Source organism: Bordetella sp. BOR01 (genome assembly GCF_019218885.1).
Taxonomy (GTDB): domain Bacteria; phylum Pseudomonadota; class Gammaproteobacteria; order Burkholderiales; family Burkholderiaceae_B; genus Bordetella_A.
In genome coordinates, this window is sequence record NZ_JAHUWT010000001.1 from 1,523,114 (window position 1) to 1,578,885 (window position 55,772).

Below are 55,772 nucleotides of genomic sequence, written 5' to 3' on the forward strand. Positions count from 1 at the left end.
GCGGGCTGTTCGTCGAACCCACCGTGTTCAGCGGCGTGCACAACGGCATGCGCATCGCGCGGGAAGAAGTGTTCGGCCCGGTGCTGGTCGTCATTCCTTTCGACGGCGAAGACGAAGCGGCGCACATCGCCAACGACACGCCGTACGGCTTGGCCGCGGGCGTGTGGACGCGCGACATGGGCCGGGCGATCCGCATGGTGAACCGCATCCGCGCCGGCACCGTGTGGGTCAACACTTACCGCGCAATGAGCTATATGGCGCCGTTTGGCGGAGTGAAGCAGTCGGGCCTGGGGCGCGAGAGCGGCACCGAGATGATCAAGGAATACCTGCAAATGAAGACCGTCTGGCTATCGACGGCAGCCAGCGGCCCGGCCAACGCTTTTGTGATGCGTTGAGCGCCTGGCCATCCATCCGCTTTCTTCCCCGGCGCATCACGCGCCCTAAACATAGAGACGTATCACCATGCCTCAAGCCAAGATCTACGGTATTCGCGAGCATCTCGTTCCCGTGCGTGCCGCGCTTTCGGAAGCGGTCAATGAATCGATCTCGCAAGCTTTCAATTTTCCGCGCGAGCGCAAGCTGCAGCGCTTTTTCCCCATGGATGCTGAAGACTTCTTCTATCCGTCGCACGAACGTTCGGAGCGCTACGTCATCATCGAAATCGAGACGTTCGAAGGGCGCAGCAAAGATACGCTGAAAGAGCTGGTGCGCCAGATCTACCAACGCGTGCCCGAGGCTACCGGCATCGAACCCCGCGACATCGACGTCATTGTCTCGGAGCAGCCGCGCCATGCCTGGGGCCTGATGGGCGAGAACGGCGACGAGATCAAGTTGACCTACCGGGTCGAGGTCTAGCGGGCCGCGATTCTTTTCAAGAAAACAGACGGGTCGGGAGACAGCATGAAACTACACACGTTCCGGTGTGCAACGGCGCTTGCCGCGTGCGCGCTTTTCACCACTATCGCCACCGCCGCGGCAACCGCAACCGAAGACTATCCATCCCGCCCGATCCGGTTGATTGTTCCTTTCGCGCCGGGTGGCGGCGCCGACGTGCTGGCCCGGATTGTCGGCCAGAAGCTGGGCGAGAACCTGAAGCAGCCGGTGTTGATCGAGAACCGGTCCGGCGCCGGCGGCAACCTGGGCACCGACCTCGTCGCCAAGGCCGAGCCCGACGGCTATACGCTGGTGCTGGGCGTGGTCGGGCCGATTTCCATCAACGTCAGCCTGTTCGACAGCCTGCCGTACGACCCCGTGAAAGATCTGGCGCCCATTACTCAGGCAGTGATGGTCACCAACCTGCTGGTCATCAACCCGGGCCTGAAGGTCGACAGCGTGGCAGAACTGATCGAACTGGCCAAGAGCAAGCCGGGCACCCTGTCGTTCGCGTCGGGAGGCACCGGCACCGCCGGCCATCTGGCCGGCGAACTGTTCAAGACCATGGCAGGCGTGGATATCACCCATGTGCCGTACCGGGGCAGCGGTCCGGCCATCAATGACCTGATTGGCGGGCAGGTTCAACTGTTCTTCGACAACATGCCGTCGGCATTGCCGCAGGCACGCAGCGGCCGCCTGAAGGCCCTGGGCGTGACCACGGCCAGGCGGTCGAGCGCGGCTCCCGATATCCCCACCATTGCCGAATCGGGCCTGCCTGGCTTCGAAGCCAACAACTGGTATGGCTTCCTGACCGCCGCGGGCACGCCCAAGCCCATCATCGACAAGCTGAACCGGGAAATCGTGCGTGTCCTGAACATGCCCGACGTGAAAGAGCGGCTGGTGGCGATGGGAGCCGAGGTGATCGGAAATACGCCCGAAGAGTTCGCCCTGGTGATCCGCGAGGAAATCCCGAAGTGGCGCCAGGTGGTGCAGGACTCTGGCGCGAAAGTGAATTGATTCCGTCCAATCGAAGGTAAATCATGAGCAAATTGGAAAGACTGACAGGCCGCACTGTGATCGTTACCGGTGGCGCCCAGGGGATAGGCCGCGCCATGGCGCTGGGCCTGGTGTCGGAAGGCGCCAAGGTGGCAATTGTGGATATCGCCGAAGACGCGGCGCGCAGCCTGGTGGAGTCGATCGGCGCGGAGCACGGCGCTGGCCGCGCACTGGCCATCCGGGCCGACATCTGCCAGCCCGATGAGTGCGCGCGGGTCGTGGCGCAAGCGGTGGAGCGCTTCGGGCAGGTGGACGGGCTGGTCAACAATGCCGGGCGCGGCATGACCGCCATTCGCAGCGATTACCTGGATCGGCCCGTGCCGTTCTGGGAAGTGGACGCCGACCGCTGGCAAGCCCTGATGGACTTGAACGTGCGCGCGCCGTTCTTCCTGGCCAAGCTGATCGCCCCGCGATTGGTCGCCCAGAAGTGGGGGCGCATCATCAATATCACCACCAGCCTGGACACGATGTACCGGGCCGCCTACACCCCTTACGGGCCTTCCAAGGCCTGGCTGGAAGCCGCTACGGTGGGCTGGGCGCGCGACCTGGAAGGCACCGGGGTCACTTGCAATGCCTTGATCCCGGGCGGGGCGGTGAATACCGCGTTCTTCGACAAGAGCGCACCCTTGCAGCGTGATTCCTTGATCCAACCCGAAGCGATGGTAGCGCCGGCCTGCTGGATCTTGTCGGATGAGGCTGGGGGAATTTCCGGACACCGTTTCGTGGCGCGGCTGTGGGACCGGAACCTGGCCGATGCCGACGCGGCAAAGGCCGCGGGTAGTCCGGCCGCCTGGCAGATGCTGGGATCGCAGTCGCTTTGGCCAGGGGCCAAGCCGGTGCAATAGGGGCGGAGGAAAAGCCCACTTCTCGCACTGCTTTATCGGAACGAGCGGGGGGCCGAAAAACAGGAAGGCCTATTTCTAGTAGAATGCACGGCTTCAGTCAATCTACGGCCTGACGGCCGGCCAAACGCTGCGCAAGCAGCGCCATTGTTGTTTTCAAAATCATCCACATACCCGGATGTAGCGCATGGCAGCCGAATTCGCGTAAGGCGATAAAGCGGTCGTGCGATGGGTAGCGCTGGAAAGAGTAACTCCCATTCGATCTGTCCGAAATAAGTTCGGCATGTTGAACTGCTTGGTTTTACTGCGTTGGCGACACGCTTGCCAACGGTGCTTCTATTGTGCGCGCTGACCGAGCATTGCTTGGTTTCTTATTTTTGCTTACGCAGTAAGCAAAAATAATCGCGTTTCTGATGAATGGATCGTCGTCCCCGCGGTTCACCGGGGGCTGGGCCATTTATCGAAATCTTGAAACGAGCGATCCGTCGTTCTTTCAAACGTGGAGGAAGTTCCCCTTGAAAAGACTTAACCAATTTGGCCTCGGCATAATGCTGACTGGCGCTGCGATCATTGTGCCCGCCCATGCGTTCACGCCAGAATCCAGCGACCCGATCAAGATCGTGGACAACAATTGGTCGAGCCAGAAGGTGCTCGCTCGCGTCGCGCAACAGTTGCTTGAAAAAGTCGGCTATGAAACCAAGATTGTGCCGTCCGACAGCCAGGGGCAGTTTGCGGCCATGGGGCTGGGCGACCTGGACCTGCAGATGGAGGTCTGGGAAGGCACGATGAACGACAGCTTCATGAAAGAAGTCAAGGCTGGCCGCATGGTCGACCTGGGCAGCCACACCGCCACGACGCGTGAAGACTGGTGGTATCCGGACTACATGGAAGAAATCTGCCCCGGCTTGCCGGACTGGAAGGCGCTCAATGCGTGCGCCGCCAAGTTCGCGGCTCCCGAGACGGCCCCTAAAGGGCGTTATCTGGCCGGACCGGTCGATTGGATCAAGCACGACAAAGAAAAAATCGAAGCCCTGGATCTGAACTTCACCGTGGTCAATGCCGGCTCTGCCGCTGCCTTGTTTGGCGAATTGAAGTCGGCCGCCTCGCGCAAAGAGCCCATTGTGCTGTTCAACTGGGCGCCCAATTGGGTGGGGGCTGCATTTCCGGGGAAATTCGTCGAATTCCCCGACCACGAAAAAGCCTGCACCGAAGATCCAAAGTGGGGCGAGAACCCAGACAAGACCTACGACTGCGGATCACCCAAGGGCGGCTATCTGAAGAAGGCAGCCTGGTCGGGCTTTGAGAAAAAGTGGGCTTGCGCCTACCAGTTGGTCAAGAACATCGACTTCACCGGACCGATGATCGACCAAGCCGCTGCGCTGGCGGATGTCGACGGCTTGTCGCATGACGCCGCCGCCACCGCGTGGATTGAAAAGAACCAGAAACAAGTGGCGGCCTGGATGCCGGCTTGCGCCAAGTAATACCTGGCGGCGCGTGACCGCGATCATGCGGGCCACGCGCCTTTTCTGTTGGACTGCGAGCGCATTGTGCGCGCGGTCCCGGCTCAATATTCGCACTTTCCGACACTGCGCAGTTTTTTTGTATTGAATCAGCCCTGAATTGTTGATGCCGCTGATCCTGTCGGAAAGTGACTGCGCCTTTGCGCATTGACTTGGCAGATCCCGCTATGAGCGATTCAGTAAAAATTTCCTGCAAAAACCTGTGGCAACTATTCGGCAAGGGCGCCCACGGCTTTCTCGACAGACACCAGCACGACCCCAGCAGCGCCGAGCTGGCATCGGCGGGTTTGATCGCGGCCGTACGCGACGTCAGTTTCGACGTCTACGCGGGCGAGATCCTGGTCATCATGGGCTTGAGCGGCTCGGGTAAATCCACGCTCATCCGTTGCCTGACGCGGCTTACCGAGCCCAGCGCCGGCCAAGTGCTGTTCGACGGCGTCGATCTGTTGCAAGCCTCGCGCCGCAGCCTGACCGATATACGCCGGCGCAAAATGGGCATGGTGTTCCAGCACTTTGGCCTGCTGCCGCACCGCACCGTGTTGGACAATATCGCTTTTCCGCTCGAGATCCAGAATGTGCCCAAAGAGGCCCGCCTGGCCAAGGCCAGCGAATTGCTTGCCACCGTGGGCCTGCAAGGGCGTGAACACAATTTTCCGCGCGAATTGTCGGGCGGCCAGCAGCAACGTGTCGGCATTGCGCGCAGCCTGATTGGCGAGTGCGACGTATGGTTCCTGGATGAGCCGTTCTCGGCGCTTGATCCATTGATCCGGCGCGAGATGCAAGATGAATTCGTCAGCCTGCAATCCCGGCTGAACAAAACCATTGTGTTCGTCACGCATGACTTCGACGAAGCCGTCCGCCTGGGCAACCGTATCGCCATCATGAAAGATGGCCGCCTGGCGCAGATCGGCACGGCTGAAGACCTGCTAATGGCGCCGGCCGATGACTACGTGAAAAAATTCGTGCAGTATGCGCCGCGTGCGAAATTGATTACGGCGCAAAAGATAATGGCGCCGGTAAACCCTGGCGATATCGGCCTTGCCGCGGACCAGGGCGCCATCAAGAGCACCGACGTGCTGGAAAGCATCGCGCGGCGTGTCATCGAGGCCGATCGGGCTTTGCCTGTCGTCAACGGCGCGGGCTTGCTGGTGGGGCAGGTCAGCCGTGAACACCTGGCACGGGCGCTGTTCCAATGACTCACGCCGCAACTTTACCCAACGATGCTGTCAGCCACGCAGGCCCTGGCGCGCATCGATCTGCCACCACCATCCCCAGCGCCGCGGCGCAACCTCTGGGCGAGCGTTTCAGGACGGTGCGCCACAGGCCTTTGTATTGGGTCGCTGCGCTGGCCATCATCGTGCTGGGCCAATTCGCAGTAGGCCGGCTGGATTGGGTTGCACGCTATCCGTCTGACTGGATCTTGCCCCTGAAAGACTGGATCGATTCTTTTTTTGAATGGCTGGTGTATGGCGTTCGCTTCTTTGAAGGCACCTGGCTCGAGTTCACCCCGCGTGACCTGACCCGGGGCCTATCAGGTTTGCTGGCGCATCCGTTGGGGCTGTCGGAGTCGCTGTTCTTTTCCGGGTTCTCGGCACATGTTCCCGCGCTGCCATGGATCACGGTGGCCGGCCTAGCCGCGCTGCTGGGGCATTGGCTGGGCGGCTGGCGCAGCGCGTTGCTGGGCGGCGCGGCATTCACCTATCTGGCATTGTTCGGCGTGTGGAAGCCATCGATGCAGACGTTTGCCCTGGTGCTCGTGACGGTGCCCCTGGTCTTCTTGGTCGGCCTGGTGGCCGGGGTATTGATGAGCAAGAGCCGGCACTTCAAAAGTGCGGTGACTCCGCTGTTCGACATCTTGCAGAGCATGCCGCCGTTTGCGTATCTGGTGCCCATTGTGGTGCTGTACGGCGTGGGCGATGTGCCCGCCATGATAGCGACCGCGTTATTTGCAGTGCCGCCGGTTGCCCGTTGCATCGCGCTGGGGCTGGACAGTGTCCGCCACGGGGTGCTCGAGGCGGGCCGCATGATGGGCTGCACGCGCTGGCAATTGCTGTGGCAGGTGCAGATGCCGGCCGCACGCTCGGTGTTATTGGTGGGCTTGAACCAGGGCATCATGCAGACCCTGGCCATGATTGTCCTGGCCGCCTTGATCGGCGCGTCGGGCCTGGGCAGCGAGTTGCTGACCTCGCTACAGTCGCTGCGCCTGGGCGAAGCGCTGGAGCAAGGAATCGCGATCGTCGTGATTGCCGTCGTACTGGACCGCTTCAGCCGCGCCTATGCGTTGAAGCAACCCGTGTATGTCGACACCAGCCTCAGCTGGCGGCGGCGCCATCCGTATGTGGTGCTCGCCTTGGCGTTCTTGGTCGCCAGCTTGTTGCTGGCTCGCGTGCTGCCGGACCTGGCGCTGTTGACTGATCGGTACAGCATCACCTCTGCACCGTACTGGAATGCCGCCATCGATTGGATCAACGTCAATCTGTATGGATCGGTCCAGGTATTTCGCAATTTCACGCTGCTTGAGATCCTGATTCCCACGCGCAATTTCTTCCAGGCGATTCCCTGGGTCACCTTTGTCGGCTTGGTGGCTTTGCTGGGCTATCGGCTGGGCGGCTGGCCCGTGGCGCTGATCGCCGGCCTGCTTATTCTGTTTCCGGCGGCAACGGGTCTTTGGCATGAAGCGATGACCACGCTGTATATGATCGGGACAGCGGCCGCGGTTTGTGTCAGCGTGGGGTTTGTCATCGGGCTGGGCGCATCGCGTACCGCGGGTTGGTCTCGTTTCGCGGCGGGCGTGTGCGATTTTTTTCAAACCTTCCCGTCATTCATCTACCTGATTCCGGTCGTGATGTTGTTCAAGGTAAGTGACCTGTCAGCCATTATCGCGGTGCTGCTGTTCGCCGTGGTGCCGATGATCCGATACACCATATTGGGGCTGCGTGGCGTACCCACACCCATCATCGAGGCCGCGACTCAACAAGGCGCGACGCGGCTGCAGCGGCTGGTGAAGGTGGAGCTGCCGATAGCGCTACCCGAAATCATGCTGGGCGTGAACCAGGTCATTTTCATGGCCTTGTTCATGGTGGCGATCACCGCCTTGATCGGGACTCAGGACTTGGGAGCCGAAATCAACGCGGCGCGTTCGGGCAATGAAATCGGCAAGGCTTTGGTCGCGGGCCTGTGTATCGCATTCCTGGGAATTGCCGCTGACCGCTTGATCGGCGCGTGGGTCAAACGCAAAAAAGCCGAGCTGGGATCGGCCTGAGGCACGCCCGGGCAGGGCGGGGCGCGCCGAACCTCATCGGATGCGCCACGCCCTGTCAGGATGGCTGGGGCCGCTGCCGGCTCAGCCGCGCCGAGCTGCTTCGATTGCAGCGATGTCGATCTTCGTCATTTCCATCATGGCGTCGAAGGCGCGCTTGGCCACCTTTGGATCAGGGTCGGCGATAGCGGCTGTCAGGACTCGCGGCGTGATCTGCCACGACAATCCCCATTTGTCTTTGCACCAGCCGCAGGCGCTTTCCTGGCCGCCGTTACCAACAATGGCGTTCCACAAACGGTCCGTTTCAGCCTGGGTGTCGGTCGCAACCTGGAACGAGAAGGCCTCATTGTGCTTGAATGCGGGGCCGCCGTTCAGGCCGAGACAAGGCACGCCCAGCACCGTGAACTCGACCGTCAAGACATCGCCCTGCTTGCCCGCCGGATAATCGCCCGGCGCGCGAAGAACAGCGCCCACGGCGCTGTCCGGAAAAGTTGCGGCATAGAACTGCGCAGCGTCCAGCGCGGCGCCGTCGTACCAGAGACAAATCGTGTTCTTGGCGACCATCTTGGCTCTCCTGAAGTGGGGGAAGAAGGAGTTGGCAGCGGGTTGAACTCTGATCTGGTCCGGCGTCGGGTTTCTTTTCAGGCGGCGTGTCGGGTGGTGGGTTGTACGCCGAGGGCCTTAGCAATGAGTGCTTGGCGTCTATTCGTCGACGTATTGTAGGCAACGTACTACATGGCATCAATCGGTTGGCGACGTCAGAAACAAAAAAGCCTTGGAACACGTTGTGTTTCCAAGGCTTTTTCGTCTGGAATTTTGGTGGAGCGGAGGAGGATCGAACTCCCGACCTTCGCATTGCGAACGCGACGCTCTCCCAGCTGAGCTACCGCCCCAATCAAGCGCAGAAATATAGCATATTCCAAAATTGTGCAGCAAATTTGCTGTGGGAAGGCGAGGGTGCGATACGCACCCCAATACCTCGTTATCCCGGGCCCTGGCGGACAGCACTTTTTCGGGAAGCGCGCTGTGTCAGTGCGGAAGTGCGAACGACACGCGCGGCGCCCTCAAGCTCAAGCATGCACGCCGCAGCAATGCGTTGCTCGATACGGTTGGTATGCAGCTTCAGGATGCGTATCACCTCGGGGATGCGGTGCTCTTGCATCCGGTCGGTGGTGGTGGCCACGGAAATGCCCGCCACGGGACTGCCGCCGGGGTCATTGATGCACATGGCAACGGCGCGCACGCCTCGTACCATGAGTTCATCGCTGAGGGCATAGCCGTTGCGCCGCGCGTCCGCGACTGCGGTGCGTATGCGCGCCTCGGTGGCGAGCGGGAAATGCTTGAGCTGGCCCTTGATGGTTTCGAGTACCTGCTCGGCCTGGTCCGGGTCCATCGCGGCCAGCATGGCGACTCCGGTGGCGCCCAGGCCCAGCGGCCGCCTCATTCCCACCTCGACCACGAAGGCCTTGACCGGATGCGAGCCAGTCTGGCGGTCCATGCAAACCGTGTCGTGGGTGGAACGCACCATCAGAAAGCAGGTGTCGCCAGTTTTTGCCGCCACGGCAGACATGTCGTTGGCGGCCAGATGGGTGACGTCATAGAAGTTCCGTAATGCAGACCATCCCAGTATGCCCAGCTCTTTGCCCAGGCGATAGCGGCGTGTGGCCTCGACCTGCTCGACCAAGCCTTGGTCTCTCAATGTGCTCAGGATTCTATGGATGGTGGGCTTGGTCAGTCTGGTGATTTCCTGCAGATCGACCAATCTGCGGCCTTCAGGGCCGGCTGCGGCAAGAAGCCTGATCAGGGTGATGGCACGCTCGAGAGTCTGTATGGACATCGTTTCAAAAAGATCCACATTACGAAACTATTCTAATTTATTTGTAGGCGTGGATGGGGGCATTTAGCATCGGCTCAGCTTTGTTTGGAGACGCCGGAAAATGCTGATCATTGATTCGCAAGTGCACATTTGGGAGCAAGAGACCGAGGCCCGGCCGTGGCCTCAGGCGCACGGCCAACGGCCTCGCGCGCACAGAGAGGTCCCGATCACCGCGGAATCCCTGTTGCTGGACATGAAGGCTGCCGGGGTGGACCAGGCCATCCTGGTGCCTCCCTCGTGGGAGGGCGACCGCAATGATCTTGTCACGGAAGCGGCGCGCCGCTACCCGGACCGCTTCCGCTATGCTGCGCGGCTGGATCTGGCCGCGCCCTCGGCGCGCAATTGGATCGAGAACTGGCGGCAGAAGGATGGGGCACTGGCGTTGCAGCTTACATTCCAGACGCCGCTGTTCCAGCGTGCGCTGCTCGAGGGCGCGCTGGATTGGCTCTGGCCGCTGGCCGAGCGGGCAGGCCTGCCCTTGACGATCTATATCCCGAACCGACTGATGCCGCTGATGGCGGCGATCGCCCAGCGGCATCCGGATTTGCGGATCATCATGAACCATTTCGGCCTGGCGGGTACCGGGCGCGACGCTGCGGCCTTTGAGGACTTCGGCCAATTACTGGCGCTGGCGCCGCTGCCCAATATCGCGGTCAAGGCGAGCTGCATACCGTTCTATACCACCGAGCCGTATCCTTTCCCCGGCGTGCACGACTATATCCGCCAGGCATTCGAAGTCTTTGGCCCCCGGCGCCTGTTCTGGGGAACCGATTTGTCGCGGTTGCCTTGCTCCTATCGCGAGGGTGTGACCTTGTTCACCGAAGAACTGCCCTGGCTCAAGGGCGGCGACCTGGAATGGGTCATGGGGCGGGGCATTGCCGAGTGGCTCGACTGGAGGCCGGCGCCATGAGGCCGGCAGTCGAAATCCTGCTGGGCGGCGACGTCAACCTCATGGGCATGACACCGGATTCGGCACCGTTCGCCGCGCTGCGCGCCTCGTTTCAATCTGCCGATTTCACCTTCGTCAATCTGGAGTGCTGCCTGTACGACGGCGACGAGGTCGAGGACGGCTACTTCGCCGCGCCGCACCTGGCCGGCCAAGCCTTGAAGCAGTCGGGCATAGGCGGGGTGGGCCTGGCCAACAACGTCAACTATGGCGTGCCCGCGATAATGAGCTCGCTCGGCACACTGGCGGCGCTGCAGATCCCAGTGACGGGCGCAGGGTGCAATAGCCGCGGGGCCCGCGCGCCGCTGATCGTAGAGCGGGCGGGCTACCGCATCGGCATCGTGCAGCGCACCGCCATCTATTGGCCGCAGGCGCACGAGGCGCTGCCCGACAAAGCGGGTGTGGCCGCCATCGCGGCCCACACCGACTACTTGCCGCCGGTGGGCGCACAGCGGCGTCCGGGCTTGCCGCCCTCGAACCGGCCCGGATTGCCGCCCGTGATCGAGACCCGGGCAGATCCGGCGGGGCTCAAGATCTTCGTGGACGAACTGCATGGGTTGCGCCAGCAGGTCGACGTCGTCGTCGCGTCGTTCCACTGGGGCCTGTTCGACGAAGTCCTGGGCTATATGAAGGACTATGCGCATGCGGCCATCGACGCGGGTGCCGATCTTGTCGTCGGGCACGGTCCGCACGACCATCTGTTGCCCATCGAGATGCGCGGCGGCCGCCCGATCTTCTACAACCTCGGGGCCTTGTCGTTTCGGCACGGCCCCGGCGGCAAGACCTTTCACGACTGGCTAGGGCTGCTGGTGCGTTTCGAATATGACGGCGCGTCGCGGCGCGCATCGTTCCGTTTGGTCCGGCAGTGCGAGGACATGAGCATACGGCTGGTCTCGCCCGACGAAGAAAGCCAGGCGCTCGCGATCATCGCCGCGGCCAGCAATGGCCTTGGAACCCAGCTAGAGGTCAGCGGCATGGATGTCGTCGTCCAGGCCGCCGGATAGCCGTCAACTTACAAAACCAATCGGAGACTTTCCATGCGTGCATCATTTCTCTTGTCTCGTATCGCGGCCCTGGCGCTGGCTGCGGTCGTGGGTTCCGCCAGTGCAGCCCAGGATTATCCGAACCACCCGGTAACCCTGGTGGTGCCTTACTTGCCTGGCGGGGCGACAGACCAAGTGGCGCGGGCGCTGAGCCAGGCGTTGACGGATAAGTGGAAGCAGCCCGTAGTCATCGTCAATCGGCCCGGCGCTTCCGGCATCATCGGTTCGTCCGAAGTCATACGCGCCAAGCCAGATGGTTACACGCTGCTGCTGAGCGACAACTCTACGTTCGTTACCGTGCCGCACATGCTGGCCACCGTTCCCTTCAACGTACAACGAGACTTCACGCCAGTGACCATTGTGGCGCGCCAGGCCGCCGTACTGACGGTACGCAACGGATTTCCCGCCGCCAACGTCAAGGAACTAATCGAATACGCGCGCGCCCATCCGGGTGCGGTGACCTTCGGTTCGTTTGGCAACGGCACCTGGGCCCACGTGGCCATGGAAGAGATGTCCCGCCTCGCCAACATCGAGATGCTGCACGTTCCCTTCCGCGGCGGCGCCCAGGTGCTGACCGAGATGATGGCGGGACGCGTGGACATCTTCTTTGCCACCATGGGCGCAGTCGCGCCCTATAGCGAAAGCGGCAAGCTCAAGGTGCTGGCGACCGCGACCGCTGATCGTCTGCCATCGCAGCCAGGCCTGCCGACCATGTCCGAGGACGGCTTGCCAGGCTATTCGCTGAGCCTGTGGTTCGGCCTGGTTGCGCCCGCCCAAACGCCGCCGGCCATCGTCGACAGGATCCGCAAGGATATTGCCGAGCTGAACACAGACCCGGCGTTTCAAAAGGCGCTTGAAAGGCTCTCGCTTGAACGCGGCGGGGAAACGCCCCAGGAGTTTGCCAAGATGCTGAATGAGGAAAGCGAGAGGTGGCGGCGCGTTATCGAGGAGCGGGGGTTGAAAGAGCAGGCGGGCAACTAGCGGGTTCCTGCGTGCGCCGTGCGCGTGGGCCGGGCCTTGACCGCTACCCCTGTTTCTGCGTAAGATATTCCAAATTAGGAATATCATTCCTATAATGGAATAAGCGCGGAGGAGAGATGGAGCACGTATTCGACGTCGTCGTGGCAGGTTGCGGGGTGGCGGGCTTGTCCGCGGCCGTGACGGCGGCAGAGCAGGGCTTGAAGGTGGCGGTGCTGGAACGTTCGTCGCGGGAAGATCGGGGTGGACAAAGCCGCTGGACCGAGGCGTACCTGCGCATGAAATCGCTGGACGAGGTGTCCGACGATTTCGAGGCCCACTTGTCCGAGAACGCCGGTCCGTACAACGACCCGGACCTGATCGGCGAAATGGCCAACAGCCGCGAGTCGTGGTCGCACGCGGCGCGCACCCTGGCCGTGCCCGACCCCGATCTGATCGCGGGCTTTGCCGACCAGGTGGCGCCCACCATCCAGTGGCTGCAAGGCCTGGGCGTGAAGTTCGACTTCCTGCCCACCCAATTCCTGACCAAGACCCAGCCGCGCCTGCTGCCGGTGGGCGGCGGCCAGGCACTGGTGGATGCCCTGGCGGCGCGCGCGGAAGCGCTGGGCGTTACTTTTTTCTATCACACCACGGCCCGCAAGCTGGCGCTGGATGAACACGGCACCGTGCGAGGCCTGCTGGCACATCACCCGGAACACGGCGGACTGCGCTTCGTGGGCAAGGTGGTGCTGGCCAGCGGCGGTTTCGAGGGCAACCCCGAAATGCTGGCCAAGTACCTGGGGCCGCGTTCGGTGTACTTGCGGCCGGTGTGCAAGGGTGGCTACTTCAACAAGGGCGAAGGTATTGCCATGGCGCTGGACGCCGGCGCCGGCGCGGCGGGCGAATTCGGCAGCTATCACGCCGAGCCGGTCGACCCGCGTTCGGGCGTGTCGGAACCGTCGGTATTCATCTTCCCCTACGGCATTCTGGTGAACCGGTCGGGCGAGCGCTTTGCCAACGAAGCGCCCGGCACGGTGGATGCCTATTACGAACGCGTCACGCGCCGCATCTACGAGCAGACCGAAGGTATTGCCTATGTGATCCTGGATCAGCGCGTCAAGGACATCCCCAACTATCGGCTGGCCATCCGCACCGACCAGCCCGCCATCGCGGCGAACTCGATCGCCGACCTGGCGGCGAAACTGCAGATCCCGGCCGATACGCTGCAGCAGACGGTCGATGCCTATAACGCCGGCTGCGGCGCGGGCAAGGGCTATGATCCGCTGGTGCTCGACGGAGTGTGCACCACGGGCGTGAAGCCGCCCAAGACCAACTGGGCCCTGCCGATCGACAAGGGGCCGTTCATGGCGTATCCCATCATCTCGTCGAACGTGTTCACCTTCGGCGGCCTGAAAGTGAGCAAGGCAGGGCAGGTGCTGGATACCGATGGCAACGTCATGCCCAACCTGTATGCGGCCGGTGAAACTGTCGGCATGTACTACAGCAATTACACCGGGGCGACCTCGGTGCTGAAGGGCCTGGTGTTCGGCCGGTTGGCCGGCCGCCACCTGGCAGGCTGAACTATTTCCTGAAGGAGTCGCAGCGTGTTTTCTCCTGATCTACTGGCCGGGCGCGTGGCCCTGGTCACCGGTGGCGCCGGCGGCATCGGCCGGGCGGTGGTCGCCGCCATGGCGGCGTGCGGCGCGCGCGTGGTGGCGGCCGACCTGAAAGCGCCAGACACGGCGCAGATGGCGGCCGTCGAATTCGTGCAACTGGACGTGACGCAGGCAGGGCAGGTGGCGGATTGCGTCAAGGGTGTCGTGGCGCGCCATGGCCGCCTGGATATCCTGGTCAACGTGGCCGGCATCGTGTCGATGGGCAACGCCGCCGACCTGGCCGAAGCCGAATGGGACCGCGTCCTGGCGATCAATTTGAAAGGCACTTTCCTGTGCTGCCAGGCGGTGATGCCTGTCATGAAGGCGGCCGGCTTCGGGCGCATCGTCAACATGGGTTCGGTGCTGGGCAAGAACGGCGGCAATCCGCGCCCCTGGCTCGATCCGGCCGAGCAGGCGCGCGCCAGCAATGTGGCCTACGGCGTGTCGAAGGCAGGCATCGGCGCCATCACTGCTTTTCTGGCCAAGGAAGTCGCGGCCCATGGCGTCACGGTCAATACGGTGGCACCGGGCCCGGTGGCCTCCGAGATGACCACGAATTTCCCCACGGCCCTGCGCGATCTCATTCCGGTGGGCCGCATGGGGCAGGCCGAAGAAATCGCTTCGGCCGTGCTGTTCCTGGCATCGCCCCAGTCTTCGTTCATTACCGGCGAGACGCTGGACGTGAACGGCGGGCTGTGGACCGATTGAATTTTCCTTCAACCATTTTTCTTCAACCTTTAGCGAGAATCTGACTATGCAGAAACAACGTGCGATTTACCTGGTGCTGGACATGCAGAACGATCTGGTCCACGACGATGGCCCCAACGGCAAGGGCCCGCTGGGCCAGCAGGTGCGCGAACGCCAACTGATCGGCAAGACGGCTGCCGCCATCAAGCGCGCCCGCGAGGCGGGCATTCTGGTGGGCTTTGTACGGGTCGGTTTCTCGGCCGGATATCCCGAGTGCCCGGCCGGTTCGCAGGTGTTCTCGGCAGCACCCCAGCATGGCTTGTTCAAGCTGGGTGGTTGGGGCACCGAGATCCATCCCGAGCTTGAGCAGCGTGAAGGCGATATCCAGGTGGTGAAGCACCGCGTCAGCCCGTTTTATTCGACCACGCTGGAAGCGCAGTTGCGTGCCCAGAACGTGTCGCGCATCTACTGCGCGGGGGTGTCGACGCAGGCCGTGGTGCAGGCCACTGTGCGCGATGCCCACGATCGCGACTATGAAGTGATATTGCTGGAAGACCTGTGCGCCGCGCACAGTGCCGAAGAGCATGGCAATTCGGTGCAAAGCATCGGCCGCTTCTGCAAGACCGAGACGTCCGACACGGTGGCGTTCGCCCACCCCTGATTCCACCCGGCCGCCAATAGGCCAGGCAAGCACGGCGCGCGCGGCATCCGCCCAGGATGGCCGCGCCGACCGAATGATTCAAAAGCGAGGAGACCCGGCATGTTGAAATCACTATTCGCAGGCAGGAGGCGGCCCATGGCCCTGATGCTTGCCGCCGCGATCATGGGCGCGGGCGCCAATGCCTGGGCTGCCTATCCCGACCGCCCCATCAAGATGGTGGTGCCCTACAACGCCGGCGGCGGCACCGATGTGCTGACGCGCGCGGTGGCCAACGGCGCCGGCAAGATACTGAAGCAGTCCATCATTGTCGAGAACCGCCCCGGCGCCAGCGGCATGATCGGTTCCAGCCTGGTGGCGCGCGCCGAACCCGACGGCTACACCCTGGAAATGACGGCCGCCGATACGCACACCATCAATCCGCACGTCTACCGCGATATCTCGTACGACGCGCGCAAGGATTTCGCGCCGGTCGTCCAGGTGGGCTACCTGCCGTACGCGATGGTGGTCAGCACGCAGTTGCCGGTAAAAAGCATCCAGGATTTCATTGCCCTGGCGAAGAAAGAGCCAGGCAAGCTGACGTACGCATCTTGGGGCGTGGGCAGTTCCAGCCAGGTGGCCATGGAAATGCTGAACGTCAGCCAGGGCCTGAACGTGCTGCACGTGCCGTTTACCGGTGCGGCGCCGGCCATGCAGGCCTTGATGGCGGGGCAGGTCGATGCGCTGTTCGTGCCGCTGAGCCTGGCCAAGCCCAGCGCGGACGCCGGCAAGGTGCGCATGATGGGCCTGGGCGCGCCCAAGCGCTTCGGTGGCGCGCCCGATGTGCCCACGCTGCTCGAGCAGGGCGTGGACGTGATCGCCGCACCCTGGATCGGTATCCTGGCTCCGGCCAAGACCCCGCAGGCCGCCATCGATACCATGGCCGATGCCGTGCTGAAGGCCGTCAAGACCCAGGCCGTGATCGATGCGCTGACTTCCGGCGGCCTGGAGATCAGCCCGCGCGACTCCAAGGCCTTTGGCGAGTTCCTGGTGCACGACTACAAGCTGTGGGGCGACACTGTCAAAGCGGCTAATATCAAGGCTGAATAACCCGGCGTACGCGACGGGCCGGCGCACCTCGCGGGGTGCGCTGCTTTACGTTGACGTTGCTGCCACTTCGATGCCCATGCTCCAGAACGACACCCCCGCCAAGACCGAAGAGACGACCCGTTCGCCCCTGCGCACGGTCCAGATCCTGCATGAACTGGCATTGAACCCCGCCGGCGTCTCGCTGGCCGACCTGAGCGTGCGCCTCGAACTGCCCAAGACCAGCCTGTTCCGGCTGCTGAAGACCCTTGAGACCGGCAGCTACGTAAGCGCGCGCAACGCCACGTATACGCTGGGCACGGCCGCATTGAAGCTGGGCGCGGCCATCGTGCGCAACCGCCAGTTTCCCAACTGCGCGCGGCCGGTCATGCATGCCATATCCGAACGCTGCGGCGAGACCATCATCCTGGGCACGCCGGCCGACAACCGCCACCAGGTGGTCTACGCCGAAGTCATCGATGCCACCAATCCGTTGCGCTTCATCAGCAAGGCCGGCAGCACCAATCCGTTGTACGGGTCGGCCAGCGGCCAGGTCATCCTGGCTTATATGGACTCCAACGAACTGGCGGCCTATCTGAAGGCCGTGAAGCTGGTCAAGCATGCGCCCGGCACCATCGACACCGTGGCCGAGCTCAAGCGCCGGCTCGACGAAGTCCGGGCCACGGGCGTGTCGTTCAGCCTGGAGGGCCTGGTCGAAGGGGTGTTCTCGGTGGCGGCGCCGGTCATCGATGCAAACGGCATCGTGGCGGCCGGCCTGTCGATTTCGGCGCCCAGTTCGCGCGGGCTGAAAATGAAGCACAAGTTCAAGGCGCTGGCGCTGGAAGGCGGCGAAGAAATCTCGCGGCTGCTGGGGTATGCCGGCGCCTATCCCTTGCCCGGCCCGCAGGCCTGAGGCGGGCGCCGGCCCCTGATGCTTATCAGGCCAGATCCAGCGTGGCCACCACCGGCGTGTGGTCCGACGGCTGCTCGTTGGCGCGCGGTTCTTTGTCGATGACGCAGGCCACGCAGCGCTGGGCCAGCGGCTGCGACAGCAGGATATGGTCGATGCGCAGCCCGGCATTGCGGCGGAACGCGAACATGCGGTAATCCCACCAACTGAACGACTTCTCGGGCTGATCGAACAGGCGGAACGAGTCGGTCAGGCCCAGCTCGAGCAGGGCCCGGAACGCCACGCGCTCGGGTTCGGACACCAGCACCTGGCCCACCCATTTGGCGGGGTTGTGCACGTCCTCGTCGGCGGGCGCCACGTTGTAGTCGCCCAGCAAGGCCAGCCGGGGGTATGACTTCATTTCCTCGGCCAGCCAGCCATGCAGTTGGCGGAACCAGTCCAGCTTGTACACGTACTTGTCGGAATCCAGGGCCTGGCCGTTGGGGCAATAGGCGCAGATGACCCGCACGTCGCCGGCAGGCGAGGGCAGCGTGACAGCCAGCAGGCGCTGCTGCGGGTCGTCCATGCCGGGGATGTTGCGCACCATGGCCGAGCCCGGTTCGCGCGACAGGATGGCCACGCCGTTATAGGTTTTCTGGCCAGCCCAGACAGCGTGGTAACCCATCTGCGTGAAAGCCTCGAGCGGGAACTTGTCGTCGGTAAGTTTCAGCTCTTGCAGGCAGAGCGCATCCACGGGATTGGCGGCCAGCCAGTCCAGGACTTGCGGCAGGCGCACTTTCAGGGAATTGATGTTCCAGGTGGCGAGTTTCATGTGCCGGGCAGGGCCTTTATTTGTACGGGTTCCCGGGCGGTTGGCGCAGAATCAGGCCGGCTGGCTACTTATCTGGCTGCTCATTGCCCATGCGGTTGGCCTCGGCAGCGTGCCGCCGGGGTAGGCCAGATGATACCGCGCCATACGCCGCTTTCTTCTTGCTGCTCGACCAGCGCGTGCACGCTGGCGGCGGTGATCCGGCCGGCGTCGCCGATGTGGACCCTACTCGAGGTCGCCGTGCTTGACCAGCCAATAGACCATGGTGCGCGACAGGCCGAGAGATGACAGCCCGATTTATCCGCCCCAGGGCCCGCGCGAATTCAACCCAGCTGCTGTACGAGTCGCGCTTCGATCGCCCGCTTCAACCTATCCAACGTTTCAGCGGAATTGGGATCCTCCACGTCGATCAGCACGTCGGTCCAGTTGTCGACTGGTCCCGCACCGACTTGTTGGAAGAAGGGGGATTCTGAATCTATAGCCCAAACCGGGATGCTGTTGCCATCGTCGACTCGATCTTTGACCGCCCCAACATACTTCACTTTCCGGAAATCTCCAGTTGGAATCTGGCTTTCCGTAATTATTCGCTGCATAGTCGACTCCGGCGGGACTGATTGGCCGATGTTACTCCACAGACGAAGCAGGGCGGCGCCGCCCCGGTCAGCCGGCCCGCGCGCCAGCCCCCACCGCCTGTTTGCGCAACAGTGCCGCAAAGGCCCGGCCCGGCCGGGTTTGCGGCAGATCGGGGTTGAACAGCAGGCCGGGCGTACGCATGGGCGTGGGGCTTTCCATGGGAATCATGCGCAGCGCCGGGTTGGGCGTGATGGCGCTGGCGGCGGCTATACAGCCCACGGGCAGGCGCGCCACCATGCCCAGCATGGCGGCGATGGTGTTGGTTTCGGCCACCACGCTGGGTTCGGCGCCGGCCGCCGCGAAGCATTCATCCAGCAGGCGCCGCGTGGAAAAGCTGGTTGGCAGCAGCACCAGGGGCTCGCGGTGCAGTTCGATCATGCGGATGCGCTTGCGTCCGGCAAGCGGGTGCGACGCCGACACCACCAATATCAGCTCTTCGTTGAACAGCGGCTCGAACTGCAGGCCGCTGGTCGACTCGGGCCGGTAAGCCACGCCCAGGTCCAGCTTGCCGGCTTCGAGCCGGGCGGCGATGGCGTCGGCCGCCAGTTCTTCGATGACGACTTTCATGGTGGGGTTGTGCTGCAGGAAGCGCGCCACGCAGTCGGGAATGAAGCTCTGGTTGAATGTGTGGGTCGTGCCCACGCGCAGTTCGCCAGTCATCGAGGCGGCGCTTTGCTTCAGTTCGCTCAGGCCCTGGTCGATTTCGCGCAGGGCGCGCGCCGCGTAGGCCAGGAAGGTCTCGCCGGCGGCGGTGATGACCACGCGCTTGCCCACCCGGTCGAACAGGCGCTGGCCGATCTCTTCTTCCAACTGGCGAATCTGGTGCGACAGCGTGGACTGCGTGACGTGCACCCGTTCGGCGGCGCGGGTGAAGTTCAGCGAGCCCGCCAGGGCAATGAAATACCGCAGGTGCCGCAATTCCATGGGATTCCGCCTAAATCATCGATGACATCAATGATAATCGACGAAATTTATCATTTTCATCATTTGATGGGGCTGGCTAGTCTTACGGCAGCACAAGACACTGCAGTAAGGAGCTCCCATGGGAAAAGTACTGGATGGCATCCGGGTCATCGAGCAGGGCACGTTCATTACAGGGCCAGCCGCAGGCATGTTGCTGGCCGACCTGGGCGCCGACGTGATCAAGGTCGAGCAGCCCGGCACCGGCGACCCGTTCCGGGCCTTCAAGGGCGGCCTGTACAGCCCCCACTACCAGACCTACAACCGCAACAAGCGCAGTATCGAACTCGATGCCCGGGATCCGGACGACGCGCAGGTCTTCGACGCGCTGATCCAGGATGCGGACGTGTACATCCAGAACTTCCGGCCCGGCACGGCCGAGCGCCTGGGGGCCGGCGAGGCGCGGCTGCGGGAATTGAACCCCCGGCTGGTGTACTGCGCGATCAGCGGTTTCGGCCAGACCGGGCCCGCAGCGGGCCGGCCCGCCTACGATACGGTCGCGCAGGCGGCCAGCGGTTTCCTGAACCTGCTGGTCAATCCGGCCAATCCGCGGGTGGTGGGGCCGGCCATCGCCGACTCGCTTACCGGGTTTTACGCCGCCTACGGCATCCTGGGCGCGCTGGTCGAGCGCGCCCGCACCGGGCAGGGGCGGCGGGTGGAAGTATCCATGCTGGAAGCCATGTGCCACTTCAACCTGGATGCCTTCACGCACTTCCTGTCCGAAGGCGAGGTCATGGGGCCTTACAGCCGCCCCAGCGTGTCGCAGTCGTACACGCTGCGCTGTGCCGATGACAAGTGGATCGCGCTGCATATGTCGTCGCCCGAAAAATTCTGGCGCGGCCTAGCCGAAGCCATCGAACAGCCGGGCATTTTCGATGACGCCCGCTTTGCCACGCGCGAGAGCCGCATTGCCCACCAGGAACAATTGATCGAGCTGTTGGGCGGGGTGTTCGCCATGCGCCCGCGCGCTGCCTGGTGCGTCCGCCTGCAAGAACGCGATGTGCCTCACGCGCCCATGTATGACACCCAAGAGGCCCTGCAAGATCCGCAGGCGCGCCACCTGCAAATCGAGATCGAGGGCGTGCATCCGCAGCGCGGCCCCTGGAAGACCGTGCGTTCGCCCGTTACGTTCGACGGCCAGCGCCCTACACAGGTGCGCCCGCCGCCGGTCCTGGGCGAGCACAACGACGAGATCCGCGCGGCATTGCGCAACGGCCGGGCGTGAGCGCCATGCCGACTCATTCAACGACAAAGGACTTCTCATGAAAATCGGCAAGGAAACCGTGCCTCGCACGTCGATCTGCACGTCCGACGAACACACCATCGTGGTGCGTGGCGCCGACCTGTGCCAGGACCTGATCGGCAAGATGGACTTTGGCGACTACTTCTACTTGCTGGTTACCGGGCGCCGTCCGGACGCGGCCGCCAGCGCGGTACTGAACGCCACGCTGGTGGCTATTGCCGAGCACGGGCTGGTGCCCAGCGTGCAGGCCAGCCGCATGACGCTCGCCGCCGCGCCCGATGCGCTGCAAGGCGCCGTGGCGGCGGGCATCCTGGGCTGCGGCTCGGTGATCCTGGGCGCGTCGGAAACGGCCGGGCGCCTGTTCCATGAAATCGAGGCGCGCGCGGGCCAGGGCGGCGATATCGCCGCGGCGGCGGGTGCGGTGGTGGGCGAATACCGCGCGGCGCGGCGTGCCATTCCCGGCTATGGGCATCCGCTGCACAAAGACCGCGATCCGCGTGTGGCGCGCCTGTTCGAAGTGGCGCGCGGCAGCGGGGCCGGCATGCAGTACGTGGCTATTGCCGAGGCCGTGGAGCAAGTGATTCCCGACCTCGTGGGCAAGGACCTGCGGCTCAATGTCTCGGCGGCGATCCCGGCCGTGCTGCTGGGCATCGGGTTTCCCTTGCCAGCGCTGAAAGGTGTGCCGATACTGGCGCGCGCGGCCGGCCTGATCGCCCACCTGACCGAAGAACAGGAAGCTCCCATAGGCTTCGCGCTGTCGTACCAGGCCACGCGCGAATTGCAGTACCAAGGTGAAGTACCCCCGGGGTTCGGGACGGCGCAGCCATAGCGCCGGCATACCCGGCGCGCCGCCGCGGTGCGCCGCATACATCAATCACAAGGAGAGACAACCATGAAACCGCTCAACCTGCTTTTCCGTCAGGGCCACGTGCGCCGCGGCTTGCTGGGCGCCGTGCTGGCCGCGGCCCTGGGGCTGGCCTGCGCGCCTGCCCAGGCCGCCGCGTTTCCTGATCATCCAGTGCGCATGGTGGTGCCGTTCGGGCCCGGTACCACCACCGACACGATCGCGCGCATTGTTGCCGAGGCCATGGCCAAGCCATTGGGCCAGCAGGTCGTGGTGGAAAACAAGTCGGGCGGCGGCGGCACCATTGGTACCGCACAGGTCGCGCGCGCCGCGGCTGATGGCTATACGCTGGTCATGGGAACGGTGGGCACGCATGCCATCAACCAGGCGTTGTACAAGAACCCCGGCTACGATCCGGTGAAAGATTTCGCGCCTGTGGCGTTCGTGGGCCAGACGCCGACTTTCCTGGTCACGGGCAGCGGATCGGGCATCCAGTCGTTGAAAGACCTGGCTGCCGCCGCGGCGAAGTCGCCCGGGGTGGCTTTTGCGTCGGCCGGCAGCGGCACGTCGGGCCACCTGGCCGGCGAACTGCTCAAGGCGCGGCTGGGCGGCGAAATGCTGCATGTGCCCTACAAAGAAGGCGGCCTGGCCGTATCCGATGTGATGTCGGGCCAGGTGCAATTCATGTTCTATCATCCCGCCGCGGTATTGCCGCACATTCAGGCAGGCAAGCTGCGCGCGCTGGGGGTGTCCAGTGCGCGCCGCAGCAGCGCCGCGCCCGATGTGCCCAGCATTGCCGAACAGACCGGCAGCGATTTCGACCTGGTGGCGTGGTTCATGCTGTACGCGCCCGACGCCACGCCTGAACCGGTGCTGGCGGTGCTGCGCAAGGCGGCGCAAGAGGCCTTGACCGACCCGCAGGTGCTCAAGCGCCTGAGTGGCCAGGGCGTGGAACCCGGCGGCGAGTCCACCCGCGACTTGCCCGGGTTCGAGCAGGCAGAGATCGCCAAATGGTCGGACCTGGTGCAGAAGTCTGGCGCGCAGGTGAACTAAGGCGGGTCCGCATCCGCGCCTACTGCGTCAGCGTGGAAATGAATGCCGCGGTGCGCGGATCGCGCGGGCGGGTAAACAGTTCTGACGAAGCGCCGGATTCCACCACGCGGCCTTCTTGCAGAAATACCGCTTCGCGCGAAATGGCGGCAGCCAGGCGCAGATCGTGGGTGGCCATCAACATGGTCATGCCTTCGGTGGCCAACTGCTTCAGGACGTCGACCACTTCGGCCGCCAGGCCCGGATCCAGCGCCGAGGTCGGTTCGTCGCACAGCAGCACGCGCGGCGAAGGGGCCAGGGCGCGGGCAATGGCCACGCGCTGTTGCTGGCCGCCCGACAGGTTCAGCGGCCAGGCGTCGGCCTTGTCCTGCATGCCCACCTTGGCCAGCAGTTCCTGGGCGCGCTCGCGGGCACGCGGCTTCGGCCATTTCTGCACGGTGACCAGGCCTTCCATGACGTTGTCGATGACTGTCTGGTGCGGAAAGAGCTGGAAGTTCTGGAACACCATGCCGGTCTGCATGCGCACCCGCTGGATGGCGTCGCGTTCGGGCCTGCGGCGCGGTTCGAACTGCATGGTCTCGTTGCCCAGCCGCAGCGTGCCGCCTTCGGGGATTTCCAGCAGGTTCACGCAGCGCAGCAGGGTGCTCTTGCCGCTGCCGGATGGGCCGATCAGCGCGGTGACGCTGCCTTCGGCTATGGCGACATCGACCTTGTCCAGGACGTGGTTGTCGCCGAAGAATTTGTCGATCTGCGTCAGCGAGATCATCGGTTCCTCTCGGAAAACACCGCATGCTGGCCGAAGCGACGTTCCAGGCGCACTTGGGCGGCCGACAGCGCCGAGCTGAATACCAGGTAGATCAAGGCGGCCTCGGTGTACAGGATCAGCGGTTCATAGGTGACCGCGGCGATGCGCTGGGCGGCCTGGAAAATCTCGGGCACCGTCAGCACGGCCGCCAGCGAGGTGTCCTTGACCAGCGAGATGAATGAGTTGGCCAGCGGCGGCACGGCCACGCGCGCCGCCTGGGGCAGCACGGTGCGCCGCATGGCCTGGCCGCGCGTCATGCTGAGCGAATAAGCGGCTTCCCATTGGCCTTTCGATATCGATTCGATGGCGCCGCGGATGACTTCCGAGTTGTACGCGCCCACGTTCAGCGTGAAGCCGATCAAGGCCGCCGGCAAAGGGTCGAGCACGATACCCACGCTGGGCAGCCCGTAGAAGATCACGAACAACTGCACCAGCAGCGGCGTGCCGCGGATCAGCCATACATAGAAGCGCACCAGGGCCACCAGCGGGGCCGGCCCGAACAGCCGGATCAACGCCACCACGAAGGCCAGCACCAGCCCGCCGGCGAACGACAGCAGAGTCAGCGGCACGGTGAACACCAGCCCCGCATGCAGCAGGGGCCAGAACGAATCGATCATCAACTGCAGCCAGGCGGGCACGATGGCGTGGGTTCCTTGGGTTCGAGTCTCGAAAGATGAGGAAGGCTAGCGCCTACTGCGCGGCAAGGTCGGTGCCGAAGTACTTGACCGAGATGTTCTTGTAGGTGCCGTCTGCCTTGATATCGGCCAGCGCCTTGTTGATGGCATCGCGCAATTCGGGGTTGCCCTGGCGGATCAAGACGCCCGATTCGCTGAATTCGGCGCTCTTGTCGCTGTCGACGATCTTCACCTTGGCGGTGGGCTTGTGCTTTTTGAAGTCCAGGAACGACAGGTTGTCGTTGATGGTGGCGTCGACGCGGCCCGAGGTCAGCAGGTCGATGCTTTCATTGAAGCCTTGCACCGCCACCACCTGGGCGCCGTATTTCTGCGCCAGCTTGCCGAAGTTGCTGGTCAGCGTGTTGGCCGAGCGCTTGCCTTTCAGGTCGCCGAAGCTCTTGATGTCCGTATTGTCATCGCGCACGATCAGCACCGCCTGCGAAGCGATATACGGATCCGAGAAGTCGTACTTGGCCTTGCGTGCATCGGTGATGCCCACCTGGTTGATGACGGCGTCGTAGCGCTTGACGTCCAGGCCGGCGATCAGGCCGTCCCATTTGCCTTCGACGAATTCTGCCTTGACACCCAGGCGCTCGGCGATGGCGCGGCCGATTTCAACGTCGAAACCGGTGAGCTTGCCCGAGGCGTCGTGGTACGTGAAAGGCGCGTATGTGCCTTCGGTGCCGATCTTGAAGACGCCGGCCGATTTGATGGCGGCCAGGCCGTCTTGCGCGTGGGCGCCGGCAGCCACGGTCAGTTGCAGCAGGCCGGCCAGCAGGATCGAACGTAGGGGTTTCATGATGATGCTCCAGTGGATGTCGTCAAGGGCATGAGGGCGGCCTTGTGAGCCGCCCACAGCAATGGATAGGGCACTGTAACAAGCTGCCTATTTTTCCACAAAGCATAAGGAATCTTAAGAATATTCCTTTTTGTTATTTGCGGCCCCAGCCCTGGGCGCCGGGTTTCAGCGCGCGCGCAGCAGCCGCAGGCCGTTGGCCACCACCAGCAGGCTGGCGCCCACATCGGCAAAGACGGCCATCCACAAGGTGGCGTGCCCGGTGGTGGCCAGCACCAGGAACACGACCTTGATGCCCAGCGCCAGGCCGATGTTCTGCATCAGGACGCGATGGGTGGCGCGCGACAGCCGCACGAACTGGCCGATCTTGCGCAGGTCGTCGTCCATCAGTGCCACGTCGGCGGTCTCGATGGCCGTGCCGGTGCCGGCCGCACCCATGGCAAAGCCGATATCGGCGCGTGCCAGGGCAGGGGCGTCGTTGATGCCGTCGCCCACCATGCCCACCTTGCCGGATGTGCCCAGCTTGGCTTCTACCGCACGCAGCTTGTCTTCGGGCAGCAGATCGCCATGCGCCTCGTCGATACCGGCCTGCTGGGCCACGGCTTGCGCGGTGCGGGCGTTATCGCCGGTCAGCATCAGCGTGCGCACGCCCAGCCGATGCAGGGCGCCGACGGCTTCGGCGCTGCCCGGCTTCAGGGTGTCGGCCACCGCGGCCAGTGCCAGGACGCGGGTGCCGTCGGTCAGTGCGATGGCGGTCTTGCCCTGCTGTTCATAGGCTTGCATGCCGGCTTGCAGGTCGGGGGTGGCTACCCCCAATTCGCTCATCAGGCGCAGATTGCCCAAGTGCAGCGTCAATTCGCCGATGCGGCCGCGTACGCCGCGGCCGGGCAGGGCACTGAAATCCTGCACGTCCAGCAACGTGGCGGCAGCATCCTGGGCGGCATGGGCCTGTGCCACGGCACGCGACACGGGGTGGTCCGAGCGTGCGGCCAGGCTGGCCGCGAGCAGGGCGGCCGACCGCGCGGGCGGGTCGGCCAGCGTTTGCAGATCGGTGCATACCGGTTTGCCGTGCGTCAGCGTGCCGGTCTTGTCCAGCGCCAGCCAGGCCAGCTTGCGGCCTTCTTCCAGGTATACGCCGCCCTTGATCAGGATGCCGCGCCGCGCCGCGGCGGTCAGCCCGCTGACCACGCTGACCGGAGTGGAAATGACCAGCGCGCAGGGGCAGGCAATGATCAGCAGGGCCAGGGCGCGATAGACGGCGTCCAGCCAGGGTTGGCCCCACAGCAGCGGCGGCACCACGGCCACCAGCGCCGCCAGCGCCACCACTGTCGGCGTGTACACGCGCGAGAACCGGTCGATGAAGCGCTGCGTGGGCGCCCGTGCGCCCTGGGCCTGCTCGACGGCATGGATGATGCGGGCCAGTGTGGTTTCGCCCGCGGCGGCCGTGACGCGGTAGTCGAATGCCCCGTTGGTATTGACCGTGCCGGCATAAACCGTGTCGCCCACCGTCTTGTCCACCGGCAGGCTCTCGCCCGTGATGGCTGACTGGTCGACCGCCGAACTGCCTTCGGCCACGGTGCCGTCGGCGGCGATGCGTTCGCCCGGGCGTACCCGCACCCAGTCGTCATGGCGCAGTTGCGCCACCGGCACTTCGGCCCACGAGCCGTCGGCCTGGCGTGCGGTGGCGACTTGCGGCGCCAGGTCCAGCAGGTGGCGCACCGCGTGGCGAGCCCTGTCCAGGGCGCGCGCCTCGATCAGTTCGGCCACGTTGAACAGGAACATCACCATGGCCGCCTCTGGCCACTGGCCGATCAGCACGGCGCCGGTAACGGCGATGCTCATCAAGGCGTTGATATTGAGGTTGCCGTTGCGCAGCGCGATCCAGCCCTTGCGGTACGTGCCCAGCCCGCAGGCCAGGATCGAGGCCAGCGCCAGCACGGCGGCCACCGAAGTGGGCAGGGCGGCGAAATGCGCCGCTTCCGCCAGCACGGCCAGTATGCCCGCCGCCGCCAGCAAGTAGCGGCCGCGCCGCGGAGCGGCGGCCGGCACGGCGCCCGCATCGTCTTCTTGCGCCATGACTTCCGGGGTCATGTCCAGCGAGCGGATCGCCGCCACGACCCGGTCCAGCGCGCCCTCGGCATGCACCACCGTCAGCACGCGTTGCATCAGGTTGAAGTGCATGTCGTGCACGCCAGCCAGGTTGCCCAGTTTCTTGCGGATCAAGGTTTCTTCGGTGGGGCAGTCCATCTGGCCGATGCGCAGCCGCGCCAGGTGCTGGCCCGGGCCGGCCTGCAGTGGCGCGGTGCCGCTGCGTTCACCCGCGGCGGGGTGGTCATGATCTTGGTCGTTGCCGTGGTCGTGCCCACAGCAGACGGGGATATCGGAAACAGAAGACGGCATAGGGTGGATTCCAGTCTATGGAACGGGATTGGCCTTATTGCACACCCTGGAGTTACTATAGGGTCAAGGCGCCAAGCTGGCGCATTCCGACCGGAGGCAGCCATGAAAATCGGTGAACTCGCCAAGGCGGCCGGCACGACCGTCGAAACCGTGCGCTATTACGAAAAAGAGGGCCTGCTGCCCGCACCCGAGCGTGGCCTGAACAACTACCGCAGCTACGGCGCGGCGCACCAGGAGCGCCTGCGCCTGATCCGCAACTGCCGCGCGCTGGACATGACGCAAGAGGAAATACGCGCCATTTTGCAGCTGGCCGACAACCATCGGGCCGGCTGCGGGCCGATCAACGAGTTGTTCGACGAGCACATCGCCCATGTGGACGCCCGCATCGCCGAACTGGCGCAATTGAAGATTCAGTTGGCTGAACTGCGCCAGCGTTGCCTGTCGGCCAGGCCTGACACCGACGACTGCGGCATCTTGCACGGCCTGTCTGAAATGCAGGTGGAAGAACGCCCCGAGCGCCATACGCACCTGGGCTGAACGCACGGCGATGACCTTGGCCGGCGCGTGGGGATAGCCGGGCGGGCCGGCCTGCCTGGCGTATGATGAGAACGTTTCTCGAATAGATTGCAGGACCTATCCATTTCCATGACTGTTTCCCCCTTGCATGCCCTGACTTCCCGCCGTTCCATGAAATTCCTGCGGGCGCCCGCGCCCAAGCAGGAAGAACTGGACCAGATCCTGCAATCCGCCATGAGCGCGCCCGACCACGGCAAGCTGCGCCCCTGGCGTTTCGTGCTGATCCGTGGCGCGGCGATCGGCCGGCTGGCCGATCGCGCGCTGGATGCGGTCAAGCGCAGTGGCGATCCGCGCATGACGCCCGAAAAAGAAAAATCGGTGCGGCAATGGATGAGCGAAGTGCCGCTGTTCGTGGGCCTGGCCCAGAAGATCGACCACGACAATCCCAAGGTGCCCGAGCAAGAGCAATTGCTGGCCACGGGCGCTTCCGTCATGAACATCCTGAACGCCGTGCATATGCTGGGCTATGGCGCTTTCTGGAGCACCGGCATGGGTACTTACCTGGAAGAAGTGCAGGAGACCCTGGGGCTGGATGCGCTGGACTATCGCTTCCTGGGGTTCCTGGCGATCGGCACGCCGGCATGCGCGGTGCCCGAGGCCGACCGGCCGGACTACCGGGAGTTCGTCACGGAGTGGACTGGGCAATAAGGGAGTTCGCGCAGGGCGGCTGGCGTGAGCGGCCCTGCACGATTTTCTTCTGTCAAGCCGACGCGCCCCAAGCAGGCAAGAACACTGACGCCGCCACACCCCGATGCCAGAAGAACGATGAACCATCTCGTCCCTACACCGTAGCGTTCAGGCAGTCTCCGTCAGCACCCGCTGCGCCTCTTCACGCACGCGCTCCGGCGCAGTCCCCCCGATGTGCTTGCGGGCCGCCACCGAGCCTTCCAGCGTCAGCACCGCGTGCACGTCGTCGCCGATGCTGGGGTGATAGGCTTTCAGTTCGGCCAGCGACAGGTCGGCCAGGTCGCAGCCGCGCTGTTCGCAGTCGCGCACGGCATGGGCCACCACTTCGTGGGCGTCGCGAAATGGCAGGCCCTGCTTGACCAGGTAGTCGGCCAGGTCGGTGGCGGTGGCAAAGCCCTGCAGCGCCGCGGCGCGCATGTTGTCGGCCTTGACCTTGATGCCGCCGGCCATGTCGGCAAAGATGGTCAGCGTGTCGCGCACGGTGTCCACCGTATCGAACAGGCCTTCCTTGTCTTCCTGGTTGTCTTTGTTGTAGGCCAGCGGCTGGCCTTTCATCAGGGTCAGCAGGGCCACCAGGTGGCCGTTGACGCGGCCGGTCTTGCCCCGCGCCAGTTCGGGCACGTCGGGATTCTTTTTCTGCGGCATGATCGAGCTGCCGGTGCAGAAGCGGTCGGCCAGGTCGATGAAGCCCACCCGCGGGCTGATCCACAACACCAGCTCTTCAGACAGGCGCGAGACGTGGGTCATGATCAGCGCGGCGGCGGCGCAGAACTCGATGGCGAAGTCGCGGTCGGACACGGCATCCAGCGAATTGCGGCACACGCCGTCAAAGCCCAGGGTTTGCGCCACGCGTTCGCGGTCGATGGGGAAGCTGGTGCCGGCCAGGGCGGCCGCGCCCAGCGGCAAGCGGTTGACGCGCTTGCGGCAGTCGGCCAGGCGTTCGGCATCGCGGCCGAACATTTCGGCATAGGCCAGCAGGTGGTGACCGAAAGTAACCGGCTGGGCCACCTGCAGGTGGGTGAAGCCCGGCATGATGGTAGCGGCATTGTCCAGCGCCACGGTGGCCAGGGCATGGCGCAGTTGGCGCAGCAGGGCGATCAGGCCGTCGATCTCGGCGCGCAGCCACAGGCGGATGTCGGTGGCTACCTGGTCGTTGCGCGAACGGCCCGTGTGCAGGCGCTTGCCGGCGTCTCCTACCAGTTCGACCAGGCGTTTTTCGATGTTCAGGTGCACGTCTTCCAGGTCGAGCAGCCACTGGAAGGTGCCGGCGTCGATTTCCGACAGGATCTGGGTCATGCCGCGCTGGATATCGGCCAGGTCCTGGGCCGGGATGATGCCCTGGGCGGCCAGCATGTCGGCGTGCGCCAGCGATCCCTGGATGTCGTGGCGCGCCAGGCGCTGGTCGAAATCCACGGACGCGGTATAGCGCTTGACGAGTTCGGAAACCGGCTCGGAGAACCGGGCGGACCAGGCTTGCGCCTTGTTGGCGAACTGGTTTTGGTCGGAAGAGGGTGTTTTTGCCATGATGGGCGGAATTATAGGGCCAGGCCCGCGCCATGCCCGGGCGCGGCGCGACTTGTTGGATAATTCGGGCAGGCCATACGAAGGAGCCCGGCTTTGGCAATGGAATGGGAACGACTGGTAGTCCGGCTGGGGGAATACGTGCCGACCCAGGCCTGGGCACAGACCCTGGTAGGCATCGGCGCACTGGTGCTGACGGCGCTGGTCGCGCAGTGGGTGGGCGCGCGCATCGTGCTGGCCTGCGCGCACCGGCTGTTGGTGCTTACCGGCCGCGAAGACTGGGACAAGGCGCTGCACCGGCGCCGGGCGTATCACAACTTCTGGTATGCCGTGCCGTTTATCGTGGTGTCGATGGGCATCGGCCTGGTGCCGCACGCCGACCGGGCTGTCGCCGTCGTGGGGCGCCTGGCGCATGCCGCGGCCTGGATCTGTATTTTCATGGCGGTCAGCGGCGTGCTCAGCGCCTGGCAGGACACCTATTCGGCCACGACCCGGGCGCAGACCCGCTCCATCAAGGGCTACATCCAGATCGGCAAGCTGATGTTGATCGCCATCTGCTCGGTGCTGGTGCTGTCCATCTTGCTGGACCGCTCGCCGCTGTGGATGATCTCGGGCCTGGGCGCGCTGTCGGCGGTGCTGCTGCTGGTATTCAAAGATACATTGCTGTCGCTGGTGGCCAGTACCCAGTTGACCTCCAACGACATGCTGCGCATCGGCGACTGGATCGAAATGCCGCAGTCCAACGCCGACGGCTTCGTGCGCGACATCGCCCTGCATACCGTCAAGGTACAGAACTGGGACAACACCGTCACCACGGTGCCCACCTACAAGCTGTTTTCGGAAAGCTACCGCAACTACCGCCATATGTTCGAGTCCGGCGGGCGGCGCATCAAGCGCACCGTGCGGGTCGATGCCACCAGCGTGCGCTTCCTGACCGACGACGAGGCCGATCGCCTGATGCGCTTCCGGCTGCTGCACGATTACCTGGCGGCCAAGCAGTCCGACCTGCGCCAGGCCAACCTCGAATTGGGCGAAGAGCTGGCCCAGTTGCCGGCCAACCGGCGCCGGCTGACCAATATCGGCACCTTCCGCGCCTATGGGCTGGCCTACCTGAAGCGGCACCCCGAGATCCGCCAGGACATGTCCATGATGGTGCGCATGATGGAGCCCCAGTCCGACGGTATTCCCATCGAGGTGTACTGCTTCACTGCGCTGACGGCCTGGGTCGAATACGAACGCATCCAGGGCGATGTGTTCGACCACCTGCTGGCCATCCTGCCCGAATTGGGCCTGCGGCTGTACCAGCAGCCGTCCGGCGCCGACATCGGCGCCATGGGCGAGGGCCTGGGCCAGGCGCTGCGGCGCGACATCGCGCGCGAGCGGGCGCTGGACGGCGAGGGCGTCCGCCCGGCCCCGGGTCCGGACGCCGGCGCCGGCATGCGATAATTTTTGTCTGTCTTCAACCGATCTGGAACCGTCGTCCATGAGCGCTGCCCGGGTTGCCATTGCGCAAATCAATGCCTACGTAGGCGATATCAAGGGCAACGCCGCCCGCGTCCTGAAGGCCGCCCATGCGGCCCATGGCCAGGGGGCCGACGTGCTGGTCACGCCCGAACTGGTGCTGACCGGCTATCCCCCCGAAGACCTGCTGCTGCGCCCGCATTTCGTCGAAAGCCAGGAAGCCGCGCTGGAACAGTTGCGCCGCGACACCGCTGGCCTGGCGGGCCTGCACCTGCTGGTGGGGCACGTGCTGGCGCGCGACGGCAAGCTGTACAACGCGGCCACGGTGCTGTGCGAAGGCCGTGTAGTGGGCGTGTACTGCAAGCGCGAGCTGCCCAATTATTCGGTATTCGACGAACAGCGCTATTTTTCGGCCGACGACCAGCCCCTGGTGTTCGAGGTCAAGGGCGTGCGCTTTGGCGTGAACATCTGCGAAGACATCTGGTTCGGCCGCGCCCCGCAGGCTGCGGCGCAGGCCGGCGCGCAGGTGCTGCTGGTGCCCAATGCCTCTCCGTACAACACCGGCAAGCAAGACGAACGCCTGAACGTGGCGCGCCGCTGCGCGCAAGATACCGGCTGCGCCGTGATCTACGCCAACATGGTGGGCGGCCAGGATGAACTGGTCTTCGATGGCGCCTCGTTCGCGCTCGACGCGCAAGGCCAGCCGGCTGCCCGGCTGCCCGACTATGCCGAGGGCGTGAATGTGGTCGAGGCCGATAGTTCGGGCGCCATCCGCCCGGTGTCGCGGCATGCCGACGTTGCCCCCTATTGCCTGGAAGAGCAGGTCTGGAACGCGCTGGTGCTGGCGGTTCGCGACTACCTGGGCAAGAACGGTTTTCCGGGCGCTATCATCGGGCTGTCGGGCGGCATCGATTCCGCCGTGGTGCTGGCCGTGGCCGTGGATGCCCTGGGCGCCGGGAACGTGCGCACGGTGATGATGCCGTCGCGGTACACGGCCGATATTTCCCAGACCGACGCAACCGACATGGCGCAGCGGCTGGGAGTACGTCACGACGACATCGCCATCAGCCCGGCGGTCGATGCCTTCGAGACCATGCTGGCGCCGCAGTTCGCCGGCTTGCCGGTCGATGCCACCGAAGAAAACATCCAGGCACGGGTGCGCGGCACGCTGCTGATGGCGCTGTCCAACAAGACCGGCCACCTGGTGCTGACCACGGGCAACAAGTCCGAACTGACTACCGGCTACTGCACGCTGTACGGCGACATGGCGGGCGGTTTCGCGGTCATCAAAGACGTGCCCAAGACGCTGGTGTACCGCCTGGCCGAATGGCGCAACCGCGAACACGAGGTCATTCCGCGCCGCATCATCACGCGCCCGCCGTCGGCCGAGCTGCGGCCCGACCAGACCGACCAGGACAGCCTGCCGCCCTACGATATCCTGGACGGCGTCATGGAACGCTACATGGAACGCAACCAGTCGGCTGCCGAGATCGCGGCTGCGGGTTTTCCCCAGGCGGCGGTCGAGCAGGTCGTGCGCCTGATCCGCATCAACGAGTACAAGCGCCGCCAGGCACCGCCAGGGCCGCGCATTACGCCGCGCGCCTTTGGCCGGGATTGGCGCTATCCTGTTACCAACGGGTTCCGGGAAACCGTCTGAACCCCGCGCCGCCATTCGATCTATCTTCGGGACCAGAACAACGTGAAACAAGTCACTGCCATCATCAAACCCTTCAAGCTCGACGAAGTGCGCGAAGCGCTGGCTGAAGTCGGCGTCAGCGGCCTGACGGTTACCGAGGTCAAGGGTTTCGGCCGCCAGAAAGGGCATACCGAACTGTACCGGGGCGCCGAGTACGTGGTGGATTTCCTGCCGAAGATCCGGGTCGAGGTCGTGCTGGCCGACGACATGGTCGAGTCCGCCATCGAAGCCGTGATCAAGGCGGCACGCACCGGCAAGATCGGCGACGGCAAGATCTTCGTTACCCCGGTCGAACAGGCCATCCGCATCCGCACCGGCGAAAACGGCGAGCAGGCGCTGTAGCCGGACGGCGGGCGCGGCTCAAGAGGCGCCGCGCTCGTGCCAGAGCTGTTTTAGTCCTTCCAGGTCACGCACCCAGATTTCTCCGTAGCCCAGGCCGATCAGGCCCAGGCTGGCCAATTGCTTGAGCTCGCGGTTTACCGCATGGCGCGACACCCCCAGTAGCGTGGCCAGGGTGTCCTGGGTTTGCGCCACGGCAATACCTTGCCCGGCACGGGGGCGGCCCGCCGTCAGGGCGCCCAGCAAGCGCGGCAACCGTTGCGGCAGGCTGCGCAGCGCCAATTCGTCGATGATGGCATGCGCGGTGCGAATGCGCCGGCAGAGCAGCTTGACGAAGTGGCGATAAAGCCCGGGCTCGCTTTCCAGCACTTCCAGAAAGGCGACGCGTGGCAGCAACAGGATGTCGGTTTCCTGGTAGGCCCGGCTGTCGCGCAGCATGCCGCCGCCGTCGAGTACCGCCGCCACTCCCCACAAGCCATCGAATTCCAGCATCGACAATGCGAACTCGTGCCCGTCGTCGGAAAACGAACTGGTGTGTATGGCGCCTTTCAGGATGATCACGACGCCGGGCGCGGGCGTGCCCCGGCCGGCCAGTAGTTCGCCGTGGCTCAGGCGCCGCCATTGCGCAATGCCGGCAAAGGCGGCCTGGATCGGCTCGGCCATTTGCCCGAAGCAGGTATTGGCGCGCAGCAGCGCCAGGCTGGCCGATTGATCCCATGGCAGGGAGACGGTCTGGGTGGTTGCCAGGCTCATTGCTTCCTTCACGGGACGATGCCGAAGACACGAAATTGTAATGTAGGTCATATTCGCAGCCCCGCGCGCTGCCTAGAATCCAGCCGCATCAGCCCATTCACGCGAGGACATTCATGAATATCAGGCGCATGCTGGTTGCTTTGCTGGCGTTGTCGACGGCCGGGGCCGCGGCCCCCGCGCTGGCGGACTCCTTTCCCGAGCGCCCGCTGCGGGTGGTCGTGCCGTATCCGGCGGGAGGCACTACCGACGTACTGATCCGCATGCTGCAAAAACCGGTGGCCGATGCCGCACGGCAGTCGGTGGTGGTGGACAATCGCCCCGGCGGCGCGTCGGTGATCGGCACCTCGCACGTGGCACAGTCCGCGCCCGACGGCTACACCGTGCTGGGCGGTGATCTGTCGATGCTGGTCAACCCTTCGCTGCTGAAAGACATGCCCTATGACACCGTGCGCGATTTCCGCGGCGTCACGATGCTGGCGCGCGCGCCATTGGTATTGCTGGTGCATCCGTCGGTGCCGGCCGACAACCTGGAGGAACTGATTGCGCTGGCCAAGGCCAAGCCGGGTACGCTGAACTTCGCGTCCGGCGGCTATGGAACCTCTACCCACATGGCGGGTGAAATGTTCCGCAGGGCGGCCGGGATCGATATCGTGCACGTGCCATACCAGGGTGTGGCGCCGGCCATGGCGGCGCTGCTCGGCGGTCAGGTGCAGATTTACTTTGGCGGCACGACCACGGGCCTGCCCCATATCCAGTCGGGCCGCCTGCGCGCGCTGGCCGTGACCGGCGACGCGGCCAGCCCCTTGCTGCCCCAGGTGCCGACTTTCGTGTCGCGCGGAATCCAGGGTGTGAACGCGGACACCTATTGGGGTATCTATGCGCCGGCCAAGACGCCTGATCGCGTCATCGAGCAACTGAATGCCTACTTTACGGGCGCCCTGCAGGATCCGGCCTTGCAGCAGCGCACCAAAGACCTGGGGCTGACACTGATCGGCAACAGCGCCGAAGCACATACGGCCCAGATGCGGGAAATGATCGGCGACTGGGGCAAGTTCGTCAAAGAAGCCGATATTCGCCTGGAGTAAGCCATGACCGCCAAGCAAGCTCAAGTCTGCCTGACGTTCGATTTCGATGCGATCTCGGTGTGGTTGGCTCGCGGCATGGACAGCCCGACGCCAGTCTCGCGCGGCGAGTTCGGCGCCGTTGCCGCCGACCGTGTGCTGGCCCTGCTGGATCGCCTGGGCCTGCCGTCGACCTGGTTCATTCCGGGCCATACGCTGGCCAGTTATCCCGACCATTGCCGGCGCGTATACGAAGCGGGGCACGAGGTCGGCCATCATGGCTGGACCCACGTGGCCCCCAACCTGATGACGCGCGAAGAAGAGCTGAAAGGGCTGGTACGTGCCAATGAGGCAATCCGTGCGCTGACCGGACGCCCGGCGCGCGGCTACCGGTCGCCGTCCTGGGACCTGAGCCCCCACACCCTGTCGCTGTTGCTCGAGCATGGTTTCGACTATGACAGCAGCATGATGGGACACGATTACTTGCCCTATCCGGTCCGGCAGGGCGATCGCTTTGCGCTGGACGAGCCCGCGGTGTTCGGCACCCCGACGCGCTTGATCGAGGTGCCGGTCAGTTGGTCGCTGGACGACTACCCGCACTTCGAGTTCGTGCGCGCCGGACAGAGCGTGATTCCGGGCCTGATGAACGCCAACAGCGTCATGGACAACTGGATCGAGGACTTTCTCTACCTGAAAGAGAACTTCGACTGGGGTGTCATTACGTACACCTTTCATCCTTTCGTGATCGGACGCGGCCATCGCATGCGCATGCTGGAACGGCTGCTGCGCCGCTTGATCGACGAAGGCGCGACATTCATGCGCATGGAAGAAGTGGTGGACGCCTATCGGCAGCGACAGGCGTCAGCGGCCGGCTCGGCATGATCAAACAACAGGAAGGACAGGGCATGCAGCACTACTACGAACGCGACGGCTTGCGCCTGAGCTACTACCTGGATGACTTTACCGATCCCTGGAAACGCCAGCCCACGCTGCTGTTGCTGCACGGGGCCATGGCCAATGCGCAGCGATTCTATTCGTGGGTGCCCGGCCTGAGCCGGGACTACCGCGTGGTGCGCGCCGACCTGCGCGGGCATGGGCTTTCCGAAGTTCCAGGCGAGCACCAGCCGCTGGACTTGCAGGTGCTTACGGCCGATATCCTGGCCTTGCTGGACCACCTGGGTTGCGAGCGCGCCCACGTGGTGGGCAACTCGGCCGGCGGCTACGTGGGCCAGCACCTGGCCATGCAGCATGCCGGGCGCGTCGAGACGCTGGCGCTGTTCGGGTCGGCACCGGGCCTGCGCAACAGCCAGGCCTCGACCTGGCTCGAGCGCGTGGCCAAGCGGGGCCTGCGGCAGTTCCTGGCCGATACCATCGATGACCGCTTCCCGCCGGAATTGGTTGGCACCGCGCAGTGCGAACAGTTTCTCGATGCGCTCTCCAAGCATGACATGGCCTACATCGGCCGATTCGTCGGCTATATGGCGCAGCAGGAGTGGGGCGACCAACTGCATCGCATCACGTGCCCGACCATGGTGGTGATTCCCGGTGCCGGCCGCATCGGTGCCATGGACGCCTACCAGCCGATGCGCGACAACGTGAAGCAGGCCGAGATCCTGGTCTACGAGGGCGAACGGCACAGTATCTGCGAATACCTGCCGCAGCGCTGCGTCGCCGACCTGCGCAGCTTCCTGGCTCGCCACGGCGGGCCGGCCTGGCCTTGATCAACCGTTGCCCGAGCCCTGTCATGGACATTGAAGAGTATTTGCGGCACGACGGCCTATCGCTGGCCGCGCAACTGCGCCAAGGCACCACCGAGCCGCGCGCGCTGATGCAATGCGCCATCGAACTGGCCCGCCAGCGCGCCGAACCCCTGAATGCGCTGTGCTATCCCGACTATGACGCGGCACTGGAACGTGCCGCCGCCTGCAAGCCCACGGGCGTGTTCGGTGGCCTGCCTTTCTTGCTGAAAGACTCCGGCCTGGCCTGCGATCGCCTGCCGTCCAGCATCGGCCTGGCCCTTTACAAAGACACGCATTTTTCCGGCAACGCCACGCTGGTTGATCGTTTCGACGCCGCGGGCCTGGTGCCGTTTGCCCGCAGCACGGTACCGGCGTTATGCATGGCTCCCACTACCGAGGCCACGGTCAATGGCGGGCCCACCCGCAACCCGTGGGCACCGGACCGCTCGGCTGGAGGTTCCAGCGGCGGCGCGGCGGTGGCGGTCGCCACCGGCGTGGTGCCGCTGGCCCATGGCAGCGATGGTGGCGGGTCGATACGGATACCGGCCTCGTGCTGCGGGGTGTTCGGCCTGAAGCCCAGCCGCGGCCTGGTGCCGCTGGGCCCGGCGCGCGGCGAGGCCTGGGGCGGCATGGCGGGCGATGGCGTGCTGAGCCGCAGCGTGCGAGATACGGCCGCGGCGCTCGATGCCATTGCAGGAATGGAACCGGGCGCGCCGTATGCGGCGCCGACGGCACCTGGCGGCGGTTACCTGGCCGCCTTGGCGCAGCCATTCGAGCGGCCGCTGCGCATCGGGGTATGGCAACAGGCCTGGGACGGCATCGAAGTCGATCCGGCCTGCACGGCGGCACTTGCGCACGCCGAAACGCTATGCCGGCAGTTGGGCCATGCCACTGCGCCCATGCCGGCGCCGGCGCTGGATTACGCAGCCTTCGTGCGGGCCCATATCGGGATTCTGTGCACGCATATCGCACTCGGGGTCGATGCCCGGCTTGCCGGCCTGCAACGCGGCCTGCGCGACGACGACCTGGAGCCGGCCATCCTCGATGGTTATCGACGCGCACGCCAGATCGGCGCCACCGATTACGCGGGCATGATCCAGACACTGCACGCGATAGGGCGCAGCATGGCTGCCGCCATGAGTGGCTACGATCTGGTGCTTTCGCCCACATTGACCCGCCCGCCGGTGGCGTTGGGTGAAATGAGCATGGCAGGCGACTTCGTGCCGTTCCGGCAGAAGGTTGCCCGCTATACGACGTTCCTGGCGGTCATCAATGCTTCGGGGCAGCCGGCGGCCAGCCTGCCCCTGTATACCGACGCGCAGGGCTTGCCCATCGGCGTGCAACTGATCGGCGCCCTGGGGCGCGACGACCTGGTGCTGCGACTGGCCGCAGAGCTCGAGCGCGCGGCGCCGTGGGCAAGCCGGTTTCCGCCGATAAAGCGCCAGGCGCCGCGCTAAAGCGCGGTATGCCATTCATTGAACGGACAACACATGCACGCTGACATGAACCCGGGCGCATCGGCCGGCAGGCTGGCGGGGCGGGCGGCGCTGGTCACCGGGGCGGCAGGCGGCATCGGCAGTGCCGCCGCCTTGCGCTTCGCAGGCGAGGGCGCCGCGGTCGCGCTGCTGGATCGCCGCACCGATGTCGTCGAGCAACTCGCCGGCCGGATCGTGGGCGCGGGCGGGCAGGCGATCGCGCTGGCGGCCGACGTGACCGATGATGATGGCGTACGGCAGGCCGTGGCCCGCGCCGTGGAGGCATTTGGCAAGATCGACCTGTTGTTCAACTGCGCGGGCGGATCCGTGGCGGGCGACACCGCCGTCGAGAAGATCGATCTCGCGTTGTGGGATCGCACTCTGCAGCTGGACCTGAACGGCACTATGCTGTGCTGCCGCCATGCCGTGCCGGTCATCGTGCAGGCGGGCGGTGGCACGGTGGTGAATATGTCGTCGGGAGCCGGCCTGCGGGGAACCTTTGCCGGGCATGCCTATACCGCCGCAAAGGGGGCGGTAATTGCGCTGACACGAGCCCTGGCGGCCGAATATGCGCCGCACGGCGTGCGTGTCAATGCGATTTGCGCGGGCCGCATCCGTACCGAACGCATCCTGCGCAACCTGGACGCCGGCAGGCCGGCGCGGCCCGAGGTGGCCGCGCGGTATCCGTGCCACGAAGGCGACCCGGCAGACATTGCCAATATCGCGTTGTTCCTGGCCAGCGACGAATCGCGCATGATCACCGGCGAGGCCATCGCCGCCAACGGCGGCTACGCAGCATTCTGAAGCCGCCTATCGCACAAGCTGGTTCATCTCCAGAATCGGCATCATCACCGCCAGCACGATCAGCAGCACGAAACCGCCCATCAGCAGGATGAGCAGCGGCTCGAGCAATGCCGTCATGGCCATGGCGCGGCGCTCGAGGTCGCGCGACAAGTTCTGTGCGCCGCGTTCCAGCAGTTCCGGCAGGCGGCCGGTTTTCTCGCCGCTGGCGATCAGGTGGATCAGCAGCGTGGGGAACACCTTCTGCGCCGCCAGTGCCGCCGCCAGCGGCGCGCCTTGGCGCACGCGCTCGGCGGCGTCGTCCACGGCCGCGCGCAGGCGGTCATTGCCCAATGTGCGGCGTGCCGCGTTCAGGGCGCCCAGCAGGCTGACGCCGCTGCTGCTCAAGATCGCCAGGGTAGACGCGAAGCGCGCGGTATCCACCCCCAGCACGAAACGGCCGATCACCGGCAGGCGCAGCAGGCGGGCATGCCAGGCTTCGCGGCGCGCCGGCGCGCGCAACGCGGCCCGCCACAACATGAATGCGGCCACGCCGCCCACTGACGTGGCCCAGCCCCAGTGGCGCACGAAGTCGCTCAGCGCCAACATGATGCGCGTCAGCAATGGCAACTGTTGGTGGGCGTGGTCGAATGCGGTGATGACCTGCGGCACCACATAGCCCAGCAAGAACGCCACGATCACCACCGATACGCACGCCACCACGGCTGGGTAGATGAACGCGGTCATTACCTTGCTGCGCAGCGCATTGCGTTCTTCGATATAGTCCGCCAGTTTCTCCATCACCAGCGCCAGGTCGCCCGACTCTTCGCCGGCAGCCACCAGCGCGCGATAGATCTCGGGAAAATCGCGCGGCCGGGTGGCCAGCGCATCGGCCAGGCGATAACCGGCGCGGACTTCATCGCGCACGCCCGCCAGCGCGCCGGCGACATGGCGGCTTTCGGCTTGTTCCAGCGTGGCGCTCAGCGCGGCGTCCAGCGGCAGGCGCGCGGTCAGCAGGCTGGACAGTTGCCGCGTCAGCCATGCCAGTTCGCTATCGGACAGCCTGCGTTGCAGCAGGCTCGCGCCGCCCTGGCGCGATGCCGCCGGCGCCGTCGACAGCGGCAGCAGCCCACGGGCGCGCAGCTGATTGCGCGCCCCGCGCTCGGTTTCGGCATCGAGCGTGCCATGGACGATCTTGCCCACCAGGTCGGTGGCTTCATAGCGGAACGAGGGCATGCGAAAAAGGCTCGTGATTTCCAGGGTTTCCAGCCCGCCACATTGACCTCCGATTATGACCGTAGTGTTTCAGAGGCACCCCGTATACTCGGCCGCAATTTCACTGCTCTTGCTGTCGAGACCTCATGCGCCGCCTTAGAAGAACCACCCTGGCCGTTCTGCTTGTCATTGCCCATGCCGTGGTGCCCTTGCCGCCTGCCCAGGCGCAAACTGCCGATCAGCGCGTCAGCCTGAATTTTGTCGATACGGATATTCCGGCGGTGCTGCGTGCCTTGTCGCTGTTCACGCAACGCAATTACCTCGTGGACCCGCGTGTGAAAGGCAAGCTGACGCTGGTGTCGGAGCGGCCGGTCGACCGCGGCACGGCATTGACAATGCTGGCGGGGGCATTGCGCATGCAGGGCTTTGCCATCGTCGAGGTCGACGGCGTGACGCGGGTGGTGCCCGAAGCCGATGCCAAGCTGCAGGGCAGTGCTGTGTTGGCCGAGGCGCCGCGCCGGACGGAGGCCCGGGCGGGGGCCTCGGCGCCGGCCCCGGTGCCCATGGCCGACTTCGCCCGCGATGCGCGTGGCAGCGAGATCGTGACGCGGGTGTTTGCGCTGAAGTACGAGAACGCCGCCAACTTGCTGCCGGTGCTGCGCCCGCTGGTACCGCCCAACAATCCCATCAATGCATATCCGGGCAACAACACCCTGGTGGTGACCGACTATGCCGACAACCTGGAGCGCATTGCCCGGGTGATCGCGCGTATCGACGTGCCCAGCGCCATCGACACCGACGTGGTGCCGGTGAAATACGGTGTGGCCAGCGATCTGGCGACCTTGGCCACACAATTGCTGGACGCGCAGAGCGGCGACCCCACCCAGCGCATCGCCATGGTGGCCGACCCGCGCACCAACAGCGTGCTGATACGTGCCGGCAGCCCTGCGCGTACAGACCTGGCGCGCAAGTTGCTCGAAAAGCTGGATTCCGAACAGGCTCGTCCTGGCAACTTGCACGTGGTGTACTTGCGCAATGCCCAGGCTTCGCGCATGGCCGAAGTGCTGGGCGGATTGCTGAACTCTCAGGCATTGAACACCGGGGCCGGCGATCGCGGCATGGCGGGTGCCGGCCCGGCGGGCGGTGCCCCTTCGACGGGGCGCAGTACCAGCAATACCAATAACGCTGCTTCATCGCGAACGGTGGGCATGTCCGCCGGCAGCGGCAGCTCTGGTTCCGGCGGGCTGGGGAGCAGCTCGTTCGGCCAGCAGCAGCAGATCGAGCGCGACGACGGCGGCGCGGGCCAGGCGGTGTCGTATTCGGGCGGCGGCGCCACGATACAGGCCGATCCGTCCACCAACACGCTGATCGTTTCCGCGCCCGAGCCGTTGTACCGCAGCCTGCGCGAGGTGATCGACCAACTGGACCAGCGCCGGGCGCAGGTGCTGGTGGAAAGCCTGATTGTCGAAGTCAGCCAAGAAACGGCCGCCGAGTTCGGCATTCAGTGGATGACGGGCGCCGGCAGCCTGGATGGCAGCGGTTTTATCGGCGGCACCAACCTGGGGGGCAGCGGCATTGGCAGCGCGGGAACGGGCGCCACCACGCTGGACGCGCTGGGCCGAGGCCTGACGCTGGGCCTGGTCAAGGGCACCGTTGATGTCCTGGGCAACCAGGTCATCAACCTGAACGTGCTGGCGCGCGCGCTGCAGAACACCGGCGAGGCCAATATCCTGTCCACGCCCAACCTGTTGACGCTGGACAACGAGCAAGCCAGCATCCTGGTGGGCAAGACCGTGCCGTTCGTTACGGGCCAGTATGTGACTTCGGGCAGCGACGGCAGCGGCAACCCGTTCCAGACCATCGAGCGCGAAGATATCGGCCTGAAGTTGAATATCCGCCCGCAAATCTCCGAAGGCGGAGCGGTGAAACTGGATATCTACCAGGAAGTCAGCAGCATCGACGAGGCCAGTTCCAGCGAGACCACCGGCCTGGTCACCAACAAGCGCGCCATCGACACCAGCGTGCTGGTCGATGACGGCCAGATCATCGTGCTGGGCGGCCTGCTGGAAGACAGCGTCAGCACGACCACCAACGCCGTGCCCGGCCTGAGCTCGATTCCCTTGCTGGGCGCGCTGTTTCGCTATGATTCGCGCAAGCGCACCAAGAGCAATTTGATGGTGTTCCTGCGGCCTTATGTGGTGCGCGACGCGCGCGACAGCGCCAACGTCACGCTGAACCGCTACGACTACATGCGGCGCGCGCAAAGCCAGGCCCAGCCCGGCAAGCATTGGTTGTTGCCGGACGTGCAGGCGCCCCTGCTGCCGCCGGCGCAGGTACAATCGGTGGGCAGCCGCGCCGACTACGACATGCGTCCCGAATCTGCGGCCGACACCATGCGCCGTCAGCCGCCGCGCACCGTCGAAACGTACCGGGTCCGCCAATTGCCCGAGCCGCCGGGTGGGTCCGACCCCAGCTTGCCGATCCGCGCCAATCTGCCGCTGGGGGTCAGTATCGCCACCGATCCATCGGCCCTGTATGCGGAAACGCGCCAGGATACGACGATTTTGCAGATCGCCTCGGTAAATGACCAGACCGCCGCGGAAAGCATCGCCAAGCGCGTGCGCATCAGCGGCCTGAGCGCCTATGTGCAAGTGGGCCCGGGCGGGCAGGGCTACGTGGTGCGCTCGGACGTGGCGCGCGACTCCACCACTGTCGATACGGCGGTGGCCCTGCTGAAAGAGCTGGGCTATCGCGCTGAGCTGGTGACCCATCTGTGAGCGCATATCCTTTGCCCTACACCTGGGCGCGAACGCAGCGCGCGGTGCTGCTGCTGCGCCCGGGCGCTTCGCAGTTGACCACCAGCGCGCGCACGCCGGCCTGGGCGGTGCGCGAGATCCTGCGCTGCCATGGCGAGGTGCCGGTGGCCGAAGTATCGGACGAAGCGCTGGAAACCTTGCTCAACGCCGCCTACAGCGACAGCGCCGACGCGGCCTCGGTGATGGGCGTGGCCGAGAACGAGATCGATCTGGACCGCCTGCTGCAGGACATTCCCGAAGTGGCCGACCTGCTCGAAACGCAGGATGACGCGCCAGTGATCCGCATGATCAACGCCTTGTTCGCGCAAGCCGCGCGCGATGGCGCCAGCGACATGCACATCGAGCCGTATGAGCATCACTCGGTGGTGCGCTATCGCGTCGACGGCGTGCTGCGCGACGTGGTCAGTCCGCGCAAGGCACTGCATTCGGCGCTGATATCGCGCATCAAGATCATGGCCAACCTGGACATCGCTGAAAAGCGCTTGCCGCAGGATGGCCGCATCGCCCTGCGCGTGGGAGGGCGGCCCATCGACGTGCGCGTGTCGACCCTGCCTACCGGCCATGGCGAGCGCGCCGTGCTACGCCTGCTGGACAAAGAGGCGGGACGGCTGCAGCTTGAAAAACTGGGCATGAGCCCGTTGGTGCTGGCCCAGCTGGATACGTTGATCCGCCAGCCGCACGGCATCGTGCTGGTCACCGGCCCGACCGGCAGCGGCAAGACCACCACGCTGTATGCGGCCCTGTCGCGGCTGGACGCGTCGACCAGCAATATCCTGACGGTGGAAGACCCGATCGAATACGACCTGGCCGGCATCAGCCAGACGCAGGTCAATGCGAAGATCGACATGACTTTCGCGCTGGCGCTGCGCGCGATCCTGCGCCAGGATCCGGACGTGATCATGATCGGCGAGATCCGCGATCTGGAAACCGCGCAGATCGCGGTTCAGGCGTCGCTGACGGGCCACCTGGTGCTGGCCACGCTGCACACCAACGACGCGACTTCGGCCGTGACGCGCCTGGTGGACATGGGGGTCGAGCCCTTTCTGCTGGCTTCGTCGCTGCTGGGTGTGCTGGCACAGCGCCTGGTGCGCCGGCTATGCCCGCAATGCCGCAGGCCCGATACCTTGCCCGATGGCACGGTGGTGTACCGGCCAGTGGGGTGCGAGGCCTGCAACCATACGGGTTACAGCGGCCGCTCGGGCATCCATGAGCTGTTTGCCGTCGACGATAATGTGCGTCACCTGATCCACGCGGGGCGCGACGAGCAGGCCTTGCGCGCGCAGGCGTTGCGCTCCGGCATGCGCACGCTGCGCGATGATGGGCAGCGTTGGGTCGAGGCCGGAATGACCTCGCCGGAAGAAATCGTACGCGTGACGCGCGACGCCTGACAGGGCCGTATCAGGGCGGGGTGCCGAAATGGCTCTTGCCGTCCGATACCGGCCCCAGCGCGTTCAGCAGGCCGATCAGCGCGGCGCGCTGGGCGTCGCTGGCCTGTTCGGCCGGTTCCGCGGTGCCGCTGAAGCGCAGGCGGCCGCGCTGTAATTGTCCTTGGCCTTGCACCGCCAACACACCGGAATCCGTACTCAGCGCCAGTCGTGCTGTGCCATTGTCGGCGCTGATGCGCAGCGTGTAATCGCCCAGCGGCCGGACGTGCGACAGCGCTGAACTGGCCTGGGTCCAGCGGCCCGTGGCCAGTGTGCCGGTCGCGGGCAGGCGGCCCAGCACGAAGGATTTCCATTCGACTTCGATCTGTCCGGCGGGCGCCACCGTGTTCAACGGCGCCCCGAAGGCTGTTAGCGCGCTGGCCGGCAGGCGCAGGTTCTGGCCGGAAACCGCAATGCCGGACCAGCCGGGTTGCACGCGCACGGGGCCGCGCAGCCATGCATGCGAGATTTCGACGGCACCGTTGCGCCATTGCCAATGCAGCGGCTCGGGCAGCAGTTGGCGCGCACCCGGAGGACCCAGCGCCAATAGGGCACTGCCGCGCCAAACGGTGCCGTCGGCGTCGGCCAGCGCGGCCATGGCGTCGTCGGGCAGGGCCAGCATCAGCCAGCGTGCCGGCAATACCGGCAGCGCGGCCAACAGGGCGCAGCACAGCGCCAGCGCCGCCAGCGGCAGCGAAAAGAAGGCAGGCAAGGGCAAGCGCATCAGGGTTGGGTGGCGGGAAGCAGGGTCAGGGTGCCGTTCATGCGGCCGGGCAGGCGGCGTCCGGTCGGATGCGTGGCACGCGCCAGGTCGGCGCCTGACACCGACAGGCGCCAGTCACGCGCCGCCGTATCCAGCCAGCGGAACAGGGCCGCGGAAGAGGCCTCCCGCAATGTCAGCGTCGTGGCCGGCGCGGGGGAAGAGGCCGTTTTCTGGGCGCCGGACGAGGTTGCGGCCTCGGACAGCGACCAACTGTCATCGGGCAAACCTTCGCGGCGCAGGCTGGCGGCCAGTTCGGTCGCGGAAGGCGCTGCGCCCGCCGCAGTGCCGGCGCCCTGGCGGCGCAGGATGCGCACCTGGGCGGTCAGGTCGGCTACGGTGGCGGCCTGGGCGCGCAGGCCCGGCAGCTCCTGCCGCGCCCGCGTCATCGTGGACCAGGCCGGTTCGATCAGGATCAGGAAGACGAAAGCCGCTGCCAGCAGGGCGCCGGCCACGGCCAGCAGCCGCTGTTCGCGCGGGGGCCGTTGTTCGTACCAGGCAACGGCGCGCTGGCGCCAGGCGGCGGCGCGGCGCATCCAGGGGGCCAGGGTTTCACGCAGGGAAGCAAACGCACTCATGGTTCGGCTCGCAGAATGCGCCAGGCGCCGCTGTCGTCACGCTCGACGCGCGCACCCAGGGCGGCGGCGCGTTGCAGGATAGCCGCGGTGTCGGCCAGCCGGTCGGCGGCAACGGCGGCGGCTCCCGTGGCGGCCGGTGCCGTCGCTTCATCGGTGCCGGCGCTGGCCGGCTCGCCATACAGGCGCAGCGTCAATATCTGGTCCTGGTAGGTCAGGTGCTCGACCATATCGGCGGCGAAGGGCAGTACCTGCGCCGCCACGCGGGCCAGCGACAGGAAATCGCTGCCCGAGGCGTCGCCCTGGCCGGCGCGCAAGGCATCGCGGCCCTGCTGGGCCTGGCGCAAGGGGTCCAGCACCACGGGTATGCCTGGAAATGCATCGCGCACGTCCTGCTCCATGCGCTGGCGCAGGCGTTGGGTTTCGCCGTCGAGTTGCATGGCGTACAGATTCAGGCCGGCAATCCACACGACCGCTGCGGCCGCAAGCCACGCAGCGGCGCCGCGCCAGCGCGACGGTTGCCGGGGGGCCAGTTGCGGCAGGGCCAGCGACCAGCCGGGCCCGGGAGCCTGCCAGCGCGGATCGTGGATGTCGTCGAGTACGGGCAGGCGGGTCTCGCCAGGGGCGTCGGACCAGACTTGCAGCGGATAGAACGCCTGTACTGCCAGGCCTGCTGCCGACAGGCGCTGCCAGGCCGCGCGCAGGGCTTCGCGGGGCATCCAGGCGGCCAGCACGGTGCCATCGCCGGCGCGGCTGCCGTGTCCCACGGCCAGGGCGTCCAAGTCGCCCAGCACCAGGCCTTCCAGGGTGCCGCGCACGGCGGCCGCGTGGCGATTGCCCGGCACGGCCGGAACGGCAATGGCCGCGACAATCACGTCGTCCGGGTGCAGAATGGCTTGCACGCGCGCCTGCGGAAATGCGGCGGCCAGGCCCGCGGCGGCCAGGCTGCCGCCCCGGGCCACACGCCCTTGGCGGTCCAGCCAGGCGTACGCCAGCGGTGTCGTGTCCGACCATATGTCCAGCGGCGGCAGGGCCACGCGCAATACGTTTTTTACGGTGTTTCTTTTATCCATATCGTCTGAGGCGCACGCTGTCCGGCAATGCCTAGCAGGGCTTGCATGCTGACGCGGGCGCGTTGATAGGCCACGGTGCCATTGGCCAGGAACCACTCGCTGGTGGTGGCAACCGCCGGCACCTGCAAGGGTTCGCCGCCCCCGGCCAGCCGGTTGGCGAAGTCGCCGCTGTCGTTGAACCAGCGGCCCCGGTCGCGCTCGCCCAGCACGCTGCGGGCCTGTGCCAGGCTCAGGCCCGGCACCAAGGCCGCGATCACTTCGGGCTCGGCGGTATTCACATTGACCAGGGTGGCCGCCGGCAGCAGCGTCATGGTGCGGCGCATGGCCTGCAACCCGCCCGCGTCCACGCCCAGCAGCGCGGCCAGGTCGTCGATGCCGCGCGGCTGCGGCGCCCGGGAGCCGACGTCCAGGCTACCTGGCGCGGCCTGCGCTTCTTCGGGCAGGCGGCTTTGCGTCAAGGCGACCTGCTCGGCCAGTTGCGGCGCCAGCGTATCGGGCAGGCCCAGCATGCCCAGCAGGCGCTGCATCACCTCTACCTGTGCCTGGTCCACAACGCCGCGCCTGGCCAGGTTGAAAAGGTTGTACTTGCCCTGTTCGTCGTGGATGCCGCCGGAAAACACTGCGGCGCGTCCGCTTTCATCGCCTTCGATGCGTGTGTCGAGTACCGGCGTGGACCATAACTGGTCGCGCCTGACAGTGGCTTCCTGCCGCGCGTTTTCGCGCAAGAGCAGGCGCGCCCAATCAATGCCCCCCAACAGCAGCCAGCGCGCCTGGATGCGTGCCTGCTCGTTCTCGACCTGCCGGATGGCCGAGGCCTGGCGCAGGAAAAGGCCACTGGTCAAGGCCGCCACGATGGCGACCACGATCAGCGCGCTGACCACCGCCATGCCTTGCTGTCGGGCGCGGCCGCGTCTCATGGCAGCACCACGATGCGGGTATAGCGTTCGGGCTGGCCGGGTCCGCGGCGATCGATGGCCACTTCCAGCCCGCTGGCGCGCGCCGTTTCCGGTTGCAGCGGATCGCGCCAGCCGCGCCCGGGCACCCATGCGCGCACACCCAGCCCGGTCACGCCGGGCATCAGCAAAGCGCCCTCGGCAGGTTCCGGCAAAGGGTAGCGGGCGGCGGGCACGCCGCTGTAGCGCCACAAGCCGTCGGGCCGCAGGCGCCATGTGACGCGCTGCCACAGGCCGCCGTCCGGCGTGGCGCGCACGATGTCGAGCAGCGCCGCGCCGGCCGACTGCGCGACATGGATGCCGGGCGGCAGCAGCGTGCCGGCGCCGGCCGTGGCCGGTGCGCCCGTATAGGCGCGATTCAGGTCGCGTTCCACCTGGCCCAGTGTGCGCAAGACCATGGCCTGGTCCTGCGACTGCTCGCCCAGCCAGTCGCGCGCCGATGACACGTGCTCCAGCCCTTGCCACGACAACAGGCTGACCACCGCCATCAGCGCGATGGCGATCAGCACTTCGATCAAAGTGAAACCCTGCTGGCGGGCGGATCGGCGGCAACGCGGCTGCATCATCGGATCTGCGACAACAGGCCGGTCAGTTCAGCCAGCGTGGCGCCATCGCGGTCGGGCGCGTGCACGCGCACAGTAACCTGGCGGAAATTGCGGTTCAGCGAGTTGCGTATCTCGAGCTCGCAGCGCAACGCCAGGGCGCCCTGCGGGCAGGGCATGGTCTGCGTGCCGGCGCGCGGGAATGTCTGTTCCAGCCGCAGTTGGGCCAATACGTTTTCGGCCGCCAGCAGCGCCAGTGTCTTGTCGCGGATGGCGCGGTTGTTGTCCAGCATGACCTGGGTGGCGCGCATCGCCGCCCCCATTGCCACCGCGATGATGGCCAGCGCCACCAGGACTTCGATCAGCGTGAAGCCGCGTTGCGCGGCCGCATGGCGGCGCGGCCTATTCGATTGCATAGCTGCCCGCCGCGTCGCGTTCGATGCGCACGGTATCGTCCTGTGAAACCAGTTCCAGCACCAGCGGATCGGCGACCCATTCGGTGCCGAATACGACCGGGCGGTCGGGTGCCAGGCGCAGGCTGACAGGCGGCGCGCCCCAGGCCTGCGCTCGCAAGGCTGTATCTTGTTGGAAGCGGTCGGGGGTTTGCGGGCCGTCGTCCTGTGCCGACAAGCGGGCCGACCGGCCGCGGCGCTCGAACGACCAGCCGCGTTCGTCGGCACGCCAGCGGATGGCGCGGCCGTCGCTGCGCGCTTCGCTCTGCGCAACCGCGAAGGCATCGACCAGGCGCTCGGCATCGGCGCGCAGCGCGCGCTCTGAAGACGATGCTACGGACAGGCTCACCATGGACGCGGCGATGGCGATGATCGCCACCACCACCAGCATTTCGATCAGCGTGAAGCCGCGCTCACAGGTCCCACGAACCGATGTCCGCATCGTCTTGCTCCCCGCCCGGTTTGCTGTCGGGACCGAACGTGAACACGTCGATCTCGCCCTTGACGCCCGGATTCAGGTACTGATAGGGATGGCCCCAGGGGTCGTTGGGCAGGCGGTCCAGGTAGGACCGCCAATTGCGCGCGCCCTCCGGGCGCTCCACCAGGGCCTTCAGCCCCTGCGCCGTGGACGGATAGCGGCCGCTATCCAGACGATACAGTTTCAGGGCCTGCATCAGGCCGCTGATGTCCTGGCGCGCCGCCACGCGGCGCGCCTGGTCAGGCCGGTCGAGCACGCGCGGCACGACCAGCGCTGCCAGGATTCCCATGATCACGATCACCACCATGATCTCGATCAGTGTGAAGCCCTGCTGCCGGGCTCGCGGGTGCTGGAACTGACGCACGAAGACTCTCCGCTTGTTCATGGAAAGCGGGCATGATGCGTCAGGAATGTGACAGTAATACTGTCGCCGTCCGACAGGCGCTAGCGTGCGGGCACGAAGCCCGCGGGGGGCGCCGCGCGGGCAGGGGCGGCCGCGCGCACGCGCGCGCCGTTGCGGTCCAGTTCGACGCCGGCGGGCGATACACCGGCCAGCGCCAGGCCCGGCGCGATCTCGGCACCGACGCGGTAGGCGCGTGGCGGGCCGCCGTCGACGCTGAGTACCGCCGAACCTTGCGCGCCGGCCGCGATCAATCCCAGTACCGCGATCTGCGTATCGATCACGCCGTCGCTGCCGAACAGCATCGCCATGGCCTGCGTGTCCGAGGCGGGCGTTGCCGCGGTGGCCAGGGCCGGCGGCAGGGCCGCTGGTTCGGGCGCCAGCAGGATGGCGCTCCATAAGCCCGCGCCTGCGGCAGTGGCCGCGATGGCAAGCAGGCGCAGGGTGCGCGGGGCGGTAGGCAAGGTGGGGCGCAGGCGCATGCGGAATGACGATCAGGAAGCATTGGCGAATGCCGACGCTACCCGATCCATATGACAACCATATGCGCGCACCGCAGTGCCGCGCGGCCCTGGCGCCGAGGCCGCGGTCGGGTAATTGTCATTGTCGATCCCTAGCATGCCCATGCGGTCCGTATGCCGCGCCTCGCGCATTGCCGCGATCCAGCCCGCGTTGCCATCGCGGGTTTTTTTCATTTTCCATTGCCTGAAAAAGGAACGGATTCACCATGGAACTTTCTGCCTGGCCCCGCCTGGGAGCCGCGGTGCTGTTGTGCGTCGTGCTGGCCGCGTGCGGTAGCGGCGACTCGGATGACGACGAGGACCACAGCCAGCCCAATCCCCCCACGACCACCGAACCCGTGCTGCGCTGCGCGCCCTGAGGGCGCGCCTTCTCCGGAACATTCCAGGATTCTCATTCATGCCGCAATTCCTTCCCGCCTCGCCGGCCAAGCGCCGGTTCTTGCGCAATAGCGCCATTGCCGCGTCCGGACTGGCCGCGCTGTCGGCGTTTCCGCCCAGCATCCGCCGTGCGCTGGCCATTCCCGCCAACAATCGCACGGGTACCATCCAGGACGTGGAGCACGTGGTCATCCTGATGCAGGAAAACCGTTCGTTCGACAATTACTTCGGCACGTTCAAAGGCGTGCGCGGTTTTGGCGACCGCCTGGCCATTCCTTTGCCCGACGGGCGCTCGGTGTGGGAACAGTCCAACGGCGCGCGGCTGGTGCTGCCGTACCACCTGGATGCCAACCAGGGCAATGCGCAGCGCGTGCAGGGCACGCCGCACGATTACCCCGACGCTCAGGCTGCCTGGGATGGCGGGCGCATGGACCAATGGCCGCTGCACAAGCGCGATCATTCCATGGGCTACTACGGCCATGCCGAACTCGAATTCCAGTTCGCGCTGGCCGAAGCGTTTACCCTCTGTGATGCCTATCATTGCTCTACTCACGGAGGCACCAACACCAACCGCCTGTTCTTGTGGAGCGGCACTAACGATCCCTCCGGCGCGGGCAACGGACCGTCGACACGCAACCAGTGGGACGGCCTGGGCGCCTCGACCGAGGGGTGGGCCTGGACCACGTATCCGGAACGCCTGCAGCAGGCCGGCGTGAGCTGGAAGGTGTACCAGAACCTGCCCGACAACTTCACCGACAATTCCCTGGCCGGCTTCCAACAGTTCCGCCGCGCCAACCAGCAGGCGGGCAACGGGCCCGACGGCGCGCCATATCCTGCCTGGACGCCGGCGGCCGACGGTTCCAACCCGCTGTACAAAGGCGTGGCCAACACCATGCCGGATGGCGGCATGCTGCAGGCCCTGCGCGCCGATGCCGCCAATGGCAGCCTGCCCCAGGTGTCATGGATCGTGGCGCCGGCCGAATATTCCGAGCACCCCGGGCCGTCCAGCCCGGTGCAGGGCGCTTGGTATATCCAGGAAGTGCTCGATGCCCTGACCGCCAATCCCGAGGTCTGGAGCAAGACCGTGCTGCTGGTCAATTTCGACGAGAACGACGGCTTCTTCGACCACGTGCCGCCGCCGGCCGCGCCGTCGCTGAATGCGGACGGCACGGTGGCGGGCGATTCCACCGTGGATACGGCTGGCGAGCGCCACACCGTGGCATCGCTGCAAGACCCGGCGGACCGGCGCGTGTACGGCCCCGGGCCGCGCGTGCCCATGTACGTGGTGTCGCCCTGGACGCGCGGTGGCTGGGTCGATTCACAGGTGTTCGACCACACGTCGGTGCTGCGTTTCCTCGAGGCCCGCTTCGGCGTCGCCGAGACCAATATCAGCCCGTGGCGCCGCGCCGTCATGGGGGACTTGGTGTCGGCCTTCGACTTTGCCGCGCCCAACAGCGAAGCGCTGCCCGGCCTGAAACTGCTGAGCAAGGCCCAGGCCGATACGATCCGCGCGCAGCAAGAGGCGTTGGGGCCCGTGCCCGTGCCGGCGGCCGAAGGCCAGGCGTTGCCGGCGCAGGTGCGCGGTGTGCGGTTCTCGCGCGCGCTGCCGTACGAGCTGCATACCAGCGGGCGGGCGGATCCGGCCGCCGGCGCCATGCAGTTGCTGTTTGCCAATACTGGCACCGCTGCCGCGGTGTTCCATGTTTATGACCGCCTGCACCTGGATCGCCTGCCGCGCCGCTATACGCTCGAAGCGGGCACCGAGCTGGACGGCCGCTGGGATACGGCCGCCGACAACGGCGCATACGATTTGTGGGTACTGGGCCCGAACGGCTATCACCGGCATTTCAAGGGCAGTGTGGCTAGCGTCGGCGTGCCCGGGGCGTCCGATCCCGAGATCCGTGTCTGCTATGAGGTCACCCAGGGCGATGTGTACGTATCGTTCCTGAATCGCGGCCAGGCCGCTTGCACTTTCCACGTGCGGCCCAACGCGTACTACAGCGCCAACCAGCAGTGGTCATTCGAGGTGGCCGCCGCTGGCGCGGTAGAGCAGCACTGGGCACTGGCCGACAGCGGTGGCTGGTACGACTTCACGGTCACCCTGGCCGATGATCCGGCGTACCTGCGCCGCTACGCCGGCCGTGTCGAGACTGGCAAGCCATCCATCAGTGACCCGGCCATGGGGCTGCAAGGCTAGCGGCACGCCAGCGGCCAGGCGCCCCGCATCGTCGAGGCGCCTGGCCGACGCATGCCACGCAAGGCGCTTCGTTCAGGTGGGCAGCGGCTGCCTCCGCAGCCTGAACATCGCCAGGCTCTGCCCGCATATTTCCCGTGTGATGTCCTGGCGGGCATGGTCGCGCCGCTCCAGCATCCCGACGCTGCGTGTCGGATGCCCGACCTCTTCGGGCAATGGTAGAAGGCGCAGGTCCGGGCTGGCCTGCCAGTTCGAGCCGTTGAGCAGCGGCAGCAGGGTCACGCCCACTTCCTGGCGAACCAGTTCCACCAGCGTTTCGATGGCATTCAGTTCCAGGAACTCGCTTACCGGCACGCCCATGCGGCGCAGCACCCGGTCGATCTGGCGGCCGGTGCGCTGGGTGCGGTCAAAGCGCAGGAACGGATTGCCTGCCAGCACCGCATGCGCCGTCTGGCCCGTGGCCGAGGGCGGCGCCACCACGACCAGCGGTTCTTCATACAAAGGGGTCCAGTGCGTGCTGGCTATCTTGCGCCGGCTTTCCACCACGAACGCGGCGTCCAGTTCGCCGGCCTCGACCTTGCCGGCCAACTCGCTGGCCTTGCCCGACAGTACCCGCACATCCAGCCCCGCATGTTCCCGCTTCATGCTGGACACTACCTTGGACAGCGTGCCCATGCACGACACGATCGCGCCTATGGATACGGCGCCCGCCAGCGTGCCGGGGGTGTTGCGCGGCAGTTTCAGGCGATCGTACAGGTCGACCAGTTGTTTCACGTCGGGCAGCAATTCGCGCCCGGCGGCGTTCAGGATGGCCAGCCTGCCGCTGCGGTCGAACAGTTCGCGGCCCAGTTCGGCTTCCAGGGATCGCATCTGGAAACTGATGGCCGCCTGGGTCAGGGCAACCTGTTCGGCGGCTTCCGAGAACGAACCGTGGTGGGCCACCGCCAGGAAGCTGCGCAGGAAGCGTATGCTACTCATAAAATTTTTTTGTACGATAAATCAATTATTCAAATTGATTTAATTAGAGCACAAGAGTAATTTCGACTGTCTTTTCTCCGTCTTCTAACTTCGAGCTCCCGCGTCTATGAAAACCTTCGACTGGAACAACCCTTATCCTTCGTTCCGGATTCCGCTGTTCGCCCGCAATGTGGTGTCCACCTCGCATCCCCTGGCCGCGCAGGCGGGCCTGCGCATGATGCTCAAGGGCGGCAATGCGGTTGATGCGGCTATTGCCGCGGCCGCCACCATCGTGCTGGTCGAACCGGTATCCTGCGGCCTGGGTGGCGATTGTTTCGCCATCGTCTGGGACGGCAAGGAATTGCACGGCCTGAATTCCTCGGGCGTGGCCCCGGCCGCCTGGAATGTCGAATATTTCAAGCGCAAGTACGGCACCGGGCCCGATGGCCTGGCCAAGCAGCCCAAGCGTGGCTGGGACGCGGCCACCGTGCCGGGCGTGGTGGCCGGCTGGGCGGCGCTGCACGAGAAACTGGGCAAGCTGCCGTTTGCCGACCTGTTCGAGCCCGCCATCGAAATCGCCGAGCGCGGCTATGCCGTGCCCCCGGTGGTGGCGCACAAGTGGGCCGCGGCCGCGCAAGAATTGCACGACCAGCCGGGCTATGCCCAGGCCTTCCTGCCCAATGGCCGCGCGCCGACGCCGGGCGAGCACTTCCGCATTCCCGATGCGGCCTATACGCTGCGTCGCATCGCCGAAAGCCGCGGCCGCGACTTCTACGAAGGCGAATTGGCCGAGAAAATCGCCGCTTTCAGCAAGGAATGCGGCGGCGCCATGACGCTGGATGACCTGCGCGGCTACCGGCCCGAGTGGGTCAAGCCCATCTCCAAGTCGTATCGCGGCTACGAATTGCACGAAATCCCGCCCAACGGGCAGGGCATCGCCGCGCTGATGGCGCTGGGCATGTGCGAACACTTCGACCTGGCCAACATGCCGGTCGATTCGGTGCAATCGCAGCATGTGCAGATCGAGGCCATGAAGCTGGCCTTTGCCGACCTGTACCGCTACGTGTCCGACCCGCGCACCATGGACGTCACGCCGCAGCAGATGCTGTCCGACGCCTATCTTGAAAGCCGCGCCAAGCTGATCCGACTGGATCGCGCCACGCAGTTCGAGGCCGGCCGCCCGCACGCAGGCGGCACCATCTACCTGAGCGCGGCCGACGAAAACGGCATGATGATCTCGTTCATCCAGTCCAACTACATGGGTTTCGGCTCGGGCGTTGTGGTGCCGGGTACCGGGATCAGCATGCAGAACCGCGGCGTGGGCTTCTCGATGGACCCCAAGTCGCCCAACGTGGTCGATGGCGGCAAGCGGCCGTTCCACACCAT

General features: G+C 65.6%; 56 protein-coding genes and 1 tRNA gene (2 of these 57 running past the window's edge). 33 read left to right on the forward strand and 24 right to left on the reverse strand.

The window, feature by feature from the left end:
• The 7 genes from KW845_RS07325 to KW845_RS07355 form a co-directional block, all read left to right on the forward strand.
• On the forward strand, positions 1-395 hold the 3' portion of the coding sequence (locus KW845_RS07325) for an aldehyde dehydrogenase (RefSeq protein ID WP_218368470.1). The gene continues 1,087 nt to the left of window position 1, outside the view; the window shows 395 of its 1,482 coding nt (coding positions 1,088-1,482); its start codon lies beyond the left edge, outside the window; its stop codon occupies positions 393-395.
• Positions 396-462: 67 nt separating this feature from the next.
• Positions 463-855, forward strand: coding sequence for a tautomerase family protein (locus tag KW845_RS07330; protein ID WP_218368471.1), 393 nt, complete (start codon positions 463-465; stop codon positions 853-855).
• A 45-nt stretch (positions 856-900) separates the two neighbouring features.
• Positions 901-1,890 (forward strand): tripartite tricarboxylate transporter substrate binding protein, encoded by a 990-nt coding sequence (locus tag KW845_RS07335; RefSeq protein WP_218368472.1) that lies wholly within the window; start codon positions 901-903, stop codon positions 1,888-1,890.
• Positions 1,891-1,913: 23 nt separating this feature from the next.
• Positions 1,914-2,774, forward strand: a complete 861-nt coding sequence (locus KW845_RS07340) for an SDR family NAD(P)-dependent oxidoreductase (protein WP_218368473.1) — start codon at positions 1,914-1,916, stop codon at positions 2,772-2,774.
• A 410-nt stretch (positions 2,775-3,184) separates the two neighbouring features.
• Positions 3,185-4,252: an ABC transporter substrate-binding protein gene (locus KW845_RS07345; protein WP_255592417.1), complete on the forward strand. Its 1,068-nt coding sequence runs from the start codon at positions 3,185-3,187 to the stop codon at positions 4,250-4,252.
• Positions 4,253-4,458: 206 nt separating this feature from the next.
• Positions 4,459-5,487, forward strand: a complete 1,029-nt coding sequence (locus KW845_RS07350; RefSeq protein ID WP_218368474.1) for a glycine betaine/L-proline ABC transporter ATP-binding protein — start codon at positions 4,459-4,461, stop codon at positions 5,485-5,487.
• Positions 5,484-7,553, forward strand: a complete 2,070-nt coding sequence (locus tag KW845_RS07355) for a proline/glycine betaine ABC transporter permease (protein ID WP_218368475.1) — start codon at positions 5,484-5,486, stop codon at positions 7,551-7,553. The genes KW845_RS07350 and KW845_RS07355 overlap by 4 nt, the downstream gene beginning before the upstream one ends.
• 81 nt (positions 7,554-7,634) lie before the next feature.
• Here the strand turns inward: KW845_RS07355 and KW845_RS07360 are convergent, their stop codons facing one another.
• The 3 genes from KW845_RS07360 to KW845_RS07370 form a co-directional block, all read right to left on the reverse strand.
• Positions 7,635-8,114, reverse strand: coding sequence for a VOC family protein (locus KW845_RS07360; RefSeq protein ID WP_218368476.1), 480 nt, complete (start codon positions 8,112-8,114; stop codon positions 7,635-7,637).
• A 253-nt stretch (positions 8,115-8,367) separates the two neighbouring features.
• Positions 8,368-8,443, reverse strand: a tRNA-Ala gene (locus KW845_RS07365).
• An 89-nt stretch (positions 8,444-8,532) separates the two neighbouring features.
• Positions 8,533-9,387 (reverse strand): IclR family transcriptional regulator, encoded by an 855-nt coding sequence (locus tag KW845_RS07370; RefSeq protein WP_218368477.1) that lies wholly within the window; start codon positions 9,385-9,387, stop codon positions 8,533-8,535.
• A gap of 100 nt (positions 9,388-9,487) precedes the next feature.
• Between KW845_RS07370 and KW845_RS07375 the strand changes: the two genes are divergently transcribed.
• From KW845_RS07375 to KW845_RS07410, 8 genes are all read left to right on the forward strand, one after another.
• The gene (locus KW845_RS07375) at positions 9,488-10,336 is read left to right on the forward strand and encodes an amidohydrolase (protein WP_218368478.1); all 849 of its coding nucleotides are present in this window, start codon (positions 9,488-9,490) and stop codon (positions 10,334-10,336) included.
• Positions 10,333-11,376, forward strand: coding sequence for a CapA family protein (locus KW845_RS07380; protein ID WP_218368479.1), 1,044 nt, complete (start codon positions 10,333-10,335; stop codon positions 11,374-11,376). The genes KW845_RS07375 and KW845_RS07380 overlap by 4 nt, the downstream gene beginning before the upstream one ends.
• A gap of 33 nt (positions 11,377-11,409) precedes the next feature.
• A complete protein-coding gene (locus KW845_RS07385) occupies positions 11,410-12,396 on the forward strand; it encodes a tripartite tricarboxylate transporter substrate binding protein (RefSeq protein ID WP_218368480.1) in 987 nt (328 codons plus the stop codon).
• A 116-nt stretch (positions 12,397-12,512) separates the two neighbouring features.
• Positions 12,513-13,952 (forward strand): FAD-dependent oxidoreductase, encoded by a 1,440-nt coding sequence (locus KW845_RS07390; RefSeq protein ID WP_218368481.1) that lies wholly within the window; start codon positions 12,513-12,515, stop codon positions 13,950-13,952.
• Positions 13,953-13,976: 24 nt separating this feature from the next.
• Positions 13,977-14,735, forward strand: a complete 759-nt coding sequence (locus KW845_RS07395; RefSeq protein WP_218368482.1) for an SDR family NAD(P)-dependent oxidoreductase — start codon at positions 13,977-13,979, stop codon at positions 14,733-14,735.
• A 46-nt stretch (positions 14,736-14,781) separates the two neighbouring features.
• Positions 14,782-15,375: a cysteine hydrolase family protein gene (locus tag KW845_RS07400; protein WP_218368483.1), complete on the forward strand. Its 594-nt coding sequence runs from the start codon at positions 14,782-14,784 to the stop codon at positions 15,373-15,375.
• Between the two features lie 135 nt (positions 15,376-15,510).
• Positions 15,511-16,461, forward strand: coding sequence for a tripartite tricarboxylate transporter substrate binding protein (locus KW845_RS07405; RefSeq protein WP_218368484.1), 951 nt, complete (start codon positions 15,511-15,513; stop codon positions 16,459-16,461).
• 70 nt (positions 16,462-16,531) lie between these two features.
• Positions 16,532-17,350: an IclR family transcriptional regulator gene (locus KW845_RS07410; protein WP_218368485.1), complete on the forward strand. Its 819-nt coding sequence runs from the start codon at positions 16,532-16,534 to the stop codon at positions 17,348-17,350.
• 25 nt (positions 17,351-17,375) lie between these two features.
• Here KW845_RS07410 and xth read toward each other — a convergent pair whose 3' ends face one another.
• From xth to KW845_RS07425, 3 genes are all read right to left on the reverse strand, one after another.
• On the reverse strand, positions 17,376-18,158 hold the full coding sequence (xth, locus tag KW845_RS07415; RefSeq protein ID WP_218368486.1) for an exodeoxyribonuclease III: 783 nt from the start codon (positions 18,156-18,158) through the stop codon (positions 17,376-17,378).
• 320 nt (positions 18,159-18,478) lie between these two features.
• Positions 18,479-18,748, reverse strand: a complete 270-nt coding sequence (locus KW845_RS07420) for a hypothetical protein (RefSeq protein ID WP_218368487.1) — start codon at positions 18,746-18,748, stop codon at positions 18,479-18,481.
• Positions 18,749-18,815: 67 nt separating this feature from the next.
• Positions 18,816-19,712 (reverse strand): LysR substrate-binding domain-containing protein, encoded by an 897-nt coding sequence (locus KW845_RS07425; RefSeq protein ID WP_218368488.1) that lies wholly within the window; start codon positions 19,710-19,712, stop codon positions 18,816-18,818.
• A 118-nt stretch (positions 19,713-19,830) separates the two neighbouring features.
• Between KW845_RS07425 and KW845_RS07430 the strand changes: the two genes are divergently transcribed.
• From KW845_RS07430 to KW845_RS07440, 3 genes are all read left to right on the forward strand, one after another.
• Positions 19,831-20,973, forward strand: a complete 1,143-nt coding sequence (locus KW845_RS07430; protein ID WP_218368489.1) for a CaiB/BaiF CoA-transferase family protein — start codon at positions 19,831-19,833, stop codon at positions 20,971-20,973.
• A gap of 37 nt (positions 20,974-21,010) precedes the next feature.
• The gene (locus KW845_RS07435) at positions 21,011-21,820 is read left to right on the forward strand and encodes a citryl-CoA lyase (protein ID WP_218368490.1); all 810 of its coding nucleotides are present in this window, start codon (positions 21,011-21,013) and stop codon (positions 21,818-21,820) included.
• A 63-nt stretch (positions 21,821-21,883) separates the two neighbouring features.
• Positions 21,884-22,888, forward strand: coding sequence for a tripartite tricarboxylate transporter substrate binding protein (locus tag KW845_RS07440; protein WP_218368491.1), 1,005 nt, complete (start codon positions 21,884-21,886; stop codon positions 22,886-22,888).
• Positions 22,889-22,907: 19 nt separating this feature from the next.
• On the opposite strand, the gene KW845_RS07445 is transcribed toward KW845_RS07440, so the two are convergent.
• The 4 genes from KW845_RS07445 to KW845_RS07460 all read right to left on the reverse strand — a co-directional run bounded on the left by KW845_RS07445 (position 22,908) and on the right by KW845_RS07460 (position 27,560).
• A complete protein-coding gene (locus KW845_RS07445) occupies positions 22,908-23,651 on the reverse strand; it encodes an amino acid ABC transporter ATP-binding protein (RefSeq protein WP_218368492.1) in 744 nt (247 codons plus the stop codon).
• Positions 23,648-24,328, reverse strand: a complete 681-nt coding sequence (locus KW845_RS07450; protein ID WP_218368493.1) for an amino acid ABC transporter permease — start codon at positions 24,326-24,328, stop codon at positions 23,648-23,650. The genes KW845_RS07445 and KW845_RS07450 overlap by 4 nt, the downstream gene beginning before the upstream one ends.
• Before the next feature lie 52 nt (positions 24,329-24,380).
• Entirely contained in the window at positions 24,381-25,163 is a 783-nt protein-coding gene (locus tag KW845_RS07455) for an amino acid ABC transporter substrate-binding protein (protein WP_218368494.1), read from the reverse strand.
• Positions 25,164-25,328: 165 nt separating this feature from the next.
• Positions 25,329-27,560 (reverse strand): cation-translocating P-type ATPase, encoded by a 2,232-nt coding sequence (locus tag KW845_RS07460; protein ID WP_218368495.1) that lies wholly within the window; start codon positions 27,558-27,560, stop codon positions 25,329-25,331.
• 102 nt (positions 27,561-27,662) lie between these two features.
• On the opposite strand from KW845_RS07460, the gene cadR reads away from it, so the two are divergent.
• Positions 27,663-28,097, forward strand: coding sequence for a Cd(II)/Pb(II)-responsive transcriptional regulator (gene cadR / locus KW845_RS07465; protein WP_218368496.1), 435 nt, complete (start codon positions 27,663-27,665; stop codon positions 28,095-28,097).
• Positions 28,098-28,205: 108 nt separating this feature from the next.
• The gene (locus tag KW845_RS07470) at positions 28,206-28,784 is read left to right on the forward strand and encodes a nitroreductase (RefSeq protein ID WP_218368497.1); all 579 of its coding nucleotides are present in this window, start codon (positions 28,206-28,208) and stop codon (positions 28,782-28,784) included.
• A 147-nt stretch (positions 28,785-28,931) separates the two neighbouring features.
• On the opposite strand, the gene argH is transcribed toward KW845_RS07470, so the two are convergent.
• Positions 28,932-30,347, reverse strand: a complete 1,416-nt coding sequence (gene argH, locus KW845_RS07475) for an argininosuccinate lyase (RefSeq protein WP_218368498.1) — start codon at positions 30,345-30,347, stop codon at positions 28,932-28,934.
• A gap of 99 nt (positions 30,348-30,446) precedes the next feature.
• Between argH and KW845_RS07480 the strand changes: the two genes are divergently transcribed.
• From KW845_RS07480 to KW845_RS07490, 3 genes are read left to right on the forward strand one after another with little or no spacing between them, the layout of a single operon-like run.
• Positions 30,447-31,790, forward strand: coding sequence for a mechanosensitive ion channel family protein (locus KW845_RS07480; protein WP_218368499.1), 1,344 nt, complete (start codon positions 30,447-30,449; stop codon positions 31,788-31,790).
• 37 nt (positions 31,791-31,827) lie between these two features.
• The gene (locus KW845_RS07485) at positions 31,828-33,462 is read left to right on the forward strand and encodes an NAD+ synthase (RefSeq protein ID WP_218368500.1); all 1,635 of its coding nucleotides are present in this window, start codon (positions 31,828-31,830) and stop codon (positions 33,460-33,462) included.
• A 42-nt stretch (positions 33,463-33,504) separates the two neighbouring features.
• A complete protein-coding gene (locus KW845_RS07490) occupies positions 33,505-33,843 on the forward strand; it encodes a P-II family nitrogen regulator (protein WP_218368501.1) in 339 nt (112 codons plus the stop codon).
• An 18-nt stretch (positions 33,844-33,861) separates the two neighbouring features.
• Here KW845_RS07490 and KW845_RS07495 read toward each other — a convergent pair whose 3' ends face one another.
• On the reverse strand, positions 33,862-34,593 hold the full coding sequence (locus tag KW845_RS07495) for a Crp/Fnr family transcriptional regulator (protein WP_255592419.1): 732 nt from the start codon (positions 34,591-34,593) through the stop codon (positions 33,862-33,864).
• Between the two features lie 113 nt (positions 34,594-34,706).
• Here KW845_RS07495 and KW845_RS07500 point away from each other — a divergent pair, with 113 nt between their 5' ends.
• The 5 genes from KW845_RS07500 to KW845_RS07520 are packed head-to-tail and all read left to right on the forward strand — an operon-like array spanning position 34,707 to position 39,672.
• Positions 34,707-35,678 (forward strand): tripartite tricarboxylate transporter substrate binding protein, encoded by a 972-nt coding sequence (locus KW845_RS07500; protein WP_218368502.1) that lies wholly within the window; start codon positions 34,707-34,709, stop codon positions 35,676-35,678.
• A gap of 3 nt (positions 35,679-35,681) precedes the next feature.
• Positions 35,682-36,536: a polysaccharide deacetylase gene (locus KW845_RS07505; protein ID WP_218368503.1), complete on the forward strand. Its 855-nt coding sequence runs from the start codon at positions 35,682-35,684 to the stop codon at positions 36,534-36,536.
• Positions 36,533-37,375, forward strand: a complete 843-nt coding sequence (locus KW845_RS07510; protein WP_255592420.1) for an alpha/beta fold hydrolase — start codon at positions 36,533-36,535, stop codon at positions 37,373-37,375. The genes KW845_RS07505 and KW845_RS07510 overlap by 4 nt, the downstream gene beginning before the upstream one ends.
• A gap of 23 nt (positions 37,376-37,398) precedes the next feature.
• Complete coding sequence (locus KW845_RS07515; protein ID WP_218368504.1) at positions 37,399-38,850, forward strand: amidase; 1,452 nt, start codon at positions 37,399-37,401, stop codon at positions 38,848-38,850.
• 33 nt (positions 38,851-38,883) lie between these two features.
• Positions 38,884-39,672 (forward strand): SDR family NAD(P)-dependent oxidoreductase, encoded by a 789-nt coding sequence (locus tag KW845_RS07520; RefSeq protein ID WP_218368505.1) that lies wholly within the window; start codon positions 38,884-38,886, stop codon positions 39,670-39,672.
• 6 nt (positions 39,673-39,678) lie between these two features.
• Here KW845_RS07520 and gspF read toward each other — a convergent pair whose 3' ends face one another.
• On the reverse strand, positions 39,679-40,884 hold the full coding sequence (gene gspF / locus KW845_RS07525; RefSeq protein ID WP_218368506.1) for a type II secretion system inner membrane protein GspF: 1,206 nt from the start codon (positions 40,882-40,884) through the stop codon (positions 39,679-39,681).
• A 125-nt stretch (positions 40,885-41,009) separates the two neighbouring features.
• Between gspF and gspD the strand changes: the two genes are divergently transcribed.
• Both gspD and gspE read left to right on the forward strand, forming a co-directional pair.
• Complete coding sequence (gene gspD / locus KW845_RS07530; protein WP_218368507.1) at positions 41,010-43,640, forward strand: type II secretion system secretin GspD; 2,631 nt, start codon at positions 41,010-41,012, stop codon at positions 43,638-43,640.
• Positions 43,637-45,067, forward strand: coding sequence for a type II secretion system ATPase GspE (gene gspE / locus KW845_RS07535; protein ID WP_218368508.1), 1,431 nt, complete (start codon positions 43,637-43,639; stop codon positions 45,065-45,067). Before gspD ends, gspE begins: the two co-directional genes overlap by 4 nt.
• Before the next feature lie 10 nt (positions 45,068-45,077).
• On the opposite strand, the gene gspN is transcribed toward gspE, so the two are convergent.
• From gspN to KW845_RS07585, 10 genes are read right to left on the reverse strand one after another with little or no spacing between them, the layout of a single operon-like run.
• Entirely contained in the window at positions 45,078-45,815 is a 738-nt protein-coding gene (gspN, locus tag KW845_RS07540; RefSeq protein WP_255592422.1) for a type II secretion system protein N, read from the reverse strand.
• An 11-nt stretch (positions 45,816-45,826) separates the two neighbouring features.
• Positions 45,827-46,441: a type II secretion system protein GspM gene (gene gspM / locus KW845_RS07545; protein ID WP_218368509.1), complete on the reverse strand. Its 615-nt coding sequence runs from the start codon at positions 46,439-46,441 to the stop codon at positions 45,827-45,829.
• On the reverse strand, positions 46,438-47,511 hold the full coding sequence (gene gspL, locus KW845_RS07550) for a type II secretion system protein GspL (protein WP_218368510.1): 1,074 nt from the start codon (positions 47,509-47,511) through the stop codon (positions 46,438-46,440). Before gspL ends, gspM begins: the two co-directional genes overlap by 4 nt.
• Positions 47,490-48,428, reverse strand: a complete 939-nt coding sequence (gspK, locus tag KW845_RS07555; protein WP_218368511.1) for a type II secretion system minor pseudopilin GspK — start codon at positions 48,426-48,428, stop codon at positions 47,490-47,492. Before gspK ends, gspL begins: the two co-directional genes overlap by 22 nt.
• Entirely contained in the window at positions 48,425-49,030 is a 606-nt protein-coding gene (locus KW845_RS07560) for a prepilin-type N-terminal cleavage/methylation domain-containing protein (protein WP_255592423.1), read from the reverse strand. Before KW845_RS07560 ends, gspK begins: the two co-directional genes overlap by 4 nt.
• Positions 49,027-49,422, reverse strand: coding sequence for a type II secretion system minor pseudopilin GspI (gene gspI, locus KW845_RS07565; protein ID WP_218368512.1), 396 nt, complete (start codon positions 49,420-49,422; stop codon positions 49,027-49,029). The genes KW845_RS07560 and gspI overlap by 4 nt, the downstream gene beginning before the upstream one ends.
• On the reverse strand, positions 49,409-49,900 hold the full coding sequence (gspH, locus tag KW845_RS07570; RefSeq protein WP_218368513.1) for a type II secretion system minor pseudopilin GspH: 492 nt from the start codon (positions 49,898-49,900) through the stop codon (positions 49,409-49,411). The genes gspI and gspH overlap by 14 nt, the downstream gene beginning before the upstream one ends.
• Positions 49,872-50,321 carry a type II secretion system major pseudopilin GspG gene (gspG, locus tag KW845_RS07575; protein WP_218368514.1) on the reverse strand — a complete coding sequence of 150 codons (450 nt, stop codon included), beginning with the start codon at positions 50,319-50,321 and terminating at the stop codon, positions 49,872-49,874. Before gspG ends, gspH begins: the two co-directional genes overlap by 29 nt.
• 59 nt (positions 50,322-50,380) lie before the next feature.
• Positions 50,381-50,818 (reverse strand): general secretion pathway protein GspC, encoded by a 438-nt coding sequence (locus KW845_RS07580; RefSeq protein WP_218368515.1) that lies wholly within the window; start codon positions 50,816-50,818, stop codon positions 50,381-50,383.
• A 12-nt stretch (positions 50,819-50,830) separates the two neighbouring features.
• On the reverse strand, positions 50,831-51,031 hold the full coding sequence (locus KW845_RS07585) for a hypothetical protein (RefSeq protein ID WP_218368516.1): 201 nt from the start codon (positions 51,029-51,031) through the stop codon (positions 50,831-50,833).
• Positions 51,032-51,063: 32 nt separating this feature from the next.
• Between KW845_RS07585 and KW845_RS07590 the strand changes: the two genes are divergently transcribed.
• Positions 51,064-51,216 carry a hypothetical protein gene (locus KW845_RS07590; RefSeq protein WP_218368517.1) on the forward strand — a complete coding sequence of 51 codons (153 nt, stop codon included), beginning with the start codon at positions 51,064-51,066 and terminating at the stop codon, positions 51,214-51,216.
• A 38-nt stretch (positions 51,217-51,254) separates the two neighbouring features.
• Positions 51,255-53,432, forward strand: coding sequence for a phosphocholine-specific phospholipase C (locus tag KW845_RS07595; protein ID WP_218368518.1), 2,178 nt, complete (start codon positions 51,255-51,257; stop codon positions 53,430-53,432).
• Between the two features lie 72 nt (positions 53,433-53,504).
• Here the strand turns inward: KW845_RS07595 and KW845_RS07600 are convergent, their stop codons facing one another.
• Complete coding sequence (locus KW845_RS07600) at positions 53,505-54,407, reverse strand: LysR family transcriptional regulator (RefSeq protein WP_218368519.1); 903 nt, start codon at positions 54,405-54,407, stop codon at positions 53,505-53,507.
• Between the two features lie 106 nt (positions 54,408-54,513).
• Here KW845_RS07600 and ggt point away from each other — a divergent pair, with 106 nt between their 5' ends.
• Positions 54,514-55,772, forward strand: partial view of a gamma-glutamyltransferase gene (gene ggt, locus KW845_RS07605; RefSeq protein ID WP_218368520.1) — the 5' portion only. It continues 370 nt past the right edge of the window; only the first 1,259 of its 1,629 coding nucleotides appear in the window; the start codon lies at positions 54,514-54,516; the stop codon falls past the right edge of the window.

Excerpts from the sequence above, each read along its gene's own strand:
- KW845_RS07330 (WP_218368471.1), top strand. The coding sequence starts at position 463 with ATGCCTCAAGCCAAGATCTACGGTATTCGCGAGCATCTCGTTCCCGTG.
- KW845_RS07335 (WP_218368472.1), top strand. The coding sequence starts at position 901 with ATGAAACTACACACGTTCCGGTGTGCAACGGCGCTTGCCGCGTGCGCG.
- KW845_RS07340 (WP_218368473.1), top strand. The coding sequence starts at position 1,914 with ATGAGCAAATTGGAAAGACTGACAGGCCGCACTGTGATCGTTACCGGT.
- KW845_RS07345 (WP_255592417.1), top strand. The coding sequence starts at position 3,185 with ATGAATGGATCGTCGTCCCCGCGGTTCACCGGGGGCTGGGCCATTTAT.
- KW845_RS07350 (WP_218368474.1), top strand. The coding sequence starts at position 4,459 with ATGAGCGATTCAGTAAAAATTTCCTGCAAAAACCTGTGGCAACTATTC.
- KW845_RS07355 (WP_218368475.1), top strand. The coding sequence starts at position 5,484 with ATGACTCACGCCGCAACTTTACCCAACGATGCTGTCAGCCACGCAGGC.
- KW845_RS07360 (WP_218368476.1), bottom strand. The coding sequence starts at position 8,114 with ATGGTCGCCAAGAACACGATTTGTCTCTGGTACGACGGCGCCGCGCTG.
- KW845_RS07370 (WP_218368477.1), bottom strand. The coding sequence starts at position 9,387 with ATGTCCATACAGACTCTCGAGCGTGCCATCACCCTGATCAGGCTTCTT.
- KW845_RS07375 (WP_218368478.1), top strand. The coding sequence starts at position 9,488 with ATGCTGATCATTGATTCGCAAGTGCACATTTGGGAGCAAGAGACCGAG.
- KW845_RS07380 (WP_218368479.1), top strand. The coding sequence starts at position 10,333 with ATGAGGCCGGCAGTCGAAATCCTGCTGGGCGGCGACGTCAACCTCATG.
- KW845_RS07385 (WP_218368480.1), top strand. The coding sequence starts at position 11,410 with ATGCGTGCATCATTTCTCTTGTCTCGTATCGCGGCCCTGGCGCTGGCT.
- KW845_RS07390 (WP_218368481.1), top strand. The coding sequence starts at position 12,513 with ATGGAGCACGTATTCGACGTCGTCGTGGCAGGTTGCGGGGTGGCGGGC.
- KW845_RS07400 (WP_218368483.1), top strand. The coding sequence starts at position 14,782 with ATGCAGAAACAACGTGCGATTTACCTGGTGCTGGACATGCAGAACGAT.
- KW845_RS07405 (WP_218368484.1), top strand. The coding sequence starts at position 15,511 with ATGGCCCTGATGCTTGCCGCCGCGATCATGGGCGCGGGCGCCAATGCC.
- KW845_RS07410 (WP_218368485.1), top strand. The coding sequence starts at position 16,532 with ATGCCCATGCTCCAGAACGACACCCCCGCCAAGACCGAAGAGACGACC.
- xth (WP_218368486.1), bottom strand. The coding sequence starts at position 18,158 with ATGAAACTCGCCACCTGGAACATCAATTCCCTGAAAGTGCGCCTGCCG.
- KW845_RS07420 (WP_218368487.1), bottom strand. The coding sequence starts at position 18,748 with ATGCAGCGAATAATTACGGAAAGCCAGATTCCAACTGGAGATTTCCGG.
- KW845_RS07425 (WP_218368488.1), bottom strand. The coding sequence starts at position 19,712 with ATGGAATTGCGGCACCTGCGGTATTTCATTGCCCTGGCGGGCTCGCTG.
- KW845_RS07430 (WP_218368489.1), top strand. The coding sequence starts at position 19,831 with ATGGGAAAAGTACTGGATGGCATCCGGGTCATCGAGCAGGGCACGTTC.
- KW845_RS07435 (WP_218368490.1), top strand. The coding sequence starts at position 21,011 with ATGAAAATCGGCAAGGAAACCGTGCCTCGCACGTCGATCTGCACGTCC.
- KW845_RS07440 (WP_218368491.1), top strand. The coding sequence starts at position 21,884 with ATGAAACCGCTCAACCTGCTTTTCCGTCAGGGCCACGTGCGCCGCGGC.
- KW845_RS07445 (WP_218368492.1), bottom strand. The coding sequence starts at position 23,651 with ATGATCTCGCTGACGCAGATCGACAAATTCTTCGGCGACAACCACGTC.
- KW845_RS07455 (WP_218368494.1), bottom strand. The coding sequence starts at position 25,163 with ATGAAACCCCTACGTTCGATCCTGCTGGCCGGCCTGCTGCAACTGACC.
- KW845_RS07460 (WP_218368495.1), bottom strand. The coding sequence starts at position 27,560 with ATGCCGTCTTCTGTTTCCGATATCCCCGTCTGCTGTGGGCACGACCAC.
- cadR (WP_218368496.1), top strand. The coding sequence starts at position 27,663 with ATGAAAATCGGTGAACTCGCCAAGGCGGCCGGCACGACCGTCGAAACC.
- KW845_RS07470 (WP_218368497.1), top strand. The coding sequence starts at position 28,206 with ATGACTGTTTCCCCCTTGCATGCCCTGACTTCCCGCCGTTCCATGAAA.
- argH (WP_218368498.1), bottom strand. The coding sequence starts at position 30,347 with ATGGCAAAAACACCCTCTTCCGACCAAAACCAGTTCGCCAACAAGGCG.
- KW845_RS07480 (WP_218368499.1), top strand. The coding sequence starts at position 30,447 with ATGGAATGGGAACGACTGGTAGTCCGGCTGGGGGAATACGTGCCGACC.
- KW845_RS07485 (WP_218368500.1), top strand. The coding sequence starts at position 31,828 with ATGAGCGCTGCCCGGGTTGCCATTGCGCAAATCAATGCCTACGTAGGC.
- KW845_RS07495 (WP_255592419.1), bottom strand. The coding sequence starts at position 34,593 with ATGAGCCTGGCAACCACCCAGACCGTCTCCCTGCCATGGGATCAATCG.
- KW845_RS07500 (WP_218368502.1), top strand. The coding sequence starts at position 34,707 with ATGAATATCAGGCGCATGCTGGTTGCTTTGCTGGCGTTGTCGACGGCC.
- KW845_RS07505 (WP_218368503.1), top strand. The coding sequence starts at position 35,682 with ATGACCGCCAAGCAAGCTCAAGTCTGCCTGACGTTCGATTTCGATGCG.
- KW845_RS07510 (WP_255592420.1), top strand. The coding sequence starts at position 36,533 with ATGATCAAACAACAGGAAGGACAGGGCATGCAGCACTACTACGAACGC.
- KW845_RS07515 (WP_218368504.1), top strand. The coding sequence starts at position 37,399 with ATGGACATTGAAGAGTATTTGCGGCACGACGGCCTATCGCTGGCCGCG.
- KW845_RS07520 (WP_218368505.1), top strand. The coding sequence starts at position 38,884 with ATGCACGCTGACATGAACCCGGGCGCATCGGCCGGCAGGCTGGCGGGG.
- gspF (WP_218368506.1), bottom strand. The coding sequence starts at position 40,884 with ATGCCCTCGTTCCGCTATGAAGCCACCGACCTGGTGGGCAAGATCGTC.
- gspD (WP_218368507.1), top strand. The coding sequence starts at position 41,010 with ATGCGCCGCCTTAGAAGAACCACCCTGGCCGTTCTGCTTGTCATTGCC.
- gspM (WP_218368509.1), bottom strand. The coding sequence starts at position 46,441 with ATGAGTGCGTTTGCTTCCCTGCGTGAAACCCTGGCCCCCTGGATGCGC.
- gspL (WP_218368510.1), bottom strand. The coding sequence starts at position 47,511 with ATGGATAAAAGAAACACCGTAAAAAACGTATTGCGCGTGGCCCTGCCG.
- gspK (WP_218368511.1), bottom strand. The coding sequence starts at position 48,428 with ATGAGACGCGGCCGCGCCCGACAGCAAGGCATGGCGGTGGTCAGCGCG.
- KW845_RS07560 (WP_255592423.1), bottom strand. The coding sequence starts at position 49,030 with ATGATGCAGCCGCGTTGCCGCCGATCCGCCCGCCAGCAGGGTTTCACT.
- gspI (WP_218368512.1), bottom strand. The coding sequence starts at position 49,422 with ATGCAATCGAATAGGCCGCGCCGCCATGCGGCCGCGCAACGCGGCTTC.
- gspH (WP_218368513.1), bottom strand. The coding sequence starts at position 49,900 with ATGCGGACATCGGTTCGTGGGACCTGTGAGCGCGGCTTCACGCTGATC.
- gspG (WP_218368514.1), bottom strand. The coding sequence starts at position 50,321 with ATGAACAAGCGGAGAGTCTTCGTGCGTCAGTTCCAGCACCCGCGAGCC.
- KW845_RS07580 (WP_218368515.1), bottom strand. The coding sequence starts at position 50,818 with ATGCGCCTGCGCCCCACCTTGCCTACCGCCCCGCGCACCCTGCGCCTG.
- KW845_RS07585 (WP_218368516.1), bottom strand. The coding sequence starts at position 51,031 with ATGAAAAAAACCCGCGATGGCAACGCGGGCTGGATCGCGGCAATGCGC.
- KW845_RS07590 (WP_218368517.1), top strand. The coding sequence starts at position 51,064 with ATGGAACTTTCTGCCTGGCCCCGCCTGGGAGCCGCGGTGCTGTTGTGC.
- KW845_RS07595 (WP_218368518.1), top strand. The coding sequence starts at position 51,255 with ATGCCGCAATTCCTTCCCGCCTCGCCGGCCAAGCGCCGGTTCTTGCGC.
- KW845_RS07600 (WP_218368519.1), bottom strand. The coding sequence starts at position 54,407 with ATGAGTAGCATACGCTTCCTGCGCAGCTTCCTGGCGGTGGCCCACCAC.